Origin of the sequence: Bartonella sp. OC68QHHN, from assembly GCF_042193875.1 — a bacterium.
Lineage (GTDB): Bacteria > Pseudomonadota > Alphaproteobacteria > Rhizobiales > Rhizobiaceae > Bartonella > Bartonella grahamii_A.
Genome location: NZ_JBHIME010000078.1, coordinates 57672 through 115342 on the forward strand (window position 1 = coordinate 57672; position 57671 = coordinate 115342).

Here is a 57671-nt window from a genome sequence, read left to right on the forward strand (position 1 = left end):
CAGACTACCTTTACACCCCTCAAATGACAGTGTTTTACGGCATAATAGGACAAATAAAGTCATCAATTTCAACAGAACGAAAAACCAAAGCAGTACCGATCTCTCTTTTCTTGGCAAAAACGCTACAAATAATTTATTTATAATGATAATTCAGCGTTATTCATATTGAATTAGAACTCTGAATACCGTAGGATTTTTTCATTTCAATCTGTGTATGTTGAATCAATCAAAATCATTCGCTTTCACCTCACAAAAGGGGAGAGCCGCGTGAGGAAAAAACATCAAAGAAAGGACTAAAACATATCTCTTATGGATCGTCTCAAGAGCCAAAGGCTGCAGCAACATTGGGGGCTAGCAAAGTGCGTGATAGTGTCGGCATGCTCCTTCAAGAGTAGAAACATTTTTACAAAACTATGTAATAACTTCAATTTAATAATAATTACGATCACTGTACCACTTTAATTCGTCACGCTCTTTATCTTGTTTATTCAATTCATCGCATAACAAAGAGAATTGATAAAATTAAACAGAGAATGATCATTAAAACAGAAAGATAAAAAAGTCCTTATTATTATATATAATATCGCAATTTAATTTATGATAAGTACTTTTTTCAAGCTAAGTGCAAATTTCCTCCTTTAAGTGAAATTTTATTATTAAGATGAAGAGCATCATTGTAAGTGAACCTATGCCTGTTGCCAAAGCTGGAAAATATGTCCATCTTTTGAAGGCATAATAAAAAACATGCAACATGGCTAAGAAATATCGTGATGATCACAATAGAGTATCATAGCCATTTAATATCCTTCGAGAGAATTTTGCCCATTACCCATTAAATGTCATTTGTAAATTTTTCTTGGTTTCATCATGTCATATATCGTATTGAGCTCTATGCAAAAATGCGCTATTTGTTTAGTATTTTCATTATGACCAGCTCCCATACTAGACACAAGCTCAATAATTTGTAGTGTTGGGCTAATGCCATTTCCGCTTGAAGAATTAAGAGATTTTGTCGCATAATCAATCATGGAATTCGTAGAGTTCACAGACATATTATATGCCCAAATAAAATCGTTTTCTTTCCAATTATAGTCATAACGCAAACTGCTTATAACATTTGGTAACATTGCCTATGACGTCCCCTCATTATAATCACCGCGCAATAAATTAACAAAGCGTCCACATAAAACAATAAGTATGTGACGATGCCGTATAATATCAAATTTGGGCGCTATATTCTCATAACCACGGCTATAGACGAAGTTTCTTGCTTGCTCTTATTTTTGAAAATATTCAAAAGCCTCGTATTTTTCATTTATGTATTCTTCGTAAAGCTTATTGTACTGCTCTAGACTATCCACGCGAGTACATCCCAACAATACAAATACAGAGCTAACGTCACAACCAAAGAGAAAATACTTAAAAATAAGAATAAAAGATGTCGTTATCTCAACAAGATGATTCATATTTTAAAGAAAACAGGAATAAAACGCGTTAGCTATACCAACAATAAAATCGGTCATGAGAAAAATCTATTTGAACAGGCTATAAATTGTCCGACTACTTAAATTAGCTCTAATGCGATAAAGTATTACCACAAGGAACCCAATGAAAATGGAAAAACTGCTCCATCACCATTCCTTAATAAGCATATAATCCGGCACAATCATTTTCTTTATCAGCGTCCAATCTTGTCAGAAACTCTTGGTCAATATTCATGAGAAGCATTTTTATTTCTTTTTTAATGATTGTTATGCCACGCCCACTTATAACGTATAAGCAGATGACTTTGATTGCTTCAACATACATAGATTTGAAATAAGAATAACGAATAACATTCTTCTTTCCCATTCAACATGCAAAACAATGATGCGCCTTAATAAATAAAAGTCTTGATCCACTATAACCCCCATGAAACACACGTGAAATACGTTACTATTTTCACTGAGATTTCTTTAGGGCTCCTTCTAAAAAAAACATTGCCAACAGATAAACCAATAAATAGATACCCAAAATATAAACGAGAGAGAAAAAGCCAAATATATTGACCATATACGCACTCATGTAAAAAAATACCAATAAGCTAAATCTCCCAACGGTTGACAAGAAAGATTCATATGTAGCCCTGAAATGGTCACTAATACTATCATGCAAAACAACTTCTACACGAAGATATGTATACTTAATTAAGTAAAAAATCATACAAACTAAAATAACAGCAATTTCTTTTTTTGGCTCAAAAAAAGCAACGGTAAAAATCAGTGAAGCTGAAAGAAACAACAGTAAAATAAAATTCACTCTTTCACTTAGTTTTGTAAAGAGAAAACTAGCCAAAAGTTGAGAGAGCAATATCAGTGAAAATGCCACACCAAGATCAAAATAAGTGACATTAATATGATGATCTTTAAATATCCACTGCCAATACTGCGAGAATATATTGAAAAAGATCAGTGAAAAATAAAAGCATAAAGAGATATAAGGAACTTTAATAAAAATAGACAACATCTCTTTAGCATCATAAATGAGAGAATTCACTTTATTTGGTTGTTTTTCTCCTTTCAGGTCATCAAGAAAAAACAAACCAAATAGTGTTGTCATCAACATTAAAAACGCCGCGATATACCATATATATTGGCTAGAATAATCAGCAAAATATGCGCCAATTAAACTGAATATAAACATGCCAATATAATTATATTGAGAGCTAGAACCAAGCACTTTTTTAGTCGATGTCAATTTTGCTTTTGCATATTGAACAAGTAAAGCATTATAGGCGCCAGCAATCAATGTCAGCGATAAGGCATTAAAAGATTCTGCCAAAAGAAAACCATAAAAGCTTGTAGAAAATCCCATGAGAAAGAGCCATATAGCGGCAAAAGCCGCTGCCAAAACGATAGATATTTTATAACTTTTTCTATCGGCAAAATATCCCAGAGGAATATCTGTAACCATCATAATAAAAGCCTGAAATGACTTAATGATCCCGATATCAATAAGAGTTAGCCCTTTTTCAAGCATATAAAATACAATAAAGGCACCTGTTAAAATTCTTATACCGTTAAATAAAAATCCAAATGCTAATATACTTGTCATCCATCCCCCCAATAACGCCAAAAAAGGGCACCATATACATCATTTATATAAAGATAAAAACTTACATTTTACGACAAATAGGGCAATAACCGCTATAAGGATCTTCAGTCCTATCAATTTTATAGCTGGAAAAATTAATAAATAATGTTTTTTCTATAATTTGACATTTGTCAAAATCCGTTAAATATTTTACTGCCTCAAGAGCAGCCAAAGAACCAGCAACCGCATTATACGGATCTATCAAAGTATTCATATAGTTTTGCTTAATAGTCTTAACAAACTCAAACTCATTAACATCCTTCATATGATTCTGATTCACACATGCATAACATCTTGTTTTACCTGGAATAATCAACGGGCCAACAATAGCATTTACCGTGGCCGAAGCAGCATATAACAGCGCGCCACCCATATTAAAAGCAGCTTCGTTCATTAAATGGAAAAAAGCTGGCCTTGGATTATCTGCTGCGCATATAACAAGATCAGCTCTTTCGAATAGACGGCATGCCTTTTCTATATTATCTATTTTTTCATCATAGAACTCATATTGAGTCGAAGGACTAATATATGGAGCTTTATCTCTAGCAACATCAACCTTTTTTTTACCTAAGTCACTATAATTATAGAGTATCTGTCTAGATAAATTTGATTCTTCGACAATATCAAAATCATAGCTTTTAATATGTCCTGCCCCCATAGCAGATAATGTATAAAAAACATAGCTTCCACATCCACCCAAACCAACTATAGTTATCTTAGCATCTTTCAATTTGGAGTTAGCTAAAAGGGCATTGTCAAAACTACCTGATACATGCTTGAATAAGTTAATTTGCCTATCAAATCTATTATACTCGCTCTCACTAAGCCCAGCTTTTCTAATAGAATCCTCCTTTGAAAAGGGGGGTTCTATTATTCTATTATCAAGCATATATTTTGCTAAATACAAAAAATCTTCGCTTTCTGCAGTATCTAGGTTACATTTCAATATTATATCACCTATGGTATTCTCTGCATCAAAACACGCCAAAGCCTTTATAACATTCGGTGACGTACCACTCATATCAAGAGCTATAACATTTTGCAGATCCGCCCCTATCAAAACCTCATCACCTTCTTGCCTCGCTGATATGGTATACGAATAAACATACTTGTTTTTATATAGCAAATTCATTTTCAAATCTCCCCCTAGCAAGCTGAAGATCTACATGACTCAACAAATCGTGCAAATCACTTGTGTTATCAAAATTAAAATTATCGAAACAAAATTTACGCCCATGATACTCTTCAAGATATTTTATATGTAGCCTTATAGCATTCATTTTTTCATCTATTGAGAGCTCACCTAAGCGTACATGATGAAATCTACGAAAAAATGCTGCATCCCCTTGAATATGTGCTAATTCTGCAGAAGTTGTCGCTATAATTAACTTTAAATTCTGTTCCAGCATAAAAGGTTTGAATAAATCCATGGCACCGATACCTCCATCACTTCTGGTATTAGCGATTGAATGCCCTTCATCAATAAAAAGGGCGACATTCTCATATGGAGACACAGTTTCTATTAAAGTTCCGATTTTTCGTTCAAACTCCCCCCGTAATCCCGTATCAGATATCACGCTTCCTAAATTAACCTCTAGTATGACATATCCATTCAACATAGGCTTAAACTGATTAAGCCTAAAAGCTAACTCACGCACAAAAGAAGTCTTCCCACATCCAGCAGGACCAGAAATAACAATACTTTTCTTATAAGCGCAAAACAAAGAAACCATCGCTGTTCTTATCATTTCTTCGCGACCAATATACGGAGATCTCTTTCCTAAACCAAGGACATTCAAATTGACTCTACTTTCTCTCATATCGCGAGCCAATAATAGCGCCTCTTCATTTTGTAAATACATATCACCCCCAACCGTAAATAGAAGGGGTCATACAACCCCTTCCAATATTTTCAATTATGATAATGCAGAATCGCAAATCAAAGATTTTACTTTAGCAGATGTAGAAGAATAAGACTTGATCTTCGTTCCTAGTACCACTTTACTATTTGATTCTACTTTCATTTTAACCTCCTCGTTTAAAATAATATTCGGAAGAATAATCTCTCCCTATTTTAAATTTGCATTTATATTTAATTATGTCAGTTAATAATTTGGAATAACTTATTCCGTTACAAAATCGCTCAAGCCATATTTTTTATAGCGTCTCAAGTCTGTAATATTTGTTCGAAATGGATTTTTATTTTTCGAAGATAAGTACTTCCAACCATCTGCGCAGTTTATGATTTTTTGTACTTTTATGAACTTGCATAGAAGGCTGTTATAGCAATACAAAGCTTTTTTGAGGTATTGAAGTATTTGAAAAAAAGTACAGGACCCCACGATCTGCAAGCAATAAAGCTTTTGTAAAAAAATTAAACAATAAAATTTTGAAAAGAGTTCAAATTATCCTATTAATTGGGAAAAATTCTAACAGCACTATCCAGCTTTTCATGGAAACCCATAAAATTGCTGGAAATAATGTCACGTTTAGTTTTCTATTGGATCTGTTTGAAGACAGTATTATTAAGGAAAAATGCTTGAAAACAATGAAGAAGCGCATCAATTTATAAACGATCATCTTATTTCTCAACATGCAACCACAATGAGGACTGAATATTGATTTACAAGCAAAAATACAGCCTTTAATGAAGAAAAAATGCAAGAACTACCATTGACAATATTTTGAAAAAATGCACTCAAAGAATTTATTTCAACTCTGCCCAAAGCGTGTATGAATATAATCACTCAAAAGCGCTTCAAATTCTTCAGCAATGTGATCACCCCGCAAAGTTTTTACCTTTTGTCCCTCAATAAAAACAGGTGCCGCTGGATTTTCCCCCACTCCAGGCAAAGAGATTCCAATATCCGCATGTTTTGACTCCCCCGGTCCATTGACGATACATCCCATCACGGCAACCTTCAAACTTTCAACGCCAGGGTATTTTTCACGCCAAACAGGCATATTTTTGTATAAATCTGCTTCAATTTTTTGCGCCAATTGTTGAAAGACCGTTGAGGTTGTGCGCCCACAACCAGGACAAGCCGCAACCACGGGCAAAAATTGCCGAAACCCCATCACTTGCAAAAGTTCTTGCCCCACTTTTACTTCTCGTGTCCGATCACCACCAGGTTTTGGTGTTAAGGAAACTCGTATCGTATCGCCAATCCCTTGCTGTAATAAAATGCCCAAAGCCACCGAAGAAGCAACAACCCCCTTTGTTCCCATCCCAGCTTCCGTTAATCCCAAATGAAGAGCATAATCACAACGCACCGCCAAGGTAGTATAAATAGCAATAAGATCTTGGACATCACTCACTTTAGCAGAAAGAATAATTTTATCACGTCCCAATCCCATCTCCTCAGCGCAAAAAGCCGATTGCAGAGCAGATTGCACAACAGTTTCCCGCATCACTTCAGCAACCGGTAAAGGATTTTCTTGCTGTGCATTTTCATTCATAAGCCGTGTTAACAACGCGTTATCAAGAGAACCCCAATTCACGCCAATGCGAATAGGTTTATGATACCGACAAGCAATCTCAATAATTTCTGCAAATTGACGATCTTTTTTTGCGCCAAAACCAACATTTCCAGGATTGATGCGATATTTTGCAAGCGCCTCAGCACACGCAGGATGATCAGATAAAAGCTTATGGCCAATATAATGAAAATCCCCAACCAAGGGTACAAAAAATCCTAACCTCTCCAATCGCTCCCGTATTTTTGGTACAGCTGCCGCCGCTTCATCACGATCAACAGTAATCCGAACCAATTGTGAACCAGCTTGCCAAAGAGCAGCCACTTGAGCAACAGTTGCATCAACATCAGCTGTATCCGTATTGGTCATTGACTGTACAACTATCGGGCTCTGCCCCCCAACGATCACATCACCAACAGCAACACCAATAGACCGACGACGCTCAAATGGTTTAGATAAACAATAGCTCGTACTCATCAAGTCCTCAAATTTTTAAAAATGCATGAAAGGCACTGCCCAATTAATCCAACATATTGATTTATAATAATCTATTTTTTAGAAATTTGAATGGCAAACCAAATATCGTAAGATTTTATCATTTTAAATCTTCTTAATTGAATCAATCAATACCTCCCCTTACAGCCACAAGAGAACAAGTAGATAAAAACTATAAATAAGGAATAAAAATTCCTTATAAACTATTTCAAGTGCCAAAAGCTATCCCAACACTTTAAACAAACAAAAAAATGAAGACACCGACTTACATCTTTATGAAATAAAGATGATAGAATGAATTTTACACCATTTTGTAAAAAATTTTACCTTACATCCTTAACAAACACCATTATGAAATGAACTCGAGCACATTAAGAAATGCCTCATTAAACCCAAACTCTTAATTCCCATCTCACCCACGCGCGGTATTATCAATGCAACCTTTCAATTTTCAAGCCGTTATAGCAAAACCCCAAACACAATTCCAACTGTCACGCAACAATTTAACACATGAAGGAGTCAATAAATGTGTCTATTTTCACCCCATAACAAAAATGCTAAAATTAAAAAACGTATAGCACAATTAAAAAGAGAACTGGTCCCCATAAATCATTGGAGTTCTCAAAATGATAGCTTTGAAAACATTTCTGAGCTGTTTAACACATGGAAACAAAAAGGTCGTCACGCACTTTATCATCTCAACGAACAGGCTACAGAATTAAAGAAAAAAGCGAAAGAAAATCCTAAAAAAACCCTCGCATTAGCAGCAGGAGTCGTTTTAGTAAGCTTCTTGCTGATCCGTAAAAATTAACAACACAACCAACAACCTTCCCTTTTAATGCCCGACTCAAAGCGGGCATTTTTTATAGTTTACAAAATATAAACTTTACGTCTTCCCCCTAACTTTACGCTTTTCTGCAAAAGGTAAGTTTTCCATCCATCTCGCCAGTCTATCATCCAATTTTTTATCTGGCAGTCCCTACCCCTATCCTCAAAACACGCGGTGGCACCACACCTCAAAGGACAGTGTTATGAGAAACTACAAGAAAAGTTTTCAACAGTGCATCCCCCCCTTTTACTGAGTAATTTCAAAAGAAATAGAACAGAGTAAAGATGCATGCGCTTTAATATTCTAAGGAACATTATTTCACAGCATGACATATAAGAATTTTAAAAGCTTTAAGAGATGTAGTATAACAAACCAAACGAAATCTTCTAATGTAAATACCCATTTGCTATAAGTAAATGAAGCAAAAATTAAACTGAAAAAAACCAAAATTTTATCCTCCAGAATCGACCCGCTGCGAAGTATCTACATACGTAACCACGGACATCCCAGGAATGAGCTTTTCAATCCCTTCCTGCCCAGGATCTAAAGCAATCCGTACTGAAATACGTTGCGCAATTTTGATAAAATTACCAATTGTCGTATCTGTTTTTAACAATGAAAACTCCGAACCTGTCGCTGGAGCAAAACGAACCACACGCCCTGTTAACTTTTTGTTGTTCAATGCATCAACAGAAAAAACAACCGGTTGTCCCACACGCATCTGCGAAAGTTGCGTTTCCTTATAATTAGCAATAATCCAAATATCATCAGAAATAACGGAGACCAATTGCGTACCCGGCATAACATATTGTCCTACCCTAGCGCCAACCAATCCAATATAGCCTGTTCTAGGAGATAAAATCTTTGTATGATCGAGATTAAGTTTTGCCAACTCAACACTTACCTTTGCTCCCGAAACTTCTGACTGTAAACTTTGTTTTTCAAGATTTAATTGTTTTTGCAATTGTCGTTTTGTTTCTAGGGCTGCCAAGAGTTGTGAAAGAGGGCGAGAATCAGAAATTGCCGCATCACCAAAGCCTAACTTTTTACTATCAGAAACAACATTGGAGAAGGCTCGTGAACGCGCTAACTCTGCTTCTGCAGCATTAACTTCTCCCTGTAAAATCTGAGCTTGCAATTCAATACTTGCCAGTTTTGCATTTTTTGAATTGAGAACAGCCTGTGCCCGCGCAAGCTGCTGACGAAAAAGAGAATCATCAAGCTCAAAGAGCAGCATTCCTTTTTCAACACGTTGATAATCTTGCACATAAATCCGTGCAATCACCCCAGAGATCTGTGAACTAACCAGAGTAACATTGCCTTTAATGGAAGCATTATCCGTTATTTGAATGCTATTTACAAAAGGAGGAAGTCTCCAAGCCCACAAAATTAGCAAAACACCCGTAATACCTGAAAGGAATGCAACAATCGTAGCTTTTGACCGTAATGCTTTTATCATTTTCTGCACCCCTCTTCTATAACATATCATTCTACTTTTCTAACGTACGCAAAGAGCATGACTTAATAACCATTGTGACAAGAAAGATAATAAATACAATCATTGAAATATAAAAATAAAGCCGAAAAACGTCATCATAAGCAAAAATATTTGCTGTTAACTTAAATTTTTCTATCAACATAGAAGTACCCTGTTCACTCCCCAAACCATGGGGAACAGAGGCACCATAAGAAGGCGAATACAAAGTATTCATCTCACCAGAAATAAGCGGATCAGTCACAACAATATTTTGTGTTAAGGACTCAAAGTTTTTATGGGCAAAATAAAACTGTAAACTACCAAAAAAAGCCGATCCCATTAATCCCCCTGTCACTTGCGTTAGCAAAAAAACCGCAATAAAACTCAAAACATAACGCGGTCCTCGCTCACCAGCGATCACAAACCCTTTGAAAAGAGCAGGAGGCAAAAAAAGTGCATAACTAAAACTCACCAACCCTTGGCTCAACATCATATCTTTCGGACGCGTTAAATAGTTTACACGACTGTCTAAATAAGCTCCCAGCGCCAAACAACCTAAAGATAACAAATAAAAATAATCTTCACGCCCCGCCCGTAAAAAAGACACAAACAGCCCCCCCTAACAGAATACCCAATGTCACCGCAAGATACATGGGCGCCATTTCACGATTAAGCAAACCAAAAAGATTAAAAAAACCTACGGGCAAATTTGACCGCTCCAACAAAAAAACATGAAAGATCAATAAAATCAAAACAGATTGAACCATTTCTTTACTGAAAATCCAACGTAAATCAATCAACGGTTTTTCTCTATTAAGCTCAATAATAATAGCAATAGCCAACGAGAAAATAGCAAGTGCAAGCCCCCAACCAATCCATGGTGCTTCATACCACCAATACAATATGCCAACAGACATAATCACGGCATTTAATCCAAGACCAAAAGCAATTAAACCATAACTTATCCAATCTAACTTTTGAATAACCTTACTGCGAACAACAGGCGTTAGAGGCAAAGTATAGATACAGACCAAGCTAATGAGAACCAACCCCATTTCCAGAGCGGAAAGACTAGAAAAACCACCATTTTCTAGCAAATCAGGAGAAATCAAACGTGATAAAGGTGCCGCTAAAGCCGCATTCATATAATTCAAACTAAGACCAACAGTAAACTTCTTTGCTGGAGAAAAAGCCTCCATCATATAAAGCAGCGCAAGCGAAGCCAAAGGAGCAGCCGCAATCCCAGCAAAAAAGCGAATAATCAATGCAGAACGCAAATCCGTAACAAAGAGTTGCAACACGCAAACCAAAACGAAGCCAAGGATTGATAATTCAGCAAAAGCACGCAAACCAAATTGATAGCGAATTTTGATCAACATAATCGCTACACTCACATTTGGCGCCATATAGGCCGCTACCAACCATGTTGTCTCGGTCAAAGTTGCATGAAAATCACCCGTAAGATGGACAATGTTAGACTGAACAATATTAGCCCCTAAACCATAAGCCCATTGCAAAATAAGAGAAGCAAAAATATAAACAAAACATTTTGGCAAAGGTCCTGCAAAAATACGACCAGGACGAGGAAAAGGTTTTCCACTCCTTTTAGCAAACACAACCGTACTCTTTTTTCGGCTCATGTCACCTTTTTCCTGTATACGCTGCTACGCCTCTATCAACAAAGCACCATCAGCTGACAATTGCTGGAAAAAAGCCTCTATTTTATGATTATCCTCATCTCTTGTTCCTCCTTCTAACGTCGCTTGAACCTGCAAAATCTGCTGTTCTAATACATCAAAAGAAAGATGCTCCACAGCCACAACGTGCTCTACCAATAAAGAGCAACCCGAAAAAGTAATATTTGCAACGCCCCCGCATACAGCAAATAATTTTTCACCCAAAGAGGTACGAACACGCACACTACCCAACACAATACTTGCCACCAAAGGCGCATGATGTGCCATAACTGTCAAAGAACCTGAGGCTGAAGGAAGAACAACAGACACTACCTGCTCTGAAAACACAATTTTTTCAGGCGATACAAGCTCAAATAAAAAATGCTCTTCTCTATTGTTTTCCACAAAAATCTCCACAACACCCGATACAAGGACTCTCTGTTTTCTTCAACGACTTGCCCTCTTTAACGAAAAATATTCATAACAGTTTTCTTTTGAATAAGAAGCTTCTTACTAAGAAGCCTCTGCCATGAGACGCTTTCCCTTTTCAAGTGCTTCATCAATCGAACCAACCATATAAAAAGCAGCTTCTGGCAAATCATCATAATCGCCAGCACAAAGACCTTTAAAGCCTTTGATTGTCTCTTCTAAAGGAACAAGTTTCCCCGGTGAACCAGTAAAGGCTTCCGCAACATGGAAAGGTTGCGAAAGGAAGCGTTCAATTTTACGCGCCCGTCCCACCAGCAATTTGTCATCTTCAGAAAGTTCATCCATTCCAAGAATAGCAATAATATCCTGAAGCGCTCTATAACGTTGTAAAATGGTTTGCACTTGACAAGCAACAGTGTAATGCTCTTCCCCCACAATCAATGGATCCAACATACGCGAGAAAGAGTCAAGCGGATCAACCGCTGGATAAATTCCCTTTTCTGCAATAGAGCGCGAAAGAACAGTTGTTGCATCCAAATGAGCAAAAGACGTTGCCGGCGCCGGATCCGTCAAGTCATCAGCAGGAACATAAATTGCCTGAACGGAAGTAATAGAGCCTGTTTTTGTACTGGTAATACGTTCTTGCAAAGCCCCCATATCAGTTGCCAAAGTCGGCTGATACCCCACAGCAGAAGGAATACGCCCTAAAAGAGCGGATACCTCAGCTCCTGCTTGCGTGAAACGGAAAATATTATCCACAAAGAAGAGAACATCTTGTCCTTCATCACGAAAACTTTCTGCAATTGTCAATCCTGAAAGAGCCACACGCGCACGTGCTCCTGGTGGTTCATTCATTTGCCCGTAAACAAGGGCACATTTTGACCCTTCCGTTGAACCATTATTCTCTTTTGGATTCACATTCACACGGCTTTCGATCATTTCATAATAAAGATCATTTCCTTCACGTGTACGTTCTCCCACACCAGCAAATACAGAATAGCCACCATGTGCCTTTGCAATATTGTTTATAAGCTCCATAATGAGAACGGTTTTTCCAACACCAGCACCACCAAACAAGCCAATTTTACCTCCTTTAGAATAAGGAGCTAACAAATCCACGACTTTAATACCGGTGACGAGAATTTCTGAAATAGTTGATTGCTCAACATATTCAGGAGCCTCTTGGTGAATAGAACGCATTTTGGTTGCATGAATGGGTCCCACATTATCCACCGGCTCTCCAATCACATTCATAATACGCCCCAATGTTGCTTCTCCTACAGGAACGCTAATTTGCGTACCTGTATCCACAACCTTTTGGCCCCGCATCAAACCATCAGTGGTATCCATAGCAATCGTACGCACGGTATTTTCACCCAAATGCTGCGCAACTTCTAATACCAAACGATTGCCTAAATTCTCTGTTTCCAAAGCGTTGAGGATATTTGGCAGCTCACCTTCAAATTGCACATCAACAACAGCACCAATAACCTGCTTGATCTCACCAACAGCGCCTTTTGCACGCTCTTCTTTTTTTACAGGTGTATCTTTAGCTGCACTACGCGCAGTTACAGAGGAAGCCTTTACATCCGCTGGAGCCTTTACATCCACTTGAGATTTCGAAGCGGCTTTTTTCACACCGGAACGAGCAGCTGACTTCTTTTTTTCACCTTTTTCTGTTCCTTTGCTTGAGGTTACTGCATTTACCATCAATTCTTACCTTTTCCATTTAAAGCGCTTCAGCGCCCGCAATAATTTCGATCAATTCTGTCGTAATCTGTGCCTGACGTTGACGATTATAAGCAACTGTCAATTTATTAATCATTTCACCTGCATTGCGCGATGCATTGTCCATAGCTGTCATCTTAGCGCCCATCTCACCAGCAATATTTTCTAGCAAAGCCCGAAAGATTTGCACCGAAAGATTGCGTGGCACAAGCGCCTCTAAAAGAGAAGCCGCATCAGGTTCATACTCATAAACAATTGATTGTGACCCTTTGCTATGATCAGTTTGCCCCTCAACATCTATTGCCTTAACAGCTGCTTTTGGAGCAATCATCGGAATCAAGCCAAAAGCTGTTGGGCGCTGATTAATCACAGAAATAAATTCAGAATAAAATAGCGTACAGACATCGAAAGCGCCTTCATTAAATAAATCAACAATCCGTTGACTAATCATCACTGCCTCTGCAAAACCAATGCGCTTTACAGCATGCAAATCGATATGATCAATTATCAAGCCTTTGTAATCACGCGACAAAATATCGGCACCTTTTTTACCCACAGTGATAATTTTCACTATTTTACCAGCCGCCAACAATGCCTTAATCTGTTCACGTGCACGACGAGCGATTTGCACATTAAAAGCACCACACAAACCGCGCTCAGCAGTACACACCACCAAGAGATGCACATCATCTCTCCCCGTACCACGCATAAGAGCAGGCGCATCAACACCATCTACATCAGCAGCAACACTGGTCAAAATATCAGCCATCTTCTTCGCATAAGGACGCGCAGACTGCGCTGCCTCTTGCGCACGATGCAACCTTGCCGCTGCAACCATCTGCATAGCTTTGGTGATCTTTTGTGTTGCTTTAACCGAAGCGATACGGTCTCTAAGATCTTTTAGTGAGGACATTCAAGCATTCCATCAATTCATCACGAGAAATTTTTTGCATAAGTATTAAGAACAGTTATCAACTTATCTTTCAGCTCGTCTGTTATTTGCTTTTTCTCAGCAATTGCCTTTAAGAGATCTTGATAATCACTACGCAAAAGCACCAAAAGTCCCTGCTCAAACCGCGCAACATCAGAAACCGCCAAAGCATCTAGATAGCCATTTACACCCGCGAAAATAACCACCACTTGTTCTTCTGTTTTGAGTGGAGAAAATTGTGGCTGCTTCAACAACTCTGTCAAGCGCGCACCCCGATTCAACAGACGCTGAGTTGACGCATCCAAATCAGAGCCAAACTGCGCAAAAGCTGCCATTTCACGATATTGCGCTAATTCACCTTTAATCGAGCCAGCAACTTGCTTCATCGCCTTAATTTGTGCGGCAGAACCAACACGCGACACAGAAAGACCAACATTTACAGCAGGACGAATTCCTTGATAAAACAAATTTGTCTCTAGAAAAATTTGTCCATCAGTAATCGAAATCACATTTGTAGGAATATAGGCAGAAACATCATTTGCTTGCGTTTCAATAACCGGCAAAGCTGTCAACGACCCAGATCCGTTTTCCGCATTCAACTTCGCAGCCCGCTCTAAAAGACGCGAATGCAGATAAAAAACGTCTCCCGGATAAGCTTCACGACCTGGAGGACGACGCAATAAAAGAGACATTTGACGATACGCCACCGCCTGTTTTGACAAGTCATCATACCCGATCAAAGCATGTTGCCCATTATCACGGAAATACTCACCCATAGCACATCCAGCAAGAGGTGCAATAAATTGCAGTGGTGCTGGATCAGAAGCAGTCGCTGCAACAATAATAGAATACTCCAGCGCTCCACGTTCTTCTAAAACTTTAACGAATTGTGCCACCGTCGAACGTTTTTGACCGATAGCCACATAAATACAATAAACTTTGTCTTGCTCTCGTCCAGCCCCTTTTTCATGAAAAGGTTTTTGGTTTAAAAATGTATCGAGCAAAATTGCTGTTTTTCCTGTTTGGCGATCACCAATCACCAATTCACGCTGCCCCCGTCCAATAGGTATGAGTGCATCAATCGCTTTCAATCCGGTCGACATCGGTTCGTGCACTGACTGACGCGGAATAATTCCAGGAGCCTTAACATCGACACGACGACGCTCTGTTGCTTTAATGGGCCCCTTACCATCTATAGGGTTTCCCAACGCATCAACCACACGCCCGAGCAAAGCGGTCCCCACAGGAACATCGACGATAGCGCCTAACCGCTTTACACAATCACCTTCACGAATATCACGATCTGAGCCAAAAATGACCACACCAACATTATCAACTTCCAAATTGAGGGCCATACCGCGCACACCGTTTGGAAAGGCGACCATTTCCCCTGCTTGGACATTATCCAAACCATAAACGCGAGCGATACCATCCCCTACAGAGAGAACCCAACCAATTTCTGAAACCTCAGCCTTTTGGTCAAAGTTTTTGATTTGTTCTTTTAGAATTTTTGAAATTTCAGATGGTCTAATATCCATCAGCTGACCTCTTTTTTCAATGCAAGCTTAAGCGAAGACAATTTTGTGAGAAGAGACGTATCAATTTGAGACGACCCCACACGAACGATTAATCCACCAAGAATTGTTGGATTCACAATGATGTGTAGCAAAACTTTTCCTCCAACGACACCTTCCAAAGCCTCACACAACTCTTGTCTTTGTTGAGAACTTAAGGGGCGCGCAGAAACAATTTGCGCAGTAACTTGCCTACGAGCGCGTGCAACACAACGCTGGAAAGCATGTAAAATACCAAATACGGCACTAAGTCTACGGTTTATTGCAATAACGCGTAAAAAATTACCAATAACCTGCCCTGCGTTTTTATCAGCAAATTTGATGCTTGCACAAACAGATTGCATCACCTTAATTTGCTCTTTAACTGAAAAGAATGGACTGAGCACAAAGCGTTTTAAATCCTTATTTTGCTCCAAAATAAGCAAAAGATCTTCCACTGCCTTTTCAACCTTTTCAACGTTTCCAGCTTCTTGAACGCAATCAAAAAGCGCTTGCGCATAGCGTTGATCTACCAACGGCAGCGGTATGAGAGAAAATGAATCCGACACGAAATACCGCCTCTTTCCCTTGAGCGACTCTCTGATAGTTATCAGATGAAATGAAACAGACATTCTCAATCTTAAGAATCTTCTTCTTAAGACCTAGAACAAAAATCACTTGGTTTCTAGCATAGACATAGCCGACTCGCAACACCACAAATCGCTGCTTTTAAAAAATTTTAATAAAATATTCAAAATATTTTTGAAAAGAATTTTTTTGAGACATACAGGATGGCATCACAATTTTTTATGCCTCTTTTTGACATGCTCTGAGCGATTTTTTCACTCTCTTTGATTTTTTTCAAACGCTCTTGCCACCATAACAAAACACTTATTCTCTAAAAAACGCTCCCTTTATCACCACAAAACCTTTAACGAGATGCGAATGCGACTAAAAAAGTCTATTATTTCAAACTGATAAGACAGAAAAAATAATAAATATCCTCCTAAAAATTAAAGAAAAATTGATCTTTTTTCTTCAAACACCCACTCCTTTAAAAAATTCACCAAATATATTTTCTTGTAAACACACTCTTTAAGTATACAACGCATTGATTTATAATGTATCATTTTTCATACCAGATGAGACCAAAACATCGAAAGATTCTCTCTTTTCAAATCCTGTTATCAAAATCACTCCCTTGCTCCATCACAAACAAAAAAGAAAATGATTAAAGAAAAAACACCTCTTATAAACGCTCTCAAGTACCAAGAGCTTTCGTAATAAATACTAAAAGCTAAATAATAAATGGCGCCATTTTATACCTTTATGAAATAAAGATAGGGAGTCTTAACGCAGTTTTTTCATTCATGAAAGCTTTTACATTCTACACTCGAGAAACATTTGCTTAAACAAGCATATGAATGTAGTAATACAATAGATGTTCTGTAATATTCTGTTTTGGGCATTCTGCTTTACATGAAAAATGTGTCCCCATTAGAGAACGAAAGTAACAAAAGCGTGAGGCAATGGATAATCTCCATTTCACGATAGCGCCTATGAATGCTATAATAGTAACCCCATTGAGCAGCCTCATCTTTACACTTATGAAAGAACAGGTCGGCACCACAACACACTTTGCCATCTCCCATTTTTACGACAGCCCTTAACACTTGAGATGATTAGGCATTTTAATCCTTGCTTGTATAGTTTCACGCGACACAGACTCCCCCATCTGTAACATGCAAATGAATGGTTTTGATGGATCAATATAAACAGATTTGAAATAAGAGAATCCTACGATAGTTGAGACTCTAATATGAATAATGGCATATTATCACTATAAATTAATATGTTATTATTTATAAAAATTATAGTTATAGGCGCTTCTGAAAATTCTAGAGCCAAATGAATAAGGACGGCAACGATGGATGCTCATTTTGACATTTCCGCTCTAAAATGAGTCTGTGTTCTCGTCAAAGATAAATAAAATAGATATATACAATACTCTCGCCTTAATCTAGCATACAAAAGCAGATACGACTCATACAGCACTAATACATCTTATGAACGCTACTTCATAAGATTTTAAGGTCAAACAACATCAAAAACACGACCTTCATTAAGCCCACATAGCTTCACTTTATATGGCACTATATTGCACTGATTTTAGAAAAAGCATAGATCAATATCAATTTTAACCCAAATAGAATTGGGTATTTTTGGCGTATTTGCAAGCATTTTCAGTTCCTATAATCCACCCCTATAAAAAGAATCCGCCTATCAAAAGGATACTGTCCCTAAAACAAAAAAGGAGTAAAAGCCGAAATGATAGCACCCTCGAATAAGAGAGGGACTTCTGCTGATTCCATAACAAAGATATTTTTCCCCGTGGCTCTGCTTAATGCAATGCACATGTATCATATTCTGCTGCTTGGATGCTTATTCTGAATAAGATAATATTAAAAGAACCTTAAGCAAAGAGACCTTCATTTTATGTGATACTGATTTTAGAAAAAACTTTGCGGATCAATATCAATTTGAACCCGAACGGAACTGGGCATTTTGGGTGTAGCGCTAAGCATTGCACGTATAAACCCTTGTATATCAAAAGAGCGCTGTCCTTGCAGCAAAAGCCGAAAACGATAACGCCCCCGAACCAAAGCCAAAGGCGCTTCTGCTGGTCCCATAACCGAGATATTTTTTTCCCGTGGTGCTGCTTGACGCAATGCGCGCGCGTAATATTCTGCTGCTTGGCGCTGTTGTGCAGATACAATCAAAGAGGCAAGTCGCCCATAAGGAGGCAAATGATAATACTGACGCGCTGCAATCTCACGTGTGTAAAAATCTTCTGGCTGGCATGAAAGTAAGGCTTTGATGACCGGATGATCTGGTTGATAAGTTTGCAATAATCCTAAACTTTCCAATCCCACACGCCCTGCTCTTCCGGTAACTTGGGAAAGCAGCTGGTAGGTACGTTCGCTTGCGCGTAAATCGCCATTGGCAAGACCAAGATCAGCATCAATAACGCCAACCAGAGAGAGCTTGGGAAAATGATGCCCTTTAGCAACCAACTGTGTTCCAATAATAATGTCCACATCACCATTGGCAATGGCTTGCAATTCGCTTCGCAATTGCCCAATCCCTCCTTTGAGATCTGTTGAAAGAATCAATGATCGCGCTTGAGGAAAAAGCATTTGCGTTTCTTCTGCAATTCTTTCCACACCCGGTCCACAAGCCACAAGATGATCTAATGTCCCGCATTCAGGACAGGCTTGAGGAAGTGGTTGATGATATCCACAATGATGACATTTCAGTTGTCCTTGCGCACGATGTTCTACCAACCAACTTGAACAATCGGTACAATGAAAACGATGTCCGCAAATTCGGCATAAAGTTAAAGGTGCATAACCACGACGATTAAGAAAAAGAAGAGCTTGTTCGCCCTTATCAAGCGTTTGTTTTAAAGCCCTTTCAAGAGTAAAGGAAATAAAGCGCCCCTTTTGCACCCCTCCTTGGCGCATATCAACCACCCGCAACTGTGGAAGTGCAACTTCTTTAAAACGGGAAGGTAAATGCACCTTTTGATAACGCCCTTTTAAAACATTGGCTTGGCTTTCAATCGACGGTGTTGCTGAAGATAAAATAACAGGAAAATGCTCAAAAGAGCCCCGTGCAACAGCCATATCACGCGCATGATAAAAGATGCGCTCTTCTTGTTTATAAGCGCTATCATGTTCTTCATCGACAACAATCAAGCCAAGCTCATGAAAGGGAAGAAAAAGCGCTGAACGAGCCCCCGCAACGACACGCACCCGCCCTTCTGCAACTTGCCGCCAGACGCGTTCTCTACGACGTGGCGTCAAATCAGAATGCCATTCTGCTGCCGCAGCTCCAAAGCGTGCATAAAAACGATCTAAAAACTGCTGTGTTAAAGCAATTTCCGGCAATAAAATTAAAACCTGCTTTTCCCCTTTAAAGGCTTGAGCAACCGCTTCAAAATAAACCTCTGTCTTTCCTGATCCCGTAACACCATCAAGCAAAAAAACTTGAAACTGAGAAGATAAAACACCTTCTCGCAACATTGTTGCTGCCTCATTTTGCGCTCCCTGCAACTGAGGAAGACAAAAGTCAGGATCAGGCATTGCCACAAGATCAGGAGTAGGAACTATAACATCTTCAAAAACCCCTAGCGCTTTTAAACCTTCAACAACAGAAACCGAAGTTCCAGCCGCATGCGCAAGACCAGAACGTGTCCATATCTTCTCATTACGCACCAATTCCAAAACCCGTGATCGCGCTGGTGTGAGACGTTCTACATTTCCACCACAATATCGCAAACCCAGCATCTGCGCTTCCGGCTCTAAAGCAGCCGGTACAGACAAAACCAATCGCGCCACAAGACCAAAAGGCGCCATTGTATAGCGACTAACAAAATGCAAAAATGTGATCATTTCTGCCTTTAATGGGGGGCAATCAAAAACATGAAGCAGAGAACGTAATTTTTCACGCGCCACCGAACCAGACCTTTGTCCATCTGCTGCCTTCTCTCCAACATCCACAACAAAACCGCAAAGCTCACGCCCCATCACCGGAATCCGAACAAAGGAACCAACGTTCACCTCCATAGAAGATGGAACTTTATAACTATAAGGGTGAGCAACAGGAAGAGGAACCAATACGGATACAATTTTTTCCTCTATCATGTTTGAATTCATCTTTTAAACCAATCTACGACCTCTGGAGCACCAACAAGTCTAAACCTTATCTTTAAACACTCTTATAAAATTCATTGCAGGATTCAATCTCTCCCCCCTATCATAACACTTTTCTCACAAGAATTCTTTTTAACACTCATTCCATCACCAAAGTGCCAATAAAAGAACCAATCTCATCCCCTATAACAAAAAACTCTATAGCAAAAAAACAGCGCCATTCTTCTGTGCAAATAAATCATCACTATTAAGCATTCAACATGATATCGTAAGTGCGCTCTTCAACAAAGCTATCCCATAGCGTGACTTCTTCCCAACACACACACTTTTATTTTTTTACCGCCTCATATCTCAATTTATCTTCAACAAACTGATTTATAAAGATATAATCACCATTTTACCTATTGTAATAAAAACTCTCAATACAATGAATTTTTTTATTTCAAACCCATCGAAAAACATTTGTAAATTCTTATTGATGAAAAGAGTATCCCATGATTTTAATGACAGGGAGAATAATATTACAAATGAGACCGTTACAATATTCACCTTGGCTTTGTGCCAAAACGTGGAAACACGTGTGTACATCTTTCAGCTTGATTGAGAATACATAACAATACAAGCAACACAAAAGCGTATTGTTGAAGAATGGGGTACACAGAATAAATCAATGTATTGACCATAAAAAACACTTCATGTGTAAAATTTTACATGCCTTCTTCAACGGTTTTTTACGATAAAATAAATCCATTCGCTTCTATCAAAAATCAGGTTAAACGTACCCCCTGAAAAAGGGAGGTATCTTATGATGTACTCTCAAATATCAAGAGCAATCGCAAATAAGAAATGAGCAAAGTGTGTGATAATGCTAGCTTATTTTCATAAGGATAAAAATACCACTACGCAAAGATTCCAATATGCAAAAATGTTGGTACACAATGAGTCCTCTACCTTATCTCGAACAACGCTACAAAATGGATGTAGAAACAATAAATCATATTTCTTTACCTAAAACGGGTACATGATTAACATCATAGCATTCTTGTTCTTTACACAGATATTAATTCTTTCTCTTGCTTTTGCAGTCAACAATAGCGCATAACAAAAAATAGGATAAAAGCTAACAAGAAGAGGTTAGAGATGAAGTTTTTTGTGGATAGCGCCAATATTGAAGAAATCCAAGAGTTACAGAATTTAAGCCTTGTTGATGGTGTCACCACCAATCCCTCTCTTATCCTAAAATCAGGACGCAATATTCTTGATGTTACAAAAGAAATTTGTGCTCTCATTAGCGGACCTGTTTCTGCTGAAGTTGCAGCAACGGAATTTGAAAGCATCATGAAAGAAGCGGCTGTTTTAGCAAAAATTGCCGACAATATTTGCATCAAGCTTCCTTTAACACTCGATGGATTAAAAGCCTGTAAAGCCCTTACAGCAGAAGGACTAAAAACAAATCTCACACTTTGCTTTTCTGCCAATCAAGCCTTACTTGCAGCCAAAGCAGGCGCAACATTTGTTTCGCCGTTTATTGGTAGACTAGATGATTGCGGAAATGATGGAAGTGAACTGCTTCATGAAATTCGCACAATTTATGATAACTATAACTTTGAAACACAAATCTTGGCCGCTTCAATCCGCACCGTTAATCATGTCAAAGAAGCAGCACTAAGTGGTGCTGACGTTGCAACAGTTCCACCAGCGATCTTAAAAGCACTGGTCAAACACCCTCTCACTGATAAAGGGTTGCAAATATTTCTCAACGACTGGAAAAAAACAGGACAAAATATTGCTTAATGTCTAGAATTTTTATTGGAAAGATCTTTTGAAAGTAACAAAAAAATCTGTTCAGCCAGCTCTTCAGCAACACGTTTTTTTGCATCTTCTTCTGCTTGCATCGTTGCATATTCTTGACGAAGTCGATCAAAAGATGCATTCATCATCGCTGTTCCTTTTGCAACAAGAGTATTTTTCATATCCTGCAAAGTGTAAGAAGCTCTGCTCATAACAGTTCCAACAGAAGGTCTTCCTTTTCGTTTTTTCTTGAAATCAACCTCTACCTGCATAGATTCTCTTGTAGATACGGATAACTGCAATGCCAATTGATAAGCCGGAGCAAAAGGTTTACCACCATTTCCATACAAAAGAAACAGCAGATGATTACGCACCATTTGACCAAAACGATCCGAGGGCTCTTCCACAACAATAGAAGCGAGCTTTTGCGCAAGCCCCAAAGAAGCTTGCCCAGAAACAGGATTCCCATAAGAAGCAGAATCCATTGTCATTGCACTCTGCAACTCTTGACGGTAAAGCGGTTCAACTTTGCATCCACACAACAGTGTGAATACACCAGCTAAAACGACAAGAATAAAACTTTTAAAAAACGACATTCACAATCCTTTGTGGAACAATAATGATTTTTTTCACGGGCTTTTCAACCAGCTGTGCCTTTACAAAATCTAAACCCAAAACCGCTTCTTTAATCATCGTTTCATTCGCTGTTGCTGAAACGGTTACCACACCGCGTTTTTTACCATTAATTTGTACTGGCAAAGTATAGCATTCCGTAACGGTTAACGCACGATCATAAACAGGCCAAGCAAGCGCAGACATTAAAGTTTTTCCCCCTAAAGCAGCATGACATTCTTCTGCTAAATGGGGCATCATCGGTGCGATCATGGCAAGAAAAAAATCCATGGCTTGACGTAAAGAAGCTTTCATTTCATCGTCAACACTTGCTATTTTGTTGAGCAACGGTGCCATAATATTCAAGAATTCATAAAGACGTGCAATAGCCCGATTAAAAGCAAATTTTTCCAAATCATTTTCTACAGCGCAAAGCGTGCGATGTGCGACCTTTGAAAGTTCCAAAGCCGCCCCCTGATGCCCTGCACAAGGCGCCACATTCTTTAAAACAGAAGCACTCAAAGCCACACAACGCCAAATACGCTGTACAAAGCGATGGGCTCCTTCAACACCAGATTCTGTCCAGATGACATCCCGATCAGGAGGAGAATCTGACAACACAAACCAACGCACAGTATCAGCGCCATAGGATGCGATAATATCATCAGGATCAACGACATTCTTTTTTGATTTTGACATTTTCTCAATCAAACCAATTGTCACTTCACTTTGATCGGTTAATTTATAAGCTTGTCGCTTTCCATCTTTTTCAACAATCGAAATTTCTGCTGGAGAAACCCACCCTTGATCATCCCGATAGGTTTCATGCACCACCATCCCTTGCGTAAAAAGCCCCTTAAAAGGCTCATCTACTGTCACATGTCCGACTAATTTCATAGCACGCATAAAAAAGCGTGCATAAAGAAGATGCAAAATGGCATGCTCAATTCCACCAATATATTGTTGCACAGGCAACCATTCAGCTGCCGCTTGTTTATCAACAGGTTCTTGCGCAAAAGGAGCCGTAAAGCGTGCATAATACCAAGAAGAGTCAACAAATGTATCCATGGTATCGGTTTCACGTTTGGCAAGTTGACCACAGGAAGGACAAGTAACATTCTGCCATGTTTCATGCCGTTCAAGAGGATTTCCAGGTTGATCAAAAGTAACATCATCAGGCAACACAACCGGTAAATCGGTGCGCGGCACCGGAATCACTCCGCAAGATGTACAATGGATCATCGGAATGGGGCACCCCCAATAACGTTGACGTGAAATCCCCCAATCACGCAACCGAAATTGCACTGTTTTTTTCCCTTGCGGTTGCCCATTGAGCATTTGTTCTTCAAGCCTTTTGGCTACTTCTTCAAAAGCTTGTTGAGGTGTCAAACCATCCAAAAAGCTGGAGTTTATCATCACACCATCACCCGTATAAGGTGTTTCAGCAATGACAAAATCTTCTGCTTGCTCTCCTTTTGGCAAAACCACCGGTTGTATTGGAAGATCATATTTACGCGCAAAATCGAAATCTCTCTGATCATGAGCCGGACAACCAAAAACAACCCCTGTTCCATAATCTATAAGCACAAAATTCGCGATATAAACAGGAATATGTACTGTTGAATCAAAAGGATGAACTGCCAAAAGGGGCGTAAGAAATCCTTGTTTTTCAGCTGTTTCAAGTGCTGCTGTTGTCGTCCCACCACATCGACAATTTTCGATAAAAGCACTCAACGCTTTATCTTTCTTTGCTAAAGCTTGTGCAATAGGATGGTCAACAGACAGAGCTAAAAATGAAGCGCCAAAAAGTGTATCAGGACGTGTTGAATAACAAATAACCTCATCAAATGCCTCACAAACATCATCAACACCACTTTTTGCCTTTAAAGCCCAACGAATCAGCAAACCTTGTGATTTTCCAATCCAATTTTTTTGCATCGTGCGAACTTTTTCCGGCCATTGCTCCAGCTCCTCAAGCCCAGCCAAGAGCTCTTCACTAAAGTCGCTAATTTTGAAAAACCACTGCGTCAATTCACGCTGTTCCACCAAGGCACCAGAACGCCATCCCCGCCCATCAACAACCTGCTCATTTGCCAAAACGGTGTGGTCAACAGGGTCCCAATTCACCTTAGCCACTTTACGCGCAACCAAACCCTTTTGATAAAAATCAAGGAACAACATTTGTTGACGATGGTAATATTCCACATCACAAGTCGCAAATTCACGCGTCCAATCGAGTGAGAGCCCTAATTGCTTTAATTGCCCGCGCATTACAGCAATATTCTGATAGGTCCAAGTTTTAGGATGCACTTTACTTTGCAGAGCAGCATTCTCAGCTGGCATACCAAAAGCATCCCAGCCCATAGGATGAAGCACATTAAAACCTTTTGCCCTTTTATAGCGTGCCACCACATCCCCCATGGCATAATTGCGCACATGCCCCATGTGAATGCGGCCTGACGGATAAGGAAACATCTCTAAAACATAATATTTTTCACGAGCATCTTCTTGAGCAATCTGAAAAATTTTCTTTTCATTCCAAATTTCTTGCCATTTTTTTTCTCTCGCACGTGGATTATAGCGTTCGCCTATATTATAATGTCCAATCGTCATTCCCATTATACTCTTTTAATAAAACAGAACCAAAAAACTTGTTTTATTATGCTTGACCATGGATTAACCTCATCGTCAACATTTTCGTGAAATATTTCCCTAAGTATTTTATAAAACTTTTAAAAAAACGACCAACTCTTGAACAAAAACGGTAAAGCACAAAAATATGAATACACAAACGCCCATCGATGCCCCTTCCATTAAAGCATGGCAAAACCTTCAAAAAGACATTGCTGAAACATGTCACGAGCTACAACGCCCTGTAGAAGAAATTGAACTTATCGCTGTTTCAAAAACTGTTTCTGCCACTGATATACGTCCCCTTTTGCAAGCAGGCCAATCTTTATTTGCAGAAAACCGCGTACAAGAAGCAGCACAAAAATGGCCTGCTTTACGTCGACAATTTGAAAATATTAAACTTCATCTCATCGGTCCCTTACAATCAAATAAAACAGCAGAAGCGGTAAAACTTTTTGATGTCATTCAAACAGTTGATCGTGAAAAAATAGCCAAAATTTTATCCGAAGAAATGCAAAAACAAAAAAAGCATCTTCCTTGCTATGTTCAGGTCAACATTGGCTTAGAACCTCAAAAAAGTGGTGTGACACCCCAAGAAGTAATCCCTTTTGTCAACCAATGCAAAAACAACTATGGACTCGATATCATCGGTCTTATGGGCATCCCCCCTGTCGACGAAAACCCCGGACCCTATTTCGCACTCTTAGCAAAATTAGCAAAACAAGCCGGTCTTCCAAAGCTTTCCATGGGCATGTCCAGTGACTTTAAAACCGCTCTACAGTTTGGCTCTAACGTTCTTCGCATTGGCTCTACTTTATTTGGAAAACGCCCTGTATAAAGCAATTTCCTCTCATATAAATTCCCATTGAAATTCTACCAAAAGCCAAAAACAGCAGAACTGAGAAAAAATATTCCCCTCAATATCAATAAAAGAGCAATTCTAGCAAAAAAGATTCCAGCCCCTCTTTCATCCTGTTAGCAAAATAAGCAAAAAAGCTGGTCTTCTCAAATTTCTCACCGGCACATCCACAACACGTACAATAGCTTCAAAATAGCATTGCAATTTAGCTCTCAGATTCTCGCGCATTGGCTCTACTTCGCCTTCCCTCTGACCGCCTCTCCAGCAAAAGCAACATAAAAAAATAAATCCTTATATAAAGGCAAAATGATAAGAGGAGCGTTGCGCATGAATGAAAAAACTGTTGCGAAATAAATAATTGCAAAAGAATATTTAATACGATTATCGCAATGATTTCCATTAAAAACCACGAATTCTCTTAAACTTCTCCAGCACGTGTAAACAATTTCCCCACATGCCAAGGACGTAAAGCAGGAAAAAAAGGCTTATGGCTGCATAATACAGTAACAAAACTCTTTCATGTAAGCCACTTAGCAAAATAAACATCTCAAATGCTCAATAGAGCACCAAGAGCCGCGCTAAACAACATGAATAGCAATCTATAAGGTCAACAAATAGCATAGAGGCTTTCTATGCTCTACAAAGCGTAAATACGGTCAATATTCTCCTGAAAAATAAAAAAACGAATCCCACGCATATGCACATAATACATGCAGGCAAAACAATGGCAATGAAACCGATTTCAATAACGATATTTCTTTATCATTATTCCTTTGTCGATTTCTTAAACAAAGAGAAAAACTTCAAATTTTCATATGCCCATTTTTCTAATTTTAAACTTTAATTAAAAAAAATATGTGGTATTTCTTATATTTTAAAATATTGCAAATAATATTATTATTTTTTTAAGAAAAAAATTTCATATATACATAATATATTTATTATTTATACAGTATTTTATTGCTATTTTTAAGTTTATCTTTGACATTTTTCTAAAAATACGCGATAGCCATTTGAAATGTATCATTGTGATACTACTTTTAATGTAGAGAATTAACATGTTTGGTTCATTCAACACATTCGGTCATATGGCGACAAAGCCTTCTTTTGGTCATTCGCACAATTCAAGACCTACTCATGGAAATGCATGTAGTCCTAATGATTTTATGTCTCACATGAATGCGCGTGGCCGCGAAGTAGGAGTGCCGTCAGGAGTAGTTGGTGCAATTCAAGGTGGTATAACTGGGGGACCAGCGGGCGCATTTACAGGTGGAATGGGAGCTTTGTCATTGGGATACATAGGAGGTGCTGCTTGGGGCTTTATAGAAAAAGGTCGTGAGTGTTGGTTCTAATTTATAGAGAATAGCGACAAAGATATCTCTGAAATTAATAGTTCTGTAAGTATATTTGAAAGAATATACCAAAGTTAAATATCTACATCTATGGATAAAATATTTTTCAGGGATATCTATTGTGGATCATCTCTTATAATCAGGTTTTTTTATAATGAATATTCGTTATGAAATCATAAGGCTATTTTGCATTCTCATTGTCGTTATCCCTATATATGCTATTGGTTTAAAAAAAATTGGTGGCTACAGTTGGAAACTATCTATAAAAATAGCCTCATTGTCAGTTATTGTGTTTTTTATTCTTGATAGTTTGTGTAGATATTTTGGTTTATATTAATATTTATTGGATGAGTTCCAAGTACACTGAAAAAATTTTTTCATAAGTATTTATTAATCTCATTACTATAACTAGGATTTTGTTATAATGGATATTCATTATGAAGTTGTAAGAATGTTTTGCATGTTAATTATAATTACTCCTATAATTGCCATTTCTTTTAAAATATTCAATGGCGTAGGTTGGAGATTGTCTATTATAATGGCATTATCGTCATTTATTATGTTCTTTATTTCTAATTTTTTGCGTAGATATTTTGGTTTATATTAATATTTAGTAAATTTATTCTTTTAAAAAGCACTCTCATTCCCTCTCCCTTTTTTATAGGGTATTTTTTAATGTTTTTATACTTTTATAAAAAACTCTGTACTACAATAGATTCTTTCGCATTCACGTATCCTAAATAAGCATAAAATACCTTTTTAAGAAAAACGTATCAGATTTTAAAAATTGACTATTCCAATCTTTGTCATTTAGTCTAACCTCACAATGAAAAGCTTTTGGAACGACTCTGCCACAAATATAAAAATACAATGGCTGATTTTTCTAAAAAATAAAAAGAGGGAAGCATGACTGAAAAAATCTATCCAGTATCAGAAGAGATCAAAAAAAATACTTTACTCGATGAGGAAACTTATCAACAATGGTATCGAGAAAGTATCAATGATCCAGAAAGCTTCTGGGCCAAACATGGTCAACGCATTGAATGGTTTAAACCTTTTACAAAAGTAAAAAACACTTCTTTTAACGGAGATGTGTCGATTCAATGGTATGAAGATGGGATAACAAATGTTGCCTATAATTGCATTGATCGCCACCTGAAAACCCATGGAAATCACATTGCGCTGATTTGGGAAGGGGATAACCCCTATCATGATAAAAAAATAACCTATAACGAGCTTTATGCACATGTTTGTCGTTTTGCCAATCTTTTGAAAAGTCGTGGCATTAAGAAAGGCGATAAAGTAACCATTTATCTCCCCATGATACCCGAAGCAGCCTATGCTATGCTCGCCTGTGCCCGCATTGGTGCTGTTCATTCGGTTATCTTTGCTGGCTTTTCTGCTGAGGCAATAGCAGGACGCCTTGTTGACTGCGAATCAACCTTCATCATTACCGCTGATCACGGCTTGCGTGGCGGCAAACGGATCAACTTAAAAGACAATGTTGATCATGCTATTAAGATAGCAGCGCGCCAAAACGTGCATGTAAACCAAGTCATGGTTATACGGCGGACTTGTGGACCCATTCAATGGATAGAGGGGCGTGATTTTTGGTACCACGAAGAAATAGCTCATACCAAAACAGATTGTCTACCAGAACCAATGAACGCTGAAGATCCGCTTTTTATTCTTTATACTTCAGGCTCCACGAGCAAACCCAAAGGTGTTTTGCATACCACAGCGGGCTATCTTGTTTATGCCGCGATGACACATCAATATGTTTTTGATTATCACCCTGATGAAATTTACTGGTGTACAGCTGATATTGGTTGGATTACCGGTCATTCTTACTTGGTTTATGGACCTTTATGCAATGGTGCGACCACTTTAATGTTTGAAGGCACACCAACCTTTCCTGACAAAGGAAGATTTTGGGAAATTGTCGACAAGCATCAAGTTAATACACTCTATACTGCACCAACAGCTATCCGCGCCTTAATGGGAGCAGGAAATTCGTTTGTTGAACACTCAAACAGGACATCGTTGCGTCTTTTAGGAACAGTAGGAGAACCTATTAACCCAGAAGCATGGGAATGGTTTTATCATACAGTTGGAAATGACCGTTGTCCGATTCTCGATACATGGTGGCAAACGGAAACAGGAGGGCATATGATCACGCCCTTGCCTGGTGCAACTCCCCTCAAAGCAGGGTCAGCCACACGTCCTTTTTTTGGTGTTCAACCCCAAATTGTTGATGCTCAAGGCAATATTTTAGAAGGTGAAGCAGAAGGCAATCTTTGTATCAGTGATTCATGGCCCGGACAAATGCGCACGCTTTATAAAGATCATGAGCGCTTTATTCAAACCTATTTTTCCTCCTATAAAGGAAAATATTTTACAGGCGATGGCTGTAGGCGCGATAATGATGGCTATTACTGGATTACAGGGCGGGTTGATGACATTCTCAATGTCTCGGGGCACAGGTTAGGAACTGCTGAAATTGAATCAGCCCTTGTTTCTCATCCAGCTGTATCAGAAGCAGCTATTGTGGGTTACCCGCACTCCATTAAAGGACAAGGAATTTATAGTTTTATCACCTTAATGGAAGGGACAACTCCAAATGAAGAGTTAAAAAAAGAACTTATTAAACATGTGAGAAAGGAAATAGGTTCCATTGCCATATTGGATAAAATTCAATTTTCCCCGCAGCTTCCCAAAACGCGATCAGGAAAAATTATGAGACGTATTTTACGAAAAATAGCCGAAAACGATTTTGATACTCTCGGAGATATTTCAACTCTTGCCGAACCACAAGTTGTTGAAGATCTGATTGCCAACCGACAAAATTAAAGAAACCACGAAGAAATACAACCTAAGGTAGTTTTTGTTTTTTTGCTAAAATTATCCTAGCATTGTTACAAAAACCACCGATGAAAATAAAAAACAAAACAATTGGAAGATGCCAAGATTGGAATATGAATGCGAATAAGAATAAGAAAGTGAGATAAAAAGAGCAACATAGCTTTTTAAAATCGCCCAGTACCCACTCAATGCAAAACAGCCTCTGAGAAAGAAGGAAAAATAGTTCTGATGTTTATGCTAGAATCACTTTGAAATTCCTGCTAAAATTATAAATAAAGCTAAAAAGAGAAAGTATAAGTGATAATATTCTTGAGCAAAAATATTTATCTATAACAAGAGTGTACAAAAAATATTGAAAACCATGAAATCTAAAATAAACAAGCTTACAAAAAAAATCTAAAGCAATGAAAGTAAGAGTTCTTAGAATAAATGATGCAATATAAAATCAGGAGTAATAATAAAAAGTGATTCATTTTGAAAATGTTGGTCTACGCTATGGAATGGGACCTGAGGTCCTTCGTGATATTAGCTTTCATATTCCTCCTGGATCATTTCAATTTCTCACTGGCGCCTCTGGAGCAGGGAAAACGTCGTTGATGCGGCTTATGTTTTTGGCACTCAAACCCACCCGAGGTCATATTGATTTATTTGGAACAGACACAGCATTACTCAAACGACAAGAGCTCCCTGCGCTGCGACAACGTATCGGTGTCGTTTTTCAAGATTTTCGTTTACTCGACCACATGACCACTTATGAAAATGTCTCCTTACCTTTGCGCATTAAAGGACAAGAAGAAGCAACCTATCGCAGTGAAGTGGAAGATCTTCTCTGTTGGGTAGGTCTGGGAGATCATATTCATGTTTTACCACCAGTTCTTTCCGGCGGAGAAAAACAAAGGGTAGCCATTGCACGTGCGCTCATTGATCAACCTGAAATTCTACTTGCCGATGAACCCACCGGAAATGTCGATCCCCCCTTAGCAAAACGCCTACTCCGTTTGTTTATTGAATTAAATCGTTTTGGAACAGCTGTTATCATTGCTACCCATGATATTGCCTTAATGGAACAAGTTGCAGCACGACGTATGCTTCTCCATAACGGACGGATGACGATTCATGAATAAGCCTTTCCCCATTTTTACAAGCAATAAAAAAAATACAACAGCGATTATTCCCAGTGGTAATATTTCTGGAAAAGCATTGGTTGCCGTGATTGCTATTATGACATTTCTTTCAAGCCTTACCTTAATCGGTGTTGATTTAGTCCAACGTGCCGCCCAAAATTGGAGTAATCAGATTAGCTATGAAGCAACAATACAAATACGCCCCATTGACAATGTTGATATCAACAAAGCGCTCCGTGATGCCGTACGATTGGTTAAAACATTTTCTGGTGTACAAGATGCAAAAATTGTTGACCAAAAAGCTACAGAAAAGTTACTGGAGCCATGGCTTGGAACAGGCTTCAATTTCAATGAACTGCCCCTTCCCCGCCTTATCATTGTGACCCTGAATGGGGATGAAAAAATCAATTTTGCAGCCATTAATCACGCCATTAAAACCCAAATTCCAGGAGGTCAATTTGATGATCACCGTGTTTGGGTCCATCGTTTTGCGACCATGGCACACACCACTGTTTTCATTGGTTTTTCAATTTTAGCATTGGTTCTAGGCTCTCTTATTCTTACCATCATTTTTACCACCCGCAATGCATTGATAGAAAATGCACATATTATCAATGTCTTATATTTCCTTGGTACTGAAACTCTTTTCATTGCCCGCCAATTTGACTGGCATTTTTTTAAAACTGCGCTGCGTGGTGCTTTATATGGTGGTCTCACAAGCATATTTCTATTTTTAGCCTTTTGTCTCTGGACGAATTATAACTTGGGAAGAGTGGAAGCTAGCCAAGTAACAGCTTTGTTTGGACATATTTCTATAAGTTCCATCCCCTATGGAAAAATCATTCTTCTTATTATTTTCGTTTCTTTTCTTACCACCCTTACAAACCGCATGACTATTTTAGCGCAACTGAAAAAAATCGATCAATGTGAAAACGGTTTATTTTAATTTTATGACTCACCACTCCTACCATTCCAACTCATTGATGCAAAAAAAATTAAAACGTCCTCTTCCAAAACGTCCCCACTATAGTTGGTTTGTGTGCTTTTTATTTCGCTATTTTCCACCGACAACACTTACTCTTACAATCATTGTTTTCATTTTCTGGGGCGGTTTTATTGTTTTTTCTGAAAAAACTGAACGACTTTCTCCCCCAAAGCCTCTCCCCAAAGCTGATGCCATCATTGTGCTTACAGGCGGAGAAAACCGAATAGAGACAGGACTCCATCTTTTACAAAGGGAGCTTGGTTCACGACTCCTTATCAGTGGCGTAAACACCACAACCAATCTGAAAGGTCTCATGCATAACATGCATATTACCCCACGGCTTGTCTCCTGTTGTATTGACATTGGGCATCAAGCGATTAACACCAGAGGGAACGCTACAGAAAGTGCTGCTTGGATCAAAAAGCACCACTATAAAACCCTTTATATCGTCACCCATGATTACCATATGTGGCGCTCGATGCGAGAACTTAAATATTTAATGCCTGATATCCATTTCATTGCTTACCCTGTTAAAAAGAGCGATGCTGAAAGCGCAATACAACAGATCAATCAAATCCGCATTCTCATATTCCAATATATTAAAACGCTCCACGTCTATATCAGAACCGCATTCTAATCTTTATTCTTCTGACTTTTTAAAAACCTTGCCATCTTCTGACCGCTTCATACCGTTCTTTCCATACCCTTCCACACAAGTTGCCTCTATACAAGCTCGACAGAGCTACCCTCATACAAAGCAGAACATCCCAATACACGTATCACTGTATTGCACATTCACCCAAAGACATCTCTTACATCCTAAACATATCTCACAGCACAGATCCTGTACATGCCATCCCAATATATAAGCTCTTGTAAATAGAGCCCCCAGACAACTATAAGATCTCCAGATCTTGTTATAGAAATCTATTTATACTACTATCTTACGCTTCATAAAAAATACAAACTGCCCCATCCTATATTTTTTCACCCCCCAATATTATGATAATTCTTAAGCCACCTGGGATGATGATTAGTAAGAGGCATGCTTTACACCTATCTTCAACACGAACATACCAACCTCGTATGACATGCAAAGAAGTAATTTTAATAGATTTAAAATAAGAAAATTTATGATACTTAGATTTCTCATTTAACAGAGAGAACGTTAAACGATCATTATAAACCAATATGTTATTAATAATCTCTTCATTCTACAAAACATCTTCATAAGAGCATTTTAGATCACAGATAGGAATAAGCTCAAAACGCACACCGCCACGAACATCCCACACTTTTTATAGCAATATCTTTTGGCATAAATCATTTCCCTCTAAAAACACTTTTTGTTTGGCAGCCTCCCCAAAAAGAACGAAAATTTTTAAACTCTATCGATCTGTAAACAATAATAACTCAGCTTCTTGTCTAACGCGTTCTCCCTGCTCACTTCCGATCACCCCCGCTCAAAGGATGATGATTCCCATCAGCAACGGTTTGTAAACACTCCTACTTCTCTGGGCAGGTTCCTCTCTCAACTTCCCCATTTATATGGTTTATTCACATAAGGCTCGAGGAACAAATCCTGCCAAAAAATATTCATCACTGTCGCTAAAGCTCATGCGTCATCATTTTAGCGACCTTACTACCTATGATGTTTTATCACCTGCGACATATTGATTTATAAGGAAAGTTTATTACGCTACAACTTGAATGAGAGCTCTCAATATCATCAGATTCTCTCATTTCAAACCTGTTCTCTATTAAATCAATCAAAACCATTTTCTTACACATCACAAGGGAAGAGAGCCTGCGTGGCGTAAAACTGTACAAGAAAGGCATGTCTGGACCGTCTCAAATACTAAGGGCTGTCGCGATACCTACAAGCTGACAAGGTGTATGATAGTGCTAGTTTGTTACGACATGACGCTGTTTTACGGCACAATGGATAACTTAACATTTTCAGTTTCTCTCACTTTCAATTTTGGCAGGTTGCGGACAATTTTCATTGTTTCCAAACTTACCGTAATAACCCGCTGAAACAATTCCAATGGATAAGCTGGATTACCCACCGTTTCAACAGCATAGCGATTGGCATCATTAACAATCCCGCTCGCTTTATCCGTTTTGACAATTTGCCGCTCCATAACCCATTCAAGAGCAGGCCTGCCATTGACCACATACTCATAAGCTTCAAGGGGAATATTTTGCATTGTAATATGCGCATTATAAATCACTGTGCTTTTATCAATAGCACCACGCTTACCAGCAAATTTCATCGCCTCAACACGATAAAAACTCTTCTCATCAGAAATCACCCAAGTTCTTGGATCACCCTGTTTATAGGTAACAGGATAGGGTTCAACCTCTTCATAATTCATATGCAAATCACCAAGCTTGCGCCCCGCTGTAACAAAAGCCCAAAAATCCTCTACCTTTTTAACTGTTGGAATACGTGGCAATTGTTTAGATAAATTATGCGCATAACGAGCACGATAATCTTCAGAATGCAAAATCCCGTAAACATAATAAAACAAATCATCCTTTGTTATCACTTCGCTAGGATATGCTGCCTTAAAATAAGCCAACCCTTCATCCGTGAGTGCATCACGCCGCTGCAAACCAGCTTTTTTTCTTTCCTCTGCACAATTTGCAAACAAATGAACCTGCTCTTCCTTTTTATTTTTCAAGGACGCAACATCTTCATAAATATACCGTGGAAAGCATTGGCTACCACCATCCATCATATTTAAATCCGGTAAATCTTTAGTCATTAGAACAGAAAAACCGCTCCTTGCTCCCAACCCTGTAATTTGTACGACCCTATTTTCAACCGCTTTCCCTATCGGAAAGATACGCGGCATTTGGTACACTCTTTCATTGAAAGTACGGTTATAATAAAGCCATTGCTGCATGAAAGGACGATAAAGACTTTTAATAAAACATGTCTCCTCAAATTTAAAAGCTTTTCCTCTTATCAGTTCTTGTTTAATATTATGACTCCAACTGATCTTTCTGACATCTGTGTTGACAAAATCGTTTACAGCATTCACACGCACCTTACGATCAGCATGTGAATAAGAATTATTAAAACGCTCGACTTCACTGTTATAGAAGGCAATCATATTGCTCATATTCTTCGCTAGATCTTCACGGCTTGAATTATATGCCCAAGCATCACGATTAGTCGCAATGCCAAGAGAGAAATTTTCAAAGAGCTTTTTATCACTGCCCTTCTTATCACCTAAGGCTAAAAATTTTTCAAAATCACTGTTGCGCTGATCCAACCAATCACCATGCTCATCTGGTGTAATCATCTGCCAGCCGTGTTCACGCTTGATACCACCAACACTGCCCAATCGCTGAAGTTTAGATAATTTCTCTTTTGTTGTGAGGTTATCACCAATATCGTAATAGTGAATTTTACAATGCTCCGTAACATTTGGATTTTTAATAAATAGTGTCACAGCAATTCCTGTCATGCTTCCACTGCCGAAAACATTTTGTCCTTCTTGAGCACGCCCTTTACTCAACATATTTTTGCGAATATCTCCCCGCAAATTGAGAACATAAATGCTCGAAAATTCTTCACTCAATTTTTTTCTGAGTCCATCCATTGCTAATTTTTCAACATAACCAGAACCAGTCACAAAACCAATAACACCACAGTCTTTGATGCGATCACTTGCCCAGCGAATGGCACGAATATAACTATCATAAAGCATTTGCATAAGGCTTGCACTGGATTGAGCAGCATAAGTTTCACGGATACGACAATCCAATTTAGGATAGCCAATATTTTGAGCATTGTCGTTTTCACTTTTTTGTCCAAACGAATAAGGGGGATTGCCAACAATAACACGAATATCCAGTTCTTTCTGGCGTGACCGACGTGTGCTGTTATCCACCAACAAATCACTGATCAGGTCTTTTTCTTGCTCATAAAGCTGGAATGTATCGGTTAAACAAATTCCCTCAAAAGGAATATAATCTCCCCCCATCAGACCATGATAGGTCATCTCAATATTAATGGCTGCAATATAATAGGCTAAAAGCACGATTTCATTGGCATGAATTTCACGACAAAATTTGTGTTTCACTTCTTCTGGCTTTATCAGACCCGATTGTAAAAGCCGCGTGATAAAAGTCCCCGTTCCAGTAAAAGGATCCATGATGTGCACACCAGATGAGCCAAGCGTTTGCCCAAATTCTTGCTCTAAGACATCATTGACAGAGTGCAAAATAAAATCTACCACCTCAACAGGGGTATAAACAATGCCTAGTTTTTCTACAGTGCGTGGAAAAGCATAACGAAAAAACTTATCATAAAGCTCTACAATCAACTTTTGTTTTGCTTTTGGATCCGTAATACCACTTGCTCGTAATTTTACACTTGCGTAAAATTTCTCGAGATCTTTGGATTCCTTCTCAAGATTCGCCTCATCAAGCACATCAAGCATACGCTGCATCGCACACGATACAGGATTCTCACGTGTAAACTGATAGCCTTCAAACAACACCTGAAAGACAGGACGCGTGATCATATGCTGTGCTAACATTTCAATTGCATCAGCCTCTGTAATCGCGTCGTTTAAATCATCACGCAGTTCTACCAAAAACCTGTCAAAGGCTTGACGCGCCTCAGTATTTGGCTCTGCTAAAATACCTGTTAAGCGCGTAATGTGGTTCTTAGCAATTTCAGCAATGTTGCTCGCCCAATCTTCCCAATAATCACGTGTCCCACATTTCTTAACGATCTTTGCCAGAATCGCACGAGAAAGTTCATCCACACAAAAAGAAAGCTGTCCTTGTATTTTCTCTGTACGAGTGAAATCATATTCCGGTGTTCCAATTCCCGATCGTGCGGGTTGTGCGCGTAATGGAAGATTGTCTACAACAGCCGTAACAGCCTGTAATTCAGTGCTCTTTGTCACCCCAATAATCTCAACCACATTGCTGATATCTTGGCCCAACGATGCCTTATTAATCGTCGCATCAAAACGATCATCATGCGCACGCAAAGCATTTAAAATTTGCCAGATAACCCGATATTTATCATTATTGTTCAAAGCCTGTTCCACTGGAATCCCAGAAGGAATACCAATTGGCAAAATGACATACCCCATCTTTTTGCCTTCAGAGCGACGCATCACCCGCCCAACCGCTTGCACAACATCAATCTGGCTCTTGCGTGGATTTAAAAACATGATCGCATCGAGAGCCGGAACATCCACCCCCTCAGACAAACACCGTGCATTGGTCAAAATACGACAAACATCCTCACCACTATCAGCTTTCAGCCAATCAAGTAATGCACCACGATCCTTCGCATTGAAAGTGCCATCAACATGCTCAATTTCACACTTCAGAAATGACCCATTTTCCGTATCCTCTTTCGTATGATCAAGATATTCTCTAACAACCGCAGAAAACTCATCACGCACCAGTTCAGAACTTTTAATAGTTTTACAAAACGCCAAAGCACGATGCATGGGGTGTGGATCTGTACCAACATCAGCCTTCATATCTTGTTTTGTGAGCGCCTTATAACAGCCAATAATCTTCGTTGCATCATCAAGAACAAGCGAAGACTGGTCATCACTAAGACGCTTCTGAACAGCTGAACTGACCAATTTTTCATCCATTGCTAAGACAATAACCTTATAATCCGTTAAAAGATCATTTTGTACTGCCCATGAAAAACCCCGATAAAAAAGTGTTTTACCAAAAAGATTTTCATCATCCATCGAAGCAAGAACAACATTCGCTTCATGGGCACGACTTTTCGCATTATCACCAAAAATGCGTGGTGTCGCTGTCATATAAAGGCGCTTCTTGGCGCGAATAACATCATTAGAATGCACCTTAACAAAATTGGATTCATCCTCTCCAACCAGTGTTGCCCCTGTTGTACGGTGCGCTTCATCACAAATGATAAGATCAAATATTGGCAAACCATACTTTTTTTGAGCATCAGAAACCACCTGAATGGATTGATAGGTTGCAAACACAACGGTCATCCTATCAGCAACAACACCGCTCGCACATTCTGCAAGTTTAGCAGCATCGGTTGTCGCCGGAAAAGAAAGATCAAACACATCAATTTCAGCAACATCATCACTATTTTTACGACGCTTTCCCACTTGTGTATCTGAACAGACAGCAAAGGAGCGTAATCCGATTTCTGCATCCGTTGTCCATTCACGAACCGTCTGTGACATCAGTGCCAAGGAAGGAACAAGAAACAAGACAAACGTGCCTTCACCCGCCAAATCCTCAGCAATTTTAAGACTGGTAAATGTTTTACCAGTACCACAAGCCATAATAAGCTTACCCCGATCTGCTTCCATAAGCCCAGCACGCACATCACGCAATGCCTCCAATTGATGTGGACGGATTTTCTTTTTATCCTCCAAAACAACTTTGCCCTGGGATGCAAAAGTCTCCCAACGGATCGGACTTTGCTGTATATCGGAAAGATTAATCCGTATAACGGGAATATCCTGCCCCCGTATCATTGTTTCAGCGTTTTCACTCCAAGCACTTTCAGTACTATCTATAATAACACGTCGCTTAAACGGAGCTTTCCCTGATGCTGAAATAAAACTATCAATATCTGCTTTTCTAACCCGATATGCTGCATCATAAAATTTACATTGGATTGCCGCAAAACCCTCTTCATTACGAATCTTTGCCACAAGATCGATACCAGTATCACGACCATCCCAACCATTTTCATGAGCCCAATCTTTAAAGGTTTGAATCTTTTCATACTGATCAAACTGAAGAGGATCATGTGTCAGATAAGCAAGAGCAAAACGCTCAAAATATGTACCTTTGTCTCGTTCGGTACGCGCTTCGTCACGATATTTCTGTAAAAGCGATTGCAGCGTCATGCTTCCCCCCAATGAAAAATACTTTCAACTATCGAGTCTAGCCAAATTGGTTAATGCCTATTGTTTCACCCAAAAGACTTTAGCTTGCTCGATTTACTGAATGAACCGATATTTATAATAGAATACGCACTAAGCAAAAAAAAATGAATAAAGTTTTACTTACAGCAAAATAGTGGAATTTTCTTCCTCCCCCATCCCTGATAAATAATCACGTAATAACCCACTAGAATGTGAAGATTTGTCTCATTATCTTATTTTGGTAAACTTCTTTATAATGTTCATCTATTGTAAAGAGTATAAGCCGATATTCAGGAGAAGCTAAACGCAATAAAAATATCCCGTAAAACCAACTAACAGCTATACAAATACACATAATAATGAATATAGCAATTAACATTCCCAGCAGCATGAGCCCATAAGTGTCTTCATCTCGTTCTCCCTACAAAGTTGGAGCTTTGTGAAAACCTATATCTCCGTTGCATAAAGCTATGAGGAATCCTAAACCAAGCGTTGCTAATACTAACTAACGCCCCTCCTTTTGCCATACAAATTGTGAAAAAAGAACAGGTACGAGTAAACAAAAGGAAAGGAAAAGCTATATAGACCAACACGCCGCATATACCAGTTCATTTTTTGGATATAAGCTGTGTTTTGTTTAAACTTGCTTCTTTATTATCGTGTTTGCTAACAGACACACTATCCACTTCTCTCGCCTATTTTTAGGTTAAAATCCTAAAGTTATCGTACACCTTATTCTGTATAGCTAAAAAATATAATAGAAATTTATTCATGATACGTTGTACCATAAAACTTCATCCTTTAACGTTATATAAAGCACCCTCCACTTAAAGAATAAAGCGTTTTCTGGGATAAAATGGCCAATAATGCTAAACTTTTTCCACCTATGTTTCGCTTCATAAACGCTTCATCTAAGTGGAAAGCATCACAACAAACATACCCACTATAATGATTGATGCCTAATCGCGTGAGAGGGCAGCAACAGGGTCAAGCCGTGAAGCTTGCCGCGCGGGTGAAAAGCCAAAACATATTCCAATGAGAGTTGAAAAAGTAAGAGACATAATGACCGATTCAATGGTATAAATAAGATGGATAGGTGCCTTAAACAGAAGAAACAAACCACCGATAGAAAATCCAAACAAGATTCCCAAACCACCACCAATCACACAAACCAAAACCGCTTCAATGAGAAATTGCTGCAAAATATCACTCTGACGCGCTCCAACTGCCATACGCACGCCGATTTCATTGATCCGCTCAGAAACCGTGACCAGCATAATATTCATCACCCCAATTCCACCCACAATCAATGAAATCGCTGCAATTGAAGAAATTAAAAGTGTTAAAATATGTGTACTCTCCATAATACGTTCACGGAAGAATTCGGAATTTCTAATGAAAAAATCTTCCCCGCCATGCCGCATAATGAGAAAACGTTTGATCATGGTCTCCGCTAAATGTGAATCGACATCATCAGCAATCCTAACAGTAATCGCACGAACTTCTGTTGTGCCAAGAAAACGCGTTTGCACTGTTGTATAGGGTAAATAAAGCTGTAATGTATTTGATGTGTTTCCACTTGCGTGATTTTGCGAATCAACAACACCAATAATACGTGCTGGAACATTACCTACATGCACCACTTTTCCAAGGGGGCTCTCATGGCTATGGGGAAAAAGAACAGACAATGCTTCTTTCTCGATCACGAGATCAACCGCTCGATCATGTACACTTTTTTGATCAAAAAACTGTCCCTTGAAAATTTTGAGCCCTTGTGTCTGAAAAAATTGTTCTCCTACCCCCACAATGACAGCATTGACTTCAACTGCACCAAAACGCACTTTCGAGTTTGCTGAAATCTGAGGTGTTACACCAGAAACATAAGATAACCCAGACAAGGCTTCTGCATCAGCCTCAACCAAACTGGTTATTTTCTCTGCTTGTGGATCAGAAAAACTTTTGCCAGGAAAAATTGTTAATGTATTAGCACCCAAACTTTTAAAGTTTTCCAGAATTTTTTCTCGTGTACCATTTCCCAAAGCCACCATAGCAATAATCGCCCCAATACCGATAATCACTCCAAGCATTGTTAAAAAAGTCCGCATGCGGTGTGCATTCATTGCCAACAAAGCCATGATAAACGCCTCACGAAACCGCTCGACAAAAGAACGAAAAAAACCCAATTTTTGTTGGCCTTTTAGATTTTGTTGTTCACGCAAAGATTGACCATCCGTTTTTGTTTTTGCCCCCGCAGTTCTTTTTTTTGCAACCTTTGACCGCTTATCGGCAATAATTTCCCCATCACTAATTTCGATGATACGCTCTGCTCTTTTAGCCACCTGCATATCATGGGTTACAATGATAATAGTGCGCCCTTCTTGATGCAGCTCATCCAAAATACGCAATACTTCTTGGCCACTTTGTTTATCCAATGCACCAGTTGGTTCATCTGCAAGAATAACCTCAGCATTATTCATGAGCGCACGAGCAATAGAAACACGTTGTTGCTGACCACCGGAAAGCTGATTTGGACGATGATTCACCCGATCACCCATGCCCAAGCGTGTTAAAAGATCCTGTGCACGCTTTTTCCTTGCTTCCACAGCACATCCTGCATAAATAGCCGGAATTTCAACATTACCAAGAGCTGTCAATTCATTCAACAAATGATAGCGTTGAAAAATAAAACCAAAATGATTACGCCGCAAAGCTGACAATTCATCAGCAGACAGGGAAGCCGTTTTTTTACCAGAGATCCAATAATTCCCCGAACTTGGGCGATCAAGGCACCCTAAGATATTCATCAAAGTGGATTTTCCTGAACCAGAAGCGCCCACAATCGCCACCATTTCACCGCGTTTAATAGTGAGATTGATGTCCTTCAAAACGGTAACAAACGTTTCGCCTGCGGGAAATTTACGCACAATATTTTCCAAGACGAAGACAGCATCTGCTTGCTCTGTTTTCATGGCTTAAATCTCTTCGTCATTATGCATATCGGAAGACTCTGGCATCACCCCATCAGACGAGCCAGTGATAACGACATCACCTTCATTAAGCCCTGAAACAATCTCTGCCATCACCTTGTTATTGAGCCCAACTGTCACCTGTTTAGTAACCACCTTGTCTCGCCCCTCCAAAACAGAAACCCACGCTTTACGCTCTTTTGTCTCATCCCGCAAAGCATCACTTGGAACCAACAAGACATTCTGAGCACGACCTAAAATAATATGAACTTGTGCAGTCATATAAGTACGCAGAAAATTGTCCTTATTATCAATATGCACAATCCCGTTATAATAGATAGCCGACGATACTAAAGAACTAGATCCCCCTACCATACTAGGATTAATACTTACATCACCACGAATCGATTCAGGAGCAGGTTCTATCCTTTCTAAGTTTCCTTCATAACGACGCTGTGAGTTGCCCAGAACCGTAAAATAAAGAGGTTGTCCAGTACGAACTTTAAGAACATCAGCTTCTGAAATTTGTGCTTTGACAGTCATCTTTGTCAAATCACCTAAAATAACAATTGTCGGCGCCGACTGAACTGCATTAACATTCTGCCCTTCTTCCACAATTGTTGCTAAAACAGTTCCCGCTGAAGGAGCAGTTATCCGCGTATAACTTAAATTAACCTCTGCACTATCCACATCAATTTGTGCTTGCACAATCTGCTGCTGAAGCTGAGCAATTTGCGCCTCGCGTATTTTCACTTGTGTCGCAGCATCATCTAGGTTAGCCCGTGAAATTGCGCGTGATTTGATCATTTCTTTCTGACGCTCTAAATTTTTCTGGGCAAGAGAAAGATAAGCTTCTTGCTCTACTAAACTAGCATAATAGTGAGCTAATGCTGCTTTTTTTCTTTTCAGATCATTTTCCTGATCCGTAGGATCAATTTCTGCCAAAAGATCCCCTTCTTTCACAACACTTCCAGGAAAAACACGCATTGACACCACACGCCCTGTCGCGCGCGCACCAACAGCAACCAATCGGTAAGGACGTACAAGACCGGAAGTTAAAACACTTTCCTCAATATCCCCACGCTTCACCACCGCTGTTACATAAGTTGGGCTAGATGTTCCAAAAAAAACAGAACGCAACCATAACAACAAAAGAAGAAGGAATATAGCAGTTAAAAAGAAGGAAAGTTTTTTGTGTTTTGTAATGAAATTTTTGAGTAAGCTTTTTTTCATTTCCCTACCTTTGCACGCGAATGAGGTGCACCATCAACGACTTCCGAACGTGATACATCAACAACGCCATCCCAGCCCCCTCCCAATGCTTTCATCAACGTAATATATTGCGTAACCAAAGAAACACGGCTATCTTTAAGCGCCATTTGTGCAGAATAATAGGAGCGATCAGCATTTAACAATTCAAGAAAACTGGTATTTCCATTCTCAAAAAGGCTCCGTGAAAGTTTTAAAGAATGGAAAAAAGCTTTATTCGCAACGATAAGCTTTTCGAGGCGTTGATGTTCTTTGGTTAATCTTACAAGCGCATTTTCTACATCTTCTAAAGCTTCCAAAACAGCAGCTCGATAAGTAATAAAAGCTTGATCTCGCTGTGCACGTGCAACCGCAATAGAAGCCTTAATCTGACCTCCATTAAAAAGAGGTAAACGGAGACCCGGTCCAAAAGACCACCCAATCGTTGAATTTTTCCATAATTGATCAATTGCCGTTGCTGCTGTCGAAATATTACCTGTTAAAGTAAGTGATGGATAGCGATCTGCTTCACGTTGACCAATCCGCGCTGTCGCTTGCGCATATTGACGCTCTGCCCGTCGTAAATCCGGACGTGTTAACAAAATATCGGCTGGTATTCCGGCTGGTAACGGCCAACGTGGTTGTGGAATCTTTGCATGCCTAGCACTCTTTTGTAAAAGATCCTTCAATGCCGTAGGCACACGACCGGTTAAGACAGAAAGCCGATGAATACTCATTGCCAAATTCGCTTCCATCTGTGATATATCTGCTTCTGTATTCGCCATTTGCGCTTCTGCATTTGAAACATCAAGCTCCGAAACATCACCAGCTGCCAATTTAGCACGCATCAATTCAAAAGTTTTACGCTGCGATGAAGCAATTTGCCGCACAATAAACAACTTTTGTTGCCAACCACGCATTTGCACATAATTTGTTGCCACATCTCCCAACAGTGTTACCATGGTAGCGCGCATATCTTCTATAACCGCTTCAACACCATAACGCGCTGCTTCAACCGCTCGCTTATGCCCACCAAAAAAATCAAGCTCCCAGCTCGCATCAAAACCACTACGATATTGGTTAAAAAACGCATCAGACTGCCCAGAACGACTACGGGTTCCTGAAATTGAATTGGATACATTTGGCAACAAAGTTCCCAGAACTTGTCCCAAACTCGCACGCGCCTCACGTACTCGTGCTTTGGCAACAGCAACATTATTATTTCCAGAAATCGCATAATCCATCAACGCATCTAAAACAGGGTCATTCAAACGCCGCCACCATCCGGCAAGCGCAACTGGCTGCCCAGACGTCTGTGCAGATTTTTGTCCCCAAACTTCTGGAACACGAAAAGATGTTTTCTGGTAATTAGGACCAACCATACATCCTGACAAAAGCAAACACAACAAGACACTAGAAAGTAATCCACGAGAAGCGCCCCATTTGAGATTTCTGATATACATCTACTCTCCCGCATTCTTTCAGAATCATTATTTAATATTAATACTTTATTTACCTCTTATTTCAAACTTGATGTGAAAAATCAAATACAGTTTGCACAGGAATATGATCTGAAGGACGTTTCCATCCGCGCGCATCACGAAAAATCGAAAGATCTACAACAAAAGGTGCTAAATCTTGAGAAGACCAAACATGATCAAGCCGCCGTCCACGGTTAGCGCGCTCCCAATCGCGTGCGCGATAACTCCACCATGTGTAAAGCTTGGTAGGAACAGGAATATGCAACCGCATCAGATCAACCCATCCACCTTGACAGCATAGAGCTTTTAAACGCTCAGTTTCAATGGGAGTATGGCTTACAACCTTCAACAATTGCTGATGAGACCAAACATCCTCTGCCAAAGGAGCAATATTCAAATCGCCCACCAAAAGAGAAGAAAGACCATCTCCTTGATCCGCACGTATGGAGGACATTTCTTCTAAAAAATCAAGCTTATGACGAAATTTTTCATTCACATCAGCATCAGGAATATCTCCCCCAGCAGGAACATAAAAATTATGAATCCGCAAGCTTCTCCCATGGGCTTCCACAATAACTGAGATATAACGGCAATCTTGGTTTTGGCAAAAGAAATGCTTTTCTACCTTTTTAAAAGGCAAACGAGAAACAATAGCCACCCCGTTATAAGATTTCTGTCCACTCAATGCGATATGCTTATAACCCGCTGCTTCAAAAGCCTCTACTGGGAATAAAGCATCTGGACATTTTGTTTCCTGTAGACACAAAACATCTGCGGAAAAGAGTTCCAAATATTGAAAAACCTGCGCAAGACGCAAACGAATAGAATTAATATTCCAAGTTGCAATACGAAAGAACATCCATTTCAATCCCAATGAAACAACACCGCACTATTTCTTCGAAGGAAGTGTAAACATTCCATTAGCGAACCGGACGTCTGTCCGCACATTCATAACCTGCACAGTAGTTTCCAAATTTTGTTGGTCAACAATTGTCCACTGGCGCAAAGCAGAGCCTTTAGAATCAAAAACCATCCTTATTTGCCCTGCCCCAATCGTTTTATCACGCAGAACAATCGTCACAGCCCCTGGATCTTCGCGAAATGCCAACAAGCGCCCAGAAGATACATCAATTTTATCATCTAACAGAAACTTCATTGGCGTTTGCGAAAGTTGTGAAAAATTCCAAGTATTCAAAGCCCGATTGTTAATACCCACAAATTGGCCATCTGCAATAATCTGTAAAGGCATTTTTTTGTAAATGAAACGAATTTTCCCTGGACGCTCTAAATAAAATGTCCCCTGAGACATTTTTCCCTTTGGACTAAACTGAATAAAATCACCTGTCATTGTTTTGATTGCCGCAAAGTGATTCACAACATTTTGCGCCTTTATCACTTTATTAGATGCTTGCGAAAAAACAGGAAAAGTTAAACACCAAAAGATAATAATTCCCACCAACCCAAAGACTCTTCTTTGCGGTAAAAAAGACGTTTTCATAAAAAATGCTCCCAAGCAATACTTCATTAACTTTATAATTCATAACTTAAGTGATCAACGCTGAATAAATACCCTTCTTTATAAGATAAAGATACTGTTTGAATAAGATAAAGATACTGTTTGAAAAAACTATCAAAAGATTTTTAAAAGTACTCTTCTTCTACAGTCCCCAAAACTCTCCGCTTCCCCATATCATTTGCTGAACTAATGATGCCTTCTTCTTCCATCCTTTCAATCAATGTTGCAGCACGGTTATAACCAATGCCTAAACGATGTTGAATATAAGAAGTGAAGCCTTACGATCACGAAGCACAATAGCAACAGCTTGACAATAGGGATCATCTGCTCAAGAAAAATCCTTCTTTATTTCTTGCGATCTCTTGCAGTATCGTTTCCAAATAATCAGTCTGCGTTTAAGTTTCCGAAATCATCCAAATTTCCTGCTTTTCTGCTGATTTTCTAAACGCATAATATATTATTTTCCACCTCTCATCTATGAAGCAACATAAATTATATTCAATACATAACGGATTAAGTACTAAACATATTGCTCGTGAACCTGAAAACTCTTTATAAGTAGCAAAAATTCTTTTTTGACTTCCTTCCAACCCAAAAGAATAAAAATTTTCACCTGAACCAGTCTGTAAACAGTTTGGAATTTAGCAGATTTCACTTGGCTTCCCACCCCATATGATTCATTTATATAAAGCTCGACAGATCAGAGCCTTGCCCTAAATACTCAGAGCGCACTTTAAAAGATACTTAAATATCAAGCCTTACATGCTTTTATACCCCTACACTCGCAATGACATTATTTATACCAAGATATTGATTTATAATAAATTATCTTTTTAACTTAAATCATAACGCCAAATACAGTAAGATTTTCTCATATTGAATCAACTCAAATCATTTGCTTGCACGTTACAAGCAAGATTGGTGTGTAGATAAAAGCTATGTAAAATAAAGAAGCCCCTTATAAAGAGTCTCAAGTGTCAAGGAGCCATGGCAAATTGAAAACTGGTGTATGAAAATGCAGACTTTCTACGATACAGTAAGATAAATACTTATTTTATAATATATGATAAAAAAATAACTATACAGATTTTTCAAAAGCGTTCTTCTTCGGCAGGCACTAAAATTTCTCGTTTCCCTGCGTGATTTGCTGGACTAATGATACCCTCTTCTTCCATCCTCTCAATCAATGTCGCAGCACGGTTATAACCAATGCCTAAACGGCGTTGAATATAAGAGGTCGAAGCTTTACGATCACGAAGCACAATAGCAACAGCTTGACTATAGGGATCATCTTCTGAAGGAGAAGCCAAAGAAACATCAGCACCATCCTCTTCCACTTCTTGCGTAATTGTTTCCAAATAATCAGGTCGTGCTTGCGCTTTGAGATGCGCAACAACCTGCTCCACTTCATCATCTGCAACAAAAGGCCCATGCACACGCTGAATACGTCCTCCTCCCATCATAAAGAGCATATCTCCTTGTCCTAATAATTGCTCGGCCCCCTGTTCACCTAAAATTGTTCGGCTATCGATTTTTGAACTCACAGAAAAAGAAATACGTGTAGGAAAATTGGCTTTGATCGTCCCAGTAATAACATCGACGGAAGGACGCTGTGTCGCCATAATTACATGGATACCGGCAGCACGAGCCATTTGTGCTAAACGTTGAACCGCGCCTTCAATATCTTTACCAGCAACCATCATCAAATCAGCCATTTCATCAATAATGACAACAATATAGGGCATCGGACTAAAATCAAGTGTTTCCGTTTCATAAAGAGGCTCACCAGTTTCATGATCAAAGCCCACTTGAATTGTACGCACCATTGTCTCTCCTTGACTTTCTGACTCCTTGAGACGTGCATTAAACCCATCAATATTACGAACGCCTAGTTTTGACATTTTACTATAGCGCTCTTCCATTTCACGAACAGCCCACTTTAAAGCAATCACGGCTTTTTTAGGATCTGTCACCACGGGTGTTAATAAATGAGGAATGCCATCATAAACCGAAAGCTCAAGCATTTTCGGGTCCACCATAATGAGACGACATTGTTCAGGTGTCATACGATAAAGCAATGATAAAATCATCGTATTGATAGCAACAGACTTTCCCGATCCTGTTGTACCAGCAACCAAAAGATGGGGCATTTTTGCTAAATCTGTAATAACGGCTTCCCCCCCGATTGTCTTACCCAAAGCAAGACCTAGCTTTGCTTTGCTGTCAATAAATTCTTGCGCCTGCAATATTTCTCGTAAATAAACCATCTCACGCTTTGCATTAGGCAATTCTATTCCAATAACATTACGTCCTGGAACCACCGCAACACGCGCCGAAATCGCACGCATCGAGCGTGCAATATCATCTGCCAAACCAATGATACGGGAAGACTTAATGCCAGCAGCGGGTTCAAATTCATACAAAGTTACCACCGGTCCAGGACAAGCATCTATAATTTTTCCTTTGACCCCAAAATCTAACAAAACCCCTTCAAGTTCCTGAGAATTTGCTCTTAAAACAGCAGGAGAAAGTTTTGCATCCCTAACAGACGGTGGTGGAACTGAAAGATAATCTACAAGAGGAAGAACAAAACCACCATTTGAAAAAGCTGTTAAAGACTTTCGATTTTTAACAGGAGAAACATAAGCTTTATTTTGATTTTCCTCACACTTTACTTTTCCACCCAAAAAAGTTGGCTCAATCCGATCAAATGGTTTTCCTTGCCCTTTACTCTGAAAACGCCTTTTGAAACAGAATAAATGAAAAAAACGCGCTTGTAAAAAATAAAAAAGATGCAAAAGAGCGCCACAAGTTGTCACAAAAAAACCATTATTTTCACGATCATCTTCTGCGGCATATTCCGTATTTTCTTCCAACTCAAAGACTGAATTAACGGTTTCGTCTTTTGGAATGCTTTTTTCTTTTCTTTTCTTTGTTCGACGCCGCCATATCACATTGCCAGCAAAAGCAGCAGTGAAAAAACCTAAAAGAATAAAAACAACACTGAAAAACACCGTGTAAAGAGGAGAAAGAAAAAGAGGAAAGACTGAAGAAGCAAAACTCAAAGCTTTATCTCCTAAAACCCCTCCCAATCCCGTTGGCAACGGCCAATAAGTAAAAGAAGCAACAGGTGACATAAGGGCAAAAGCAATTAAAAAACAAATCGTTGATAGAAACCATAAAAAAAAGCGAAAAGTCAAATTGTAGATATTCTTTTGCGCCAACAAGAGAAAAGACCAAAATAATGGCGGAAACAAAACAGCAAGACTTGCCAAGCCAAAAAACTGCATAATAAAATCTGAAAAAATTGCCCCCATCCACCCCATAAGGTTTGTAACCTCATTTGTACTTGCATGGGTTAAAGATGGGTCCGCAACATTCCACGTCGCCAAAGCAAACACACAAAAAATAATAAAGCCCAAAAGCCCAAGCCCAATAAATACCCCTATCTGACGTAAAAACATCTCAATAAGACGCGAACCTTGAGAATTTCGCACTTTTAATGAATCATGAGGAGAAGAACTTCGGTGCATCTATCAATTCCAAATACAAAACTTTCACATTTTTAAAGAGTTATAACTCCCTCTCTCTCTTAAAAAAGGATGAAGCTTAAACTCTGTGCCGATCTGTAAACAAATAGTCTGTAAACAATCCGACTTCTTATCTAGCGCGTTCTGCCTTCTAACCCTTCATATATCACCACCCTAAGAGACAATCCTTCATAAGGCGCACAAAAAGCTCTCCCTGAATATTTATCACACGATCAACCAAAAAACACCTCATGTGTAAAGTTTTACATGGGCCCTATAACACCTTCCTAAACAGATGATGTTTTTACGCTACATCATGATAACGGCAAAATATGAATACTGTTTTAACCATCACGAATGAACACAATTTTTATCATACTAACTAAATGTATCCCTTCTGGACAGGCATACTAAAGTAACTCATACAACTTAAAAAATACACGACCGTCTTTGTTTATTTTTAGTTTTCTTTTTTATCAACCAAGTGTAAAAAGAATTAAAGAGGATATTCAAAAAAGCGTATCCGATAAATCTGTAAAATGAATCGCATAAATGATTAAACAAAAGAACTCTGAAAAACTAATTTGTCATCAGATTGGCGCCAAAAAGAAGCCTCGTTTTTGTAAAGTAGAAGTTAAGATATTTTAGGCAATTTAAAAAGATATTCTTTTTAAAAGAAAGCAAAATATAAACAATGGAAGAAGTATTGTGTGTTCTAATCGCAATAAAGACGTACAACCCAATAAAAAAATTAAATCTCATAAAACTAAACAATGTGATCTGCTCATTGCAGGGGGAGCAGCTGTCGGTTTAACCCTAGCGATAGCACTCAAGCAAACAGCCCCTAATCTGAAAATAAAAATCGTTGATGCTGCTCCACAAGGAGATACTCCTGATTCTAACATACGAACCATTGCCCTTGCTGCTGCTTCTATTCGTATGTTAAAACAATTACAATGTTGGGAACCTATAAAACCTTATACACAACCCATTCATTCAATGATCATCACAGATACAAGCACAAGTGATCCTGTCAAACCCACTCTCTTAACCTTTGAAGGCGACATTAAGCCCGGTGAGCCCTTCGCTACTATGGTAGAGCATAGAGAACTCATCAACACTTTAAAAAAACGTATCAAAAATCTCAGTATCCCTATTATTGCAAACACGCGTGTCATTGATTTTCATCAAGAAGACCAACATACAACCGTCACTTTAAATAATGAAGAAGCTTGGCAAACAAAATTGCTTATTGCAGCCGACGGAGCCCATTCGAAATTACGCCAAAAAGCAGGTCTTAAAAACTTTTCTCATCCCTATAAACAAACAGCGATCATCTGCACAGTTGAACATGAAAAACCCCATAATGGTCAAGCAATTCAACATTTTTTACCTGCCGGTCCTTTTGCTCTTCTCCCTCTTAAAGGCAACCGATCCGCCATTGTGTGGAATGAAGATCATAAAACTGCGCAATATTATCTCAAAGCTGATACACTTATTTTTGAAACAGAACTCGAGAGACGCATTGGCCATCGATTAGGCAAACTCTCTTGGAATGGCGAACGTCAAGCTTTTCCTTTGAGTCTTTCTTTAACACGTCAATGCATTAAACCACGTTTTGCTCTCGTTGGCGACGCCGCCCACACCATTCACCCCATTGCAGGACAAGGACTCAATTTAGGATTACGCGATAGCGCTGCCCTTGCTGAAGTGATTATTGAAACAGCACGACTAGGTCTTGACATTGGCTCTCTCACTGCTTTAGAGCGCTATCAAAGCTGGAGACGTTTTGAAATTGTTCGTATGGCTTTAAGCAATGATTGGCTTAATAAACTCTTTTCTAATGATAGCCTTCTTTTACGGATGCTCCGCGATACCGGCCTTGGAATCGTTAATCAAGCGCCAAAAATAAAAAAATATCTCATTCAAGAAGCTGCCGGACTCACTCCAAATGCCCCACGTCTTCTACACGGCTCCCCACTTTAAACAAAAATTCATACTATTTCACTTTGTTACAACCTTTGCCTCCCTCCTTCAAAGAACAAAAAATTCCTATCTCATCTAATCTGTTTATAAACCGGATTCCTGTAGAGTAATTTTCTCTTGACTGCCTCCTCCCATATTTCACTTAACATAAGACTCGACAAGCAAGCTACATTCTAAGAATATTCACCACGCTCTGAAAAAAACATTTAATGTCTCAAAGAGGTTGCCTTATATCACCACACCTTGCGACAAAACAAAATAAACAAGACTTTTTTAGCACACAACACTTTTATTTATAATAATAAATTCATTGTTCTCATATTGAATGAGAAATCTAAAGATCATAAAATACCCTTATTTCAAATCTCTCTCATGTTGAAGCAATCAAAATCATTCGCTTGCACATCACAAGCGAGAGTGTCGTATAAATAAAAACAATTAAACAAAGCAATAAAAAGCCTTACCCTCTCAAGTACTAAGGGCTTTAGCACCATTGGAGGCGAATAAAGTGTATAATGGCGCCAGCTTACACTTTTTATTGAAGTAAAATGGTGGTGTACAATGGATTTTATATGATCATAGGGACTTTTACGTTATACTATTCACGAGAAGCGCCATAAAATAAGCTTAGTTGCATTGAAAAATTTTCCCTTTAAAAAAGGCGCGCTAAATTAGCAACACTAATGTATTCCATTTTGGGCATTCTGTTTCTCAGAAAAAACCTTTAACTTATTGTGGAATACCACACGATTTTAGAAAAAAATATTCTGATATATAACAAAGTGCTCCGTACTCTATACCATCACACACAATTGTAAACTTACATACCACCCCCTATTTCACACCATAAAAAAAGATAAACCACAATAGAAATGACTCAATCCTTTTATTTCCAAATACGCTCTTTATTCATTATTCATAAATGCTCATAAATGAATTTTAATCACAAACGCTCATAAATATGTCATAAATTCTATAAAACCCATAACAGCCATAGAAATTTTTCATTTCCTACACAATAACTCATCTTAACTAAACGAACGATAAATAAAGTAAATGCCTCATATATAATCCTACAGAAAAAAGACCAAACAAAATCTATAACATCAGGATTGTTCTACAGAACAGTATTTCAAAAATATAAGTATGATAATTTATTAACATATTAAATTATAAAATTATCATTTTACATATTGAGTGAAAATCACTATGCAATAAATTATTCTCATCTCAACCATTTTGGTAAAGAATCAATAAAACTATAAAAAGAGGTGAATTATCCCTTTCTCTCAAATGCCAAAAGCAATTACAATATTTTAATCTTGCATCATCATTATGCTTGCCAGATTATAACAATAAGACCTTTTGCATTTAAATACATTTGTTCATGCTCCCTATCATTTTATTTGACCACTCAATACTTTAATATATTCGTTCAGTATGCTTATACAATCAAAATACCCAAAAGAGCATACTTCTTGCATTTACATTCCTTGGTATTCCCTTATCTTGTAAAGATCGCACATGTGTTATGTTACTTCAAGTTCATCAAGTGTATACCCATTCTCCAACCACTCTTTAATCCACTTAGGTCTACGTCCACGCCCATTCCATAATTCCCATTGGTTATTGGGATTTCTATAATGGCGCTCTTTGCTCACAAGATCAGCGATATCAATTCCATGGGCATTAGCAATTTCAAGAATTTTTCGTCGCGCATTTTGTTTTTCCTTTGCTTGCCGTTTTTTTAATTCTACATCGATTTGTGTACGCATCTCTTGTAGTTCATCAAAATTCATATTTTTGAGTTCATTCACCTTAATTACTCCCCTTGCAAAAAAGAATTTTTTCTTGCCATATTTTAAACACAATTATAGACAATTTCTGTCTATTTATTATCGAAATTAAATTTACGATACATATATCGCTTTGACGGAGATGTGCTTTGAACCACAAAGAACTGTTTATTGGTATACCAATTACCATCACTGCATCTTTTTTCAGTTCAATCGCTGGAACGACTAAATGCAGTGCTAAAACACCATCACACCTCTCTGACTCTCATGAATCAGTAGTCAAAAGTAAATATAAATCGTCACTCTATAAATTATGGCAATACGTAACAAAGAACAAGCCCTCTCTGTATAATGATGGTATAGTTCATTATAACAATAAAACCTTCCCTCACACACAACGGCTTTTTGCTTCGTATAAATTTTTTTTGAAAAGATTTTTGCAACTAAAAAATTATATAAAACAAGCAACTTCAATACAGTATCAAAGATTATTATTTTTTAAAAGCAGCGCCTTTTCTCGTGATTCCAATAATATTGGTTGGCGTAATGTGCTCTATTTTATTCCACACTTTTATCTTGTTGGTTGGATATTCGCATATATTAGAAATATTCTTAGAAGAGAACAAAGCGATAATCACAAGGAATATTCTAAGCTAAACAATCTCGTTCTGCAAATTTATAAAATCAAAATACAACGAGAAAAAGCACCACAAAGAATTAGCATTTGTATTAATAAAATTCTTCATAATAAGGTGTATTGCTAATGATTGTTCCAGATTTCACGTTTTTTGCTCCTGCACACATATCCAATACGCCCCCCATAACATTTTCAGTTATCGCCGAACAGGAAGCGCGGGATAATATCTATGGAACAGATGATAAAGATAATTTGTTCTATCAATCAACTCAGCTTAAGGAAACAATCGCAACAGCTGTACAAAGTGAACATAATTTTAACATAATTTTAGGGCAATTTGATGTTGTAAATATGAAGTTGTTTTCTCTTTTTAATGCATTTGATTTTTGCAGAAATCTTACAGCTGTACAAAACGCTTTAACTTACTGCTATGAACAAACAACATCAAAATGCATCTTTGAAAAAGCGACTTTGCAATCTGTGCTGAATTTTTACAACACAGGAAACTCAAACCACACCTCTATACAGAAAGTTACTTCATATATTGGGGTAAAAGCTGCTGTACGAGGAAATGAAGATTTGCAGGAGCCTGTAAGGCTTAAAAAAGAAGAACCAGAACAGACAACTAAAGTAGATTTTCTTCCTCTCTCTTCAAAAGGAGAGGAAGACGCATTTACACATAAAGAAAGTAGCACCCGCGATGCTTTTTCAGTTGAAGATTCTTCTTCGTCGAGAGGGTCGCTAAAGTGACGACTGATATTTTCACGAAACTCTAGAATTTTGATAGGATATTATAATGAAAGGTAGATAAGAAAATGTTAAAGCTCTAATTAGTAAGATTGAACAAAATCTCTTCTAATTGAGGGCAAAGATAATGAAAATGATAGAACAAAACAGCGTTGATATAGCATTTAGTCAAAAAGCAGCACGTGAGATTACAGTCGTGATGCTTTCAGAAAGAGAATGGTATTTTACGTTTATTTCCGATGATCCAATCACCGGAAAGCCAAATAAATATACATTACTTACACAAAGAGGAAAACTAAGAACTTGGGCTGATCCAAAATATCTTTTTAAGTTTCTTCATGAAAGAGGGGTCATTTGTGGGAGTTTTAATCTTAAGGATAAAGAACATGAAACAATTAAATATTCTTCACACAACAGCTCGTAATAAAATTGCTGCATTTTCTGCAGCTTTAACTGTGTTTTTTATGGGTAATTCTGTTCATGCACAAGCCCAAGTACAAACTTTACAAAATGCGAAGACAGCTCTAACAGATTTACAGACAGATTTAAAAGCGATTATCCCTATTGCTGCTGCCGTGATACTTTTGTGCTTAGCAATTGGTTACGCAGGGCGCTATATCGGAAAGGATACATTTGTACGATGGGCAATCGGTGTTGTCATCGCAGGTTCTGCAACACAACTTGTTACTCTGCTATTTAAGCCGTAATAGCGTTAATTATAAATTATAAATACAATACGTTTATTTGTATAAAATATTATCTAGATTTTAATAAGAGTGAAATATGCAAAAATTAACTAGTATTCAATCGAAAAGTAACAACAAAATCATTGGAATTTCTGCAGCTATGACTGCGTTCTTTTTGAACAATTCTGTTTATGCCCAAGCTACCGTTTTAACAAATGCATCGAAAGCTCTAACAGATTTACAGACAGATTTAAAAGTGATTATCCCTATCGCTGCTGCCGTTATACTGTTGTGCTTAGCAATTGGTTATGCAGGACGCTACATCGGAAAAGAAACATTTGTACGGTGGGCAATCGGTGTTGTCATCGCAGGTTCTGCAACCCAACTTGTTACTCTGCTGTTTAAGTCATAATGGCGTTAATTATGAATTAAAAATACAATATGTTTATTCGTATAAAAATGTTATCTAGAATTTTAATAAGAGTGAAATATGCAAAAATTAATTAGTATTCAATCGAAAGGTGACAAAAAAAACGCCGCAATTTCTGCTGCTATAACTGCATTATTCATGGATAGTTCTGCTTACGCCGCCAGCGCGAAGGTTTTAACAAATGCAGAGAACGCTTTAGAAGGTTTACAGACAGACTTAAAAGTGATTATCCCTATCGCTGCTGCCGTTATACTGTTGTGCTTAGCAATTGGTTATGCAGGACGCTACATCGGAAAAGATACATTTGTACGATGGGCAATCGGCGTTGTCATCGCAGGTTCTGCAGCCCAACTTGTTTCACTGCTATTTAAAACAACGTAATAATGGCATTCATTATAAATACAATATGTTTATTCTTTACGAATATTATTTGGAATTTTAATTAAGAGTAGAACATGCAAAAATTAATTAATCTCAAATCGAAAAGTAACAACAAAATCATTGCAATTTCTGCAGCTATGACTGCGTTCTTTTTAAACAATTCTGCTTATGCCGCCAAAGCGAGTGTTTTAAAAAATGCAGAGAGCGCTTTAGAAGGTTTACAGACTGACTTGAAAGCGATTATCCCTATCGCTGCTGCCGTTATACTGTTGTGCTTAGCAATTGGTTATGCAGGACGCTACATCGGAAAAGAAACATTTGTACGGTGGGCAATCGGTGTCGTCATCGCAGGTTCTGCAACCCAACTTGTTACTCTGCTATTTATAACAGCGTAATAATGGCATTAATTACAAATAATACAACACGATACGTTTATACTATAGACAATCGGTATTATTATCGTGCCATCTACAACCAAACTTACTGCAATATCATTGAAAGGTAATCCATGAATCAGTATAATACGTAATGTTTTTAATATCCATCGATTATAGGTGTGTACCAGTAATAATGTAGCCATACTGAAAAAAGGAATATTATTTATAGCAACTTTAATTAAAAGGGGATAAAGGATATGAAACAATCAAATACGTTTCAAGCGAAGACGTGCAACAGGATTAATGTTATTATTATCACTT

39 protein-coding genes and 2 pseudogenes (1 of these 41 only partly in view) are annotated in these 57671 nt (G+C 38.5%); 17 read left to right on the plus strand and 24 right to left on the minus strand.

Going from position 1 to position 57671, the window contains the following annotated elements:
* Window positions 1-839: 839 nt before the first annotated feature.
* From ACFIJ0_RS08600 to ispG, 5 genes are all read right to left on the minus strand, one after another.
* A complete protein-coding gene (locus tag ACFIJ0_RS08600; protein ID WP_375624347.1) occupies window positions 840-1127 on the minus strand; it encodes a hypothetical protein in 288 nt (95 codons plus the stop codon).
* Window positions 1128-1941: 814 nt separating this feature from the next.
* On the minus strand, window positions 1942-3093 hold the full coding sequence (locus ACFIJ0_RS08605) for an MFS transporter (protein WP_375644038.1): 1152 nt from the start codon (window positions 3091-3093) through the stop codon (window positions 1942-1944).
* 61 nt (window positions 3094-3154) lie between these two features.
* Window positions 3155-4264, minus strand: coding sequence for a ThiF family adenylyltransferase (locus tag ACFIJ0_RS08610; RefSeq protein ID WP_375624350.1), 1110 nt, complete (start codon window positions 4262-4264; stop codon window positions 3155-3157).
* A complete protein-coding gene (locus tag ACFIJ0_RS08615) occupies window positions 4248-4994 on the minus strand; it encodes an AAA family ATPase (RefSeq protein WP_208438481.1) in 747 nt (248 codons plus the stop codon). The genes ACFIJ0_RS08610 and ACFIJ0_RS08615 overlap by 17 nt, the downstream gene beginning before the upstream one ends.
* 850 nt (window positions 4995-5844) lie before the next feature.
* On the minus strand, window positions 5845-7086 hold the full coding sequence (gene ispG, locus ACFIJ0_RS08620; protein WP_375624352.1) for a flavodoxin-dependent (E)-4-hydroxy-3-methylbut-2-enyl-diphosphate synthase: 1242 nt from the start codon (window positions 7084-7086) through the stop codon (window positions 5845-5847).
* A gap of 544 nt (window positions 7087-7630) precedes the next feature.
* Between ispG and ACFIJ0_RS08625 the strand changes: the two genes are divergently transcribed.
* Window positions 7631-7915 (plus strand): hypothetical protein, encoded by a 285-nt coding sequence (locus tag ACFIJ0_RS08625; RefSeq protein ID WP_375624354.1) that lies wholly within the window; start codon window positions 7631-7633, stop codon window positions 7913-7915.
* A 469-nt stretch (window positions 7916-8384) separates the two neighbouring features.
* On the opposite strand, the gene ACFIJ0_RS08630 is transcribed toward ACFIJ0_RS08625, so the two are convergent.
* The 8 genes and pseudogenes from ACFIJ0_RS08630 to ACFIJ0_RS08665 all read right to left on the minus strand — a co-directional run bounded on the left by ACFIJ0_RS08630 (window position 8385) and on the right by ACFIJ0_RS08665 (window position 20433).
* Window positions 8385-9392, minus strand: a complete 1008-nt coding sequence (locus ACFIJ0_RS08630; protein WP_375624356.1) for an HlyD family secretion protein — start codon at window positions 9390-9392, stop codon at window positions 8385-8387.
* Window positions 9393-9423: 31 nt separating this feature from the next.
* A pseudogene (locus ACFIJ0_RS08635) lies at window positions 9424-11050 on the minus strand (MFS transporter).
* A 24-nt stretch (window positions 11051-11074) separates the two neighbouring features.
* Window positions 11075-11491, minus strand: coding sequence for an ATP synthase F1 subunit epsilon (atpC, locus tag ACFIJ0_RS08640; protein WP_375624359.1), 417 nt, complete (start codon window positions 11489-11491; stop codon window positions 11075-11077).
* 108 nt (window positions 11492-11599) lie between these two features.
* Window positions 11600-13225 carry a F0F1 ATP synthase subunit beta gene (atpD, locus tag ACFIJ0_RS08645; protein ID WP_375624361.1) on the minus strand — a complete coding sequence of 542 codons (1626 nt, stop codon included), beginning with the start codon at window positions 13223-13225 and terminating at the stop codon, window positions 11600-11602.
* A 19-nt stretch (window positions 13226-13244) separates the two neighbouring features.
* Complete coding sequence (locus ACFIJ0_RS08650; RefSeq protein ID WP_375644039.1) at window positions 13245-14156, minus strand: F0F1 ATP synthase subunit gamma; 912 nt, start codon at window positions 14154-14156, stop codon at window positions 13245-13247.
* Between the two features lie 20 nt (window positions 14157-14176).
* Window positions 14177-15712 (minus strand): F0F1 ATP synthase subunit alpha, encoded by a 1536-nt coding sequence (gene atpA / locus ACFIJ0_RS08655; RefSeq protein WP_375624365.1) that lies wholly within the window; start codon window positions 15710-15712, stop codon window positions 14177-14179.
* The gene (gene atpH / locus ACFIJ0_RS08660; RefSeq protein ID WP_375624367.1) at window positions 15712-16296 is read right to left on the minus strand and encodes an ATP synthase F1 subunit delta; all 585 of its coding nucleotides are present in this window, start codon (window positions 16294-16296) and stop codon (window positions 15712-15714) included. Before atpH ends, atpA begins: the two co-directional genes overlap by 1 nt.
* A gap of 1941 nt (window positions 16297-18237) precedes the next feature.
* Entirely contained in the window at window positions 18238-20433 is a 2196-nt protein-coding gene (locus tag ACFIJ0_RS08665; protein WP_375624369.1) for a primosomal protein N', read from the minus strand.
* A gap of 1149 nt (window positions 20434-21582) precedes the next feature.
* Here ACFIJ0_RS08665 and fsa point away from each other — a divergent pair.
* Complete coding sequence (gene fsa, locus ACFIJ0_RS08670) at window positions 21583-22236, plus strand: fructose-6-phosphate aldolase (protein ID WP_375624371.1); 654 nt, start codon at window positions 21583-21585, stop codon at window positions 22234-22236.
* Here fsa and lptE read toward each other — a convergent pair.
* Together lptE and leuS are read right to left on the minus strand one after the other, a co-directional pair.
* A complete protein-coding gene (gene lptE, locus ACFIJ0_RS08675) occupies window positions 22233-22829 on the minus strand; it encodes an LPS assembly lipoprotein LptE (protein ID WP_375624373.1) in 597 nt (198 codons plus the stop codon). The two genes, fsa and lptE, sit on opposite strands and share 4 nt — an antisense overlap.
* A complete protein-coding gene (gene leuS, locus ACFIJ0_RS08680) occupies window positions 22816-25458 on the minus strand; it encodes a leucine--tRNA ligase (RefSeq protein WP_375624424.1) in 2643 nt (880 codons plus the stop codon). The genes lptE and leuS overlap by 14 nt, the downstream gene beginning before the upstream one ends.
* A 166-nt stretch (window positions 25459-25624) precedes the next feature.
* On the opposite strand from leuS, the gene ACFIJ0_RS08685 reads away from it, so the two are divergent.
* The 6 genes from ACFIJ0_RS08685 to ACFIJ0_RS08710 all read left to right on the plus strand — a co-directional run bounded on the left by ACFIJ0_RS08685 (window position 25625) and on the right by ACFIJ0_RS08710 (window position 33295).
* Window positions 25625-26314, plus strand: a complete 690-nt coding sequence (locus tag ACFIJ0_RS08685; protein ID WP_375624375.1) for a YggS family pyridoxal phosphate-dependent enzyme — start codon at window positions 25625-25627, stop codon at window positions 26312-26314.
* A 1079-nt stretch (window positions 26315-27393) separates the two neighbouring features.
* Complete coding sequence (locus ACFIJ0_RS08690) at window positions 27394-27687, plus strand: hypothetical protein (protein ID WP_375644040.1); 294 nt, start codon at window positions 27394-27396, stop codon at window positions 27685-27687.
* A gap of 906 nt (window positions 27688-28593) precedes the next feature.
* Window positions 28594-30537 carry an acetate--CoA ligase gene (acs, locus tag ACFIJ0_RS08695; protein WP_375624379.1) on the plus strand — a complete coding sequence of 648 codons (1944 nt, stop codon included), beginning with the start codon at window positions 28594-28596 and terminating at the stop codon, window positions 30535-30537.
* Between the two features lie 476 nt (window positions 30538-31013).
* Window positions 31014-31673, plus strand: coding sequence for a cell division ATP-binding protein FtsE (gene ftsE, locus ACFIJ0_RS08700; RefSeq protein ID WP_273723097.1), 660 nt, complete (start codon window positions 31014-31016; stop codon window positions 31671-31673).
* Window positions 31666-32619 (plus strand): cell division protein FtsX, encoded by a 954-nt coding sequence (locus ACFIJ0_RS08705; RefSeq protein WP_375624381.1) that lies wholly within the window; start codon window positions 31666-31668, stop codon window positions 32617-32619. Before ftsE ends, ACFIJ0_RS08705 begins: the two co-directional genes overlap by 8 nt.
* A gap of 4 nt (window positions 32620-32623) precedes the next feature.
* Window positions 32624-33295 (plus strand): YdcF family protein, encoded by a 672-nt coding sequence (locus tag ACFIJ0_RS08710; protein WP_375624383.1) that lies wholly within the window; start codon window positions 32624-32626, stop codon window positions 33293-33295.
* A 1294-nt stretch (window positions 33296-34589) separates the two neighbouring features.
* Here the strand turns inward: ACFIJ0_RS08710 and ACFIJ0_RS08715 are convergent.
* From ACFIJ0_RS08715 to ACFIJ0_RS08750, 8 genes and pseudogenes are all read right to left on the minus strand, one after another.
* A complete protein-coding gene (locus tag ACFIJ0_RS08715) occupies window positions 34590-39551 on the minus strand; it encodes a DEAD/DEAH box helicase (RefSeq protein ID WP_375644041.1) in 4962 nt (1653 codons plus the stop codon).
* A gap of 977 nt (window positions 39552-40528) precedes the next feature.
* Window positions 40529-42538: a MacB family efflux pump subunit gene (locus tag ACFIJ0_RS08720; RefSeq protein WP_375636926.1), complete on the minus strand. Its 2010-nt coding sequence runs from the start codon at window positions 42536-42538 to the stop codon at window positions 40529-40531.
* Between the two features lie 3 nt (window positions 42539-42541).
* Entirely contained in the window at window positions 42542-43768 is a 1227-nt protein-coding gene (locus ACFIJ0_RS08725) for an efflux RND transporter periplasmic adaptor subunit (RefSeq protein WP_375624388.1), read from the minus strand.
* The gene (locus tag ACFIJ0_RS08730; protein WP_375624390.1) at window positions 43765-45246 is read right to left on the minus strand and encodes an efflux transporter outer membrane subunit; all 1482 of its coding nucleotides are present in this window, start codon (window positions 45244-45246) and stop codon (window positions 43765-43767) included. Before ACFIJ0_RS08730 ends, ACFIJ0_RS08725 begins: the two co-directional genes overlap by 4 nt.
* A gap of 61 nt (window positions 45247-45307) precedes the next feature.
* Window positions 45308-46123: an exodeoxyribonuclease III gene (locus ACFIJ0_RS08735; RefSeq protein ID WP_375624392.1), complete on the minus strand. Its 816-nt coding sequence runs from the start codon at window positions 46121-46123 to the stop codon at window positions 45308-45310.
* 30 nt (window positions 46124-46153) lie between these two features.
* Window positions 46154-46762, minus strand: a complete 609-nt coding sequence (locus tag ACFIJ0_RS08740; protein WP_375624394.1) for an outer membrane lipoprotein carrier protein LolA — start codon at window positions 46760-46762, stop codon at window positions 46154-46156.
* A 143-nt stretch (window positions 46763-46905) separates the two neighbouring features.
* Window positions 46906-47166 (minus strand): annotated as a pseudogene (locus tag ACFIJ0_RS08745) (DNA translocase FtsK); the annotation flags it as partial.
* 705 nt (window positions 47167-47871) lie between these two features.
* Window positions 47872-50313: a DNA translocase FtsK 4TM domain-containing protein gene (locus tag ACFIJ0_RS08750; RefSeq protein ID WP_375624396.1), complete on the minus strand. Its 2442-nt coding sequence runs from the start codon at window positions 50311-50313 to the stop codon at window positions 47872-47874.
* A gap of 705 nt (window positions 50314-51018) precedes the next feature.
* Here ACFIJ0_RS08750 and ACFIJ0_RS08755 point away from each other — a divergent pair.
* Window positions 51019-52296 (plus strand): ubiquinone biosynthesis hydroxylase, encoded by a 1278-nt coding sequence (locus tag ACFIJ0_RS08755; protein ID WP_375624398.1) that lies wholly within the window; start codon window positions 51019-51021, stop codon window positions 52294-52296.
* A 1529-nt stretch (window positions 52297-53825) separates the two neighbouring features.
* Here the strand turns inward: ACFIJ0_RS08755 and ACFIJ0_RS08760 are convergent.
* The gene (locus ACFIJ0_RS08760; RefSeq protein WP_375624400.1) at window positions 53826-54113 is read right to left on the minus strand and encodes an H-NS family nucleoid-associated regulatory protein; all 288 of its coding nucleotides are present in this window, start codon (window positions 54111-54113) and stop codon (window positions 53826-53828) included.
* 128 nt (window positions 54114-54241) lie between these two features.
* Here ACFIJ0_RS08760 and ACFIJ0_RS08765 point away from each other — a divergent pair, with 128 nt between their 5' ends.
* The 8 genes from ACFIJ0_RS08765 to ACFIJ0_RS08800 all read left to right on the plus strand — a co-directional run.
* Window positions 54242-54856, plus strand: coding sequence for a hypothetical protein (locus ACFIJ0_RS08765; protein ID WP_375624402.1), 615 nt, complete (start codon window positions 54242-54244; stop codon window positions 54854-54856).
* Window positions 54856-55479 (plus strand): TrwN protein, encoded by a 624-nt coding sequence (locus ACFIJ0_RS08770; protein WP_375624404.1) that lies wholly within the window; start codon window positions 54856-54858, stop codon window positions 55477-55479. The genes ACFIJ0_RS08765 and ACFIJ0_RS08770 overlap by 1 nt, the downstream gene beginning before the upstream one ends.
* A gap of 124 nt (window positions 55480-55603) precedes the next feature.
* Window positions 55604-55900, plus strand: a complete 297-nt coding sequence (korA, locus tag ACFIJ0_RS08775) for a KorA family transcriptional regulator (RefSeq protein WP_375624406.1) — start codon at window positions 55604-55606, stop codon at window positions 55898-55900.
* A complete protein-coding gene (gene trwL / locus ACFIJ0_RS08780; protein WP_375624408.1) occupies window positions 55863-56183 on the plus strand; it encodes a VirB2 family type IV secretion system major pilin TrwL in 321 nt (106 codons plus the stop codon). The genes korA and trwL (ACFIJ0_RS08780) overlap by 38 nt, the downstream gene beginning before the upstream one ends.
* A gap of 76 nt (window positions 56184-56259) precedes the next feature.
* A complete protein-coding gene (gene trwL, locus ACFIJ0_RS08785; RefSeq protein WP_375624410.1) occupies window positions 56260-56574 on the plus strand; it encodes a VirB2 family type IV secretion system major pilin TrwL in 315 nt (104 codons plus the stop codon).
* Window positions 56575-56652: 78 nt separating this feature from the next.
* Window positions 56653-56973 (plus strand): VirB2 family type IV secretion system major pilin TrwL, encoded by a 321-nt coding sequence (gene trwL / locus ACFIJ0_RS08790; RefSeq protein WP_375624412.1) that lies wholly within the window; start codon window positions 56653-56655, stop codon window positions 56971-56973.
* A gap of 74 nt (window positions 56974-57047) precedes the next feature.
* Window positions 57048-57368 carry a VirB2 family type IV secretion system major pilin TrwL gene (gene trwL / locus ACFIJ0_RS08795; RefSeq protein WP_375624413.1) on the plus strand — a complete coding sequence of 107 codons (321 nt, stop codon included), beginning with the start codon at window positions 57048-57050 and terminating at the stop codon, window positions 57366-57368.
* A gap of 239 nt (window positions 57369-57607) precedes the next feature.
* Window positions 57608-57671, plus strand: the start of a protein-coding gene (locus tag ACFIJ0_RS08800; protein WP_375624414.1) for a conjugal transfer protein. It continues 248 nt past the right edge of the window; the window shows 64 of its 312 coding nt (coding positions 1-64); the start codon lies at window positions 57608-57610; the stop codon falls past the right edge of the window.

Coding starts and splice junctions, on each gene's coding strand:
- ACFIJ0_RS08770 (WP_375624404.1), top strand. CDS start 54,856: ATGATTGTTCCAGATTTCACGTTTTTTGCTCCTGCACACATATCCAAT.
- trwL (WP_375624408.1), top strand. CDS start 55,863: ATGAAACAATTAAATATTCTTCACACAACAGCTCGTAATAAAATTGCT.
- atpD (WP_375624361.1), bottom strand. CDS start 13,225: ATGGTAAATGCAGTAACCTCAAGCAAAGGAACAGAAAAAGGTGAAAAA.
- ACFIJ0_RS08705 (WP_375624381.1), top strand. CDS start 31,666: ATGAATAAGCCTTTCCCCATTTTTACAAGCAATAAAAAAAATACAACA.
- ACFIJ0_RS08750 (WP_375624396.1), bottom strand. CDS start 50,313: ATGCACCGAAGTTCTTCTCCTCATGATTCATTAAAAGTGCGAAATTCT.
- ACFIJ0_RS08720 (WP_375636926.1), bottom strand. CDS start 42,538: ATGAAAACAGAGCAAGCAGATGCTGTCTTCGTCTTGGAAAATATTGTG.
- ACFIJ0_RS08715 (WP_375644041.1), bottom strand. CDS start 39,551: ATGACGCTGCAATCGCTTTTACAGAAATATCGTGACGAAGCGCGTACC.
- ACFIJ0_RS08650 (WP_375644039.1), bottom strand. CDS start 14,156: ATGTCCTCACTAAAAGATCTTAGAGACCGTATCGCTTCGGTTAAAGCA.
- leuS (WP_375624424.1), bottom strand. CDS start 25,458: ATGACGATTGGACATTATAATATAGGCGAACGCTATAATCCACGTGCG.
- ACFIJ0_RS08730 (WP_375624390.1), bottom strand. CDS start 45,246: ATGTATATCAGAAATCTCAAATGGGGCGCTTCTCGTGGATTACTTTCT.
- ACFIJ0_RS08615 (WP_208438481.1), bottom strand. CDS start 4,994: ATGTATTTACAAAATGAAGAGGCGCTATTATTGGCTCGCGATATGAGA.
- acs (WP_375624379.1), top strand. CDS start 28,594: ATGACTGAAAAAATCTATCCAGTATCAGAAGAGATCAAAAAAAATACT.
- ACFIJ0_RS08690 (WP_375644040.1), top strand. CDS start 27,394: ATGTTTGGTTCATTCAACACATTCGGTCATATGGCGACAAAGCCTTCT.
- ACFIJ0_RS08625 (WP_375624354.1), top strand. CDS start 7,631: ATGTGTCTATTTTCACCCCATAACAAAAATGCTAAAATTAAAAAACGT.
- ACFIJ0_RS08630 (WP_375624356.1), bottom strand. CDS start 9,392: ATGATAAAAGCATTACGGTCAAAAGCTACGATTGTTGCATTCCTTTCA.
- trwL (WP_375624413.1), top strand. CDS start 57,048: ATGCAAAAATTAATTAATCTCAAATCGAAAAGTAACAACAAAATCATT.
- ACFIJ0_RS08610 (WP_375624350.1), bottom strand. CDS start 4,264: ATGAATTTGCTATATAAAAACAAGTATGTTTATTCGTATACCATATCA.
- ispG (WP_375624352.1), bottom strand. CDS start 7,086: ATGAGTACGAGCTATTGTTTATCTAAACCATTTGAGCGTCGTCGGTCT.
- ACFIJ0_RS08740 (WP_375624394.1), bottom strand. CDS start 46,762: ATGAAAACGTCTTTTTTACCGCAAAGAAGAGTCTTTGGGTTGGTGGGA.
- korA (WP_375624406.1), top strand. CDS start 55,604: ATGAAAATGATAGAACAAAACAGCGTTGATATAGCATTTAGTCAAAAA.
- ACFIJ0_RS08710 (WP_375624383.1), top strand. CDS start 32,624: ATGACTCACCACTCCTACCATTCCAACTCATTGATGCAAAAAAAATTA.
- ACFIJ0_RS08725 (WP_375624388.1), bottom strand. CDS start 43,768: ATGAAAAAAAGCTTACTCAAAAATTTCATTACAAAACACAAAAAACTT.
- ACFIJ0_RS08600 (WP_375624347.1), bottom strand. CDS start 1,127: ATGTTACCAAATGTTATAAGCAGTTTGCGTTATGACTATAATTGGAAA.
- atpA (WP_375624365.1), bottom strand. CDS start 15,712: ATGGATATTAGACCATCTGAAATTTCAAAAATTCTAAAAGAACAAATC.
- ACFIJ0_RS08605 (WP_375644038.1), bottom strand. CDS start 3,093: ATGACAAGTATATTAGCATTTGGATTTTTATTTAACGGTATAAGAATT.
- trwL (WP_375624412.1), top strand. CDS start 56,653: ATGCAAAAATTAATTAGTATTCAATCGAAAGGTGACAAAAAAAACGCC.
- ACFIJ0_RS08735 (WP_375624392.1), bottom strand. CDS start 46,123: ATGTTCTTTCGTATTGCAACTTGGAATATTAATTCTATTCGTTTGCGT.
- trwL (WP_375624410.1), top strand. CDS start 56,260: ATGCAAAAATTAACTAGTATTCAATCGAAAAGTAACAACAAAATCATT.
- ACFIJ0_RS08665 (WP_375624369.1), bottom strand. CDS start 20,433: ATGATAGAGGAAAAAATTGTATCCGTATTGGTTCCTCTTCCTGTTGCT.
- lptE (WP_375624373.1), bottom strand. CDS start 22,829: ATGTCGTTTTTTAAAAGTTTTATTCTTGTCGTTTTAGCTGGTGTATTC.
- ACFIJ0_RS08685 (WP_375624375.1), top strand. CDS start 25,625: ATGAATACACAAACGCCCATCGATGCCCCTTCCATTAAAGCATGGCAA.
- fsa (WP_375624371.1), top strand. CDS start 21,583: ATGAAGTTTTTTGTGGATAGCGCCAATATTGAAGAAATCCAAGAGTTA.